54 protein-coding genes and 1 pseudogene are annotated in these 55179 nt (G+C 67.0%); 31 read left to right on the top strand and 24 right to left on the bottom strand.

Going from position 1 to position 55179, the window contains the following annotated elements:
* Window positions 1-219, top strand: a 219-nt coding sequence (locus C4B30_RS35985) for a hypothetical protein (protein WP_234015478.1), incomplete at its 5' end; no start/stop codon positions are given.
* 70 nt (window positions 220-289) lie between these two features.
* On the opposite strand, the gene C4B30_RS31965 is transcribed toward C4B30_RS35985, so the two are convergent.
* Both C4B30_RS31965 and C4B30_RS31970 read right to left on the bottom strand, forming a co-directional pair.
* Window positions 290-1150, bottom strand: a complete 861-nt coding sequence (locus tag C4B30_RS31965) for an AbiJ-NTD4 domain-containing protein (RefSeq protein WP_264835739.1) — start codon at window positions 1148-1150, stop codon at window positions 290-292.
* Window positions 1151-1479: 329 nt separating this feature from the next.
* A complete protein-coding gene (locus C4B30_RS31970; protein ID WP_027784532.1) occupies window positions 1480-2448 on the bottom strand; it encodes a site-specific integrase in 969 nt (322 codons plus the stop codon).
* Between the two features lie 43 nt (window positions 2449-2491).
* Here C4B30_RS31970 and C4B30_RS36145 point away from each other — a divergent pair.
* From C4B30_RS36145 to C4B30_RS31995, 6 genes and pseudogenes are all read left to right on the top strand, one after another.
* Window positions 2492-2617 (top strand): annotated as a pseudogene (locus tag C4B30_RS36145) (hypothetical protein); the annotation flags it as partial.
* A 235-nt stretch (window positions 2618-2852) separates the two neighbouring features.
* Complete coding sequence (locus tag C4B30_RS31975) at window positions 2853-3602, top strand: FkbM family methyltransferase (protein ID WP_027784530.1); 750 nt, start codon at window positions 2853-2855, stop codon at window positions 3600-3602.
* Window positions 3603-4601, top strand: coding sequence for a phosphotransferase enzyme family protein (locus tag C4B30_RS31980; RefSeq protein ID WP_027784529.1), 999 nt, complete (start codon window positions 3603-3605; stop codon window positions 4599-4601). It abuts the gene before it with no gap.
* A 1-nt stretch (window position 4602) separates the two neighbouring features.
* Window positions 4603-5481 carry a radical SAM protein gene (locus tag C4B30_RS31985; protein WP_027784528.1) on the top strand — a complete coding sequence of 293 codons (879 nt, stop codon included), beginning with the start codon at window positions 4603-4605 and terminating at the stop codon, window positions 5479-5481.
* Window positions 5478-6545: an asparagine synthase-related protein gene (locus tag C4B30_RS31990; protein ID WP_027784527.1), complete on the top strand. Its 1068-nt coding sequence runs from the start codon at window positions 5478-5480 to the stop codon at window positions 6543-6545. The genes C4B30_RS31985 and C4B30_RS31990 overlap by 4 nt, the downstream gene beginning before the upstream one ends.
* Before the next feature lie 7 nt (window positions 6546-6552).
* Complete coding sequence (locus tag C4B30_RS31995) at window positions 6553-7761, top strand: glycosyltransferase (protein WP_027784526.1); 1209 nt, start codon at window positions 6553-6555, stop codon at window positions 7759-7761.
* Here C4B30_RS31995 and C4B30_RS32000 read toward each other — a convergent pair.
* Complete coding sequence (locus tag C4B30_RS32000; protein ID WP_027784525.1) at window positions 7718-8407, bottom strand: cephalosporin hydroxylase family protein; 690 nt, start codon at window positions 8405-8407, stop codon at window positions 7718-7720. The genes C4B30_RS31995 and C4B30_RS32000 overlap by 44 nt on opposite strands.
* 25 nt (window positions 8408-8432) lie before the next feature.
* Here C4B30_RS32000 and C4B30_RS32005 point away from each other — a divergent pair, with 25 nt between their 5' ends.
* Entirely contained in the window at window positions 8433-9398 is a 966-nt protein-coding gene (locus C4B30_RS32005; RefSeq protein ID WP_027784524.1) for a phosphotransferase, read from the top strand.
* Window positions 9399-9410: 12 nt separating this feature from the next.
* Here the strand turns inward: C4B30_RS32005 and C4B30_RS32010 are convergent, their stop codons facing one another.
* Complete coding sequence (locus tag C4B30_RS32010) at window positions 9411-9989, bottom strand: polysaccharide deacetylase family protein (RefSeq protein WP_027784523.1); 579 nt, start codon at window positions 9987-9989, stop codon at window positions 9411-9413.
* Window positions 9990-10005: 16 nt separating this feature from the next.
* The gene (locus tag C4B30_RS32015; protein WP_027784522.1) at window positions 10006-10578 is read right to left on the bottom strand and encodes a hypothetical protein; all 573 of its coding nucleotides are present in this window, start codon (window positions 10576-10578) and stop codon (window positions 10006-10008) included.
* Between the two features lie 283 nt (window positions 10579-10861).
* Here C4B30_RS32015 and C4B30_RS32025 point away from each other — a divergent pair, with 283 nt between their 5' ends.
* Window positions 10862-11344 carry a DUF2501 domain-containing protein gene (locus tag C4B30_RS32025; protein ID WP_027784521.1) on the top strand — a complete coding sequence of 161 codons (483 nt, stop codon included), beginning with the start codon at window positions 10862-10864 and terminating at the stop codon, window positions 11342-11344.
* A 150-nt stretch (window positions 11345-11494) separates the two neighbouring features.
* On the opposite strand, the gene C4B30_RS32030 is transcribed toward C4B30_RS32025, so the two are convergent.
* Window positions 11495-11860: a hypothetical protein gene (locus tag C4B30_RS32030; protein ID WP_027784520.1), complete on the bottom strand. Its 366-nt coding sequence runs from the start codon at window positions 11858-11860 to the stop codon at window positions 11495-11497.
* A 268-nt stretch (window positions 11861-12128) separates the two neighbouring features.
* On the opposite strand from C4B30_RS32030, the gene C4B30_RS32035 reads away from it, so the two are divergent.
* The 3 genes from C4B30_RS32035 (at window position 12129) to C4B30_RS32045 (ending at window position 15586) form a co-directional block, all read left to right on the top strand.
* Window positions 12129-13565 (top strand): aldehyde dehydrogenase family protein, encoded by a 1437-nt coding sequence (locus C4B30_RS32035; RefSeq protein WP_027784519.1) that lies wholly within the window; start codon window positions 12129-12131, stop codon window positions 13563-13565.
* 123 nt (window positions 13566-13688) lie between these two features.
* Window positions 13689-14879 carry an NAD(P)H-dependent flavin oxidoreductase gene (locus C4B30_RS32040; protein ID WP_027784518.1) on the top strand — a complete coding sequence of 397 codons (1191 nt, stop codon included), beginning with the start codon at window positions 13689-13691 and terminating at the stop codon, window positions 14877-14879.
* 65 nt (window positions 14880-14944) lie between these two features.
* On the top strand, window positions 14945-15586 hold the full coding sequence (locus tag C4B30_RS32045; protein ID WP_027784517.1) for an OmpW/AlkL family protein: 642 nt from the start codon (window positions 14945-14947) through the stop codon (window positions 15584-15586).
* Between the two features lie 75 nt (window positions 15587-15661).
* On the opposite strand, the gene C4B30_RS32050 is transcribed toward C4B30_RS32045, so the two are convergent.
* Window positions 15662-15865, bottom strand: coding sequence for a DUF1289 domain-containing protein (locus C4B30_RS32050; RefSeq protein WP_027784516.1), 204 nt, complete (start codon window positions 15863-15865; stop codon window positions 15662-15664).
* A gap of 419 nt (window positions 15866-16284) precedes the next feature.
* Here C4B30_RS32050 and C4B30_RS32055 point away from each other — a divergent pair, with 419 nt between their 5' ends.
* The 4 genes from C4B30_RS32055 to C4B30_RS32070 all read left to right on the top strand — a co-directional run bounded on the left by C4B30_RS32055 (window position 16285) and on the right by C4B30_RS32070 (window position 20367).
* Window positions 16285-17379, top strand: coding sequence for a polyamine ABC transporter substrate-binding protein (locus C4B30_RS32055; RefSeq protein WP_105133492.1), 1095 nt, complete (start codon window positions 16285-16287; stop codon window positions 17377-17379).
* Between the two features lie 86 nt (window positions 17380-17465).
* On the top strand, window positions 17466-18626 hold the full coding sequence (locus C4B30_RS32060; RefSeq protein WP_027784514.1) for an ABC transporter ATP-binding protein: 1161 nt from the start codon (window positions 17466-17468) through the stop codon (window positions 18624-18626).
* Window positions 18623-19549: an ABC transporter permease subunit gene (locus C4B30_RS32065; RefSeq protein WP_006488137.1), complete on the top strand. Its 927-nt coding sequence runs from the start codon at window positions 18623-18625 to the stop codon at window positions 19547-19549. Before C4B30_RS32060 ends, C4B30_RS32065 begins: the two co-directional genes overlap by 4 nt.
* Window positions 19546-20367 (top strand): ABC transporter permease subunit, encoded by an 822-nt coding sequence (locus tag C4B30_RS32070; RefSeq protein WP_027784513.1) that lies wholly within the window; start codon window positions 19546-19548, stop codon window positions 20365-20367. The genes C4B30_RS32065 and C4B30_RS32070 overlap by 4 nt, the downstream gene beginning before the upstream one ends.
* 104 nt (window positions 20368-20471) lie before the next feature.
* On the opposite strand, the gene C4B30_RS32075 is transcribed toward C4B30_RS32070, so the two are convergent.
* The 3 genes from C4B30_RS32075 to C4B30_RS32085 are packed head-to-tail and all read right to left on the bottom strand — an operon-like array spanning window position 20472 to window position 23882.
* On the bottom strand, window positions 20472-21278 hold the full coding sequence (locus C4B30_RS32075) for a sulfite exporter TauE/SafE family protein (protein WP_027784512.1): 807 nt from the start codon (window positions 21276-21278) through the stop codon (window positions 20472-20474).
* Between the two features lie 18 nt (window positions 21279-21296).
* Window positions 21297-22964, bottom strand: coding sequence for a bifunctional protein tyrosine phosphatase family protein/NAD(P)/FAD-dependent oxidoreductase (locus tag C4B30_RS32080; RefSeq protein ID WP_105133493.1), 1668 nt, complete (start codon window positions 22962-22964; stop codon window positions 21297-21299).
* A gap of 33 nt (window positions 22965-22997) precedes the next feature.
* Window positions 22998-23882, bottom strand: a complete 885-nt coding sequence (locus tag C4B30_RS32085; protein WP_027784510.1) for an MBL fold metallo-hydrolase — start codon at window positions 23880-23882, stop codon at window positions 22998-23000.
* A gap of 253 nt (window positions 23883-24135) precedes the next feature.
* Here C4B30_RS32085 and C4B30_RS32090 point away from each other — a divergent pair, with 253 nt between their 5' ends.
* On the top strand, window positions 24136-25533 hold the full coding sequence (locus tag C4B30_RS32090) for a sigma-54 interaction domain-containing protein (protein ID WP_027784509.1): 1398 nt from the start codon (window positions 24136-24138) through the stop codon (window positions 25531-25533).
* Between the two features lie 83 nt (window positions 25534-25616).
* The gene (locus tag C4B30_RS32095) at window positions 25617-26141 is read left to right on the top strand and encodes a M949_RS01915 family surface polysaccharide biosynthesis protein (protein ID WP_027784508.1); all 525 of its coding nucleotides are present in this window, start codon (window positions 25617-25619) and stop codon (window positions 26139-26141) included.
* Window positions 26142-26253: 112 nt separating this feature from the next.
* Here the strand turns inward: C4B30_RS32095 and C4B30_RS32100 are convergent, their stop codons facing one another.
* The 4 genes from C4B30_RS32100 to C4B30_RS32115 form a co-directional block, all read right to left on the bottom strand.
* Window positions 26254-27282 (bottom strand): MerR family transcriptional regulator, encoded by a 1029-nt coding sequence (locus C4B30_RS32100; RefSeq protein WP_027784507.1) that lies wholly within the window; start codon window positions 27280-27282, stop codon window positions 26254-26256.
* A 122-nt stretch (window positions 27283-27404) separates the two neighbouring features.
* Entirely contained in the window at window positions 27405-28958 is a 1554-nt protein-coding gene (locus tag C4B30_RS32105; protein WP_027784506.1) for an efflux transporter outer membrane subunit, read from the bottom strand.
* Between the two features lie 2 nt (window positions 28959-28960).
* On the bottom strand, window positions 28961-32110 hold the full coding sequence (locus C4B30_RS32110; RefSeq protein ID WP_027784505.1) for an efflux RND transporter permease subunit: 3150 nt from the start codon (window positions 32108-32110) through the stop codon (window positions 28961-28963).
* Complete coding sequence (locus tag C4B30_RS32115) at window positions 32107-33216, bottom strand: efflux RND transporter periplasmic adaptor subunit (protein WP_027784504.1); 1110 nt, start codon at window positions 33214-33216, stop codon at window positions 32107-32109. The genes C4B30_RS32110 and C4B30_RS32115 overlap by 4 nt, the downstream gene beginning before the upstream one ends.
* A 188-nt stretch (window positions 33217-33404) precedes the next feature.
* Here C4B30_RS32115 and C4B30_RS32120 point away from each other — a divergent pair, with 188 nt between their 5' ends.
* Window positions 33405-34025: a TetR/AcrR family transcriptional regulator gene (locus tag C4B30_RS32120; RefSeq protein WP_027784503.1), complete on the top strand. Its 621-nt coding sequence runs from the start codon at window positions 33405-33407 to the stop codon at window positions 34023-34025.
* A gap of 38 nt (window positions 34026-34063) precedes the next feature.
* Here C4B30_RS32120 and C4B30_RS32125 read toward each other — a convergent pair whose 3' ends face one another.
* The 5 genes from C4B30_RS32125 to C4B30_RS32150 all read right to left on the bottom strand — a co-directional run bounded on the left by C4B30_RS32125 (window position 34064) and on the right by C4B30_RS32150 (window position 40227).
* Window positions 34064-35542 carry an acyl-CoA dehydrogenase gene (locus C4B30_RS32125; RefSeq protein WP_051421398.1) on the bottom strand — a complete coding sequence of 493 codons (1479 nt, stop codon included), beginning with the start codon at window positions 35540-35542 and terminating at the stop codon, window positions 34064-34066.
* A 30-nt stretch (window positions 35543-35572) separates the two neighbouring features.
* The gene (locus tag C4B30_RS32130; RefSeq protein ID WP_155257361.1) at window positions 35573-35983 is read right to left on the bottom strand and encodes a hypothetical protein; all 411 of its coding nucleotides are present in this window, start codon (window positions 35981-35983) and stop codon (window positions 35573-35575) included.
* On the bottom strand, window positions 35980-36966 hold the full coding sequence (locus C4B30_RS32135; protein WP_080681341.1) for an acyltransferase domain-containing protein: 987 nt from the start codon (window positions 36964-36966) through the stop codon (window positions 35980-35982). Before C4B30_RS32135 ends, C4B30_RS32130 begins: the two co-directional genes overlap by 4 nt.
* A 347-nt stretch (window positions 36967-37313) precedes the next feature.
* On the bottom strand, window positions 37314-39047 hold the full coding sequence (locus tag C4B30_RS32140) for a ClcB-like voltage-gated chloride channel protein (protein ID WP_027784502.1): 1734 nt from the start codon (window positions 39045-39047) through the stop codon (window positions 37314-37316).
* Between the two features lie 103 nt (window positions 39048-39150).
* Window positions 39151-40227, bottom strand: coding sequence for a YeiH family protein (locus C4B30_RS32150; protein WP_027784501.1), 1077 nt, complete (start codon window positions 40225-40227; stop codon window positions 39151-39153).
* 112 nt (window positions 40228-40339) lie between these two features.
* On the opposite strand from C4B30_RS32150, the gene C4B30_RS32155 reads away from it, so the two are divergent.
* The 8 genes from C4B30_RS32155 (at window position 40340) to C4B30_RS32190 (ending at window position 48142) form a co-directional block, all read left to right on the top strand.
* Window positions 40340-41233 (top strand): LysR family transcriptional regulator, encoded by an 894-nt coding sequence (locus C4B30_RS32155; RefSeq protein WP_027784500.1) that lies wholly within the window; start codon window positions 40340-40342, stop codon window positions 41231-41233.
* A 161-nt stretch (window positions 41234-41394) separates the two neighbouring features.
* Window positions 41395-42159 (top strand): sugar phosphate isomerase/epimerase family protein, encoded by a 765-nt coding sequence (locus C4B30_RS32160; protein ID WP_027784499.1) that lies wholly within the window; start codon window positions 41395-41397, stop codon window positions 42157-42159.
* 28 nt (window positions 42160-42187) lie between these two features.
* Window positions 42188-43180 (top strand): sugar kinase, encoded by a 993-nt coding sequence (locus C4B30_RS32165; protein ID WP_027784498.1) that lies wholly within the window; start codon window positions 42188-42190, stop codon window positions 43178-43180.
* 115 nt (window positions 43181-43295) lie between these two features.
* Window positions 43296-44576: an MFS transporter gene (locus C4B30_RS32170; RefSeq protein ID WP_027784497.1), complete on the top strand. Its 1281-nt coding sequence runs from the start codon at window positions 43296-43298 to the stop codon at window positions 44574-44576.
* 4 nt (window positions 44577-44580) lie between these two features.
* Window positions 44581-45546, top strand: a complete 966-nt coding sequence (locus tag C4B30_RS32175; protein WP_027784496.1) for an NAD(P)-dependent oxidoreductase — start codon at window positions 44581-44583, stop codon at window positions 45544-45546.
* Between the two features lie 332 nt (window positions 45547-45878).
* A complete protein-coding gene (locus C4B30_RS32180; protein WP_027784495.1) occupies window positions 45879-46922 on the top strand; it encodes a LacI family DNA-binding transcriptional regulator in 1044 nt (347 codons plus the stop codon).
* Between the two features lie 55 nt (window positions 46923-46977).
* Window positions 46978-47766, top strand: a complete 789-nt coding sequence (locus C4B30_RS32185; protein WP_027784494.1) for a YhfC family intramembrane metalloprotease — start codon at window positions 46978-46980, stop codon at window positions 47764-47766.
* A gap of 13 nt (window positions 47767-47779) precedes the next feature.
* Window positions 47780-48142 (top strand): DUF3022 domain-containing protein, encoded by a 363-nt coding sequence (locus C4B30_RS32190; RefSeq protein WP_027784493.1) that lies wholly within the window; start codon window positions 47780-47782, stop codon window positions 48140-48142.
* A 39-nt stretch (window positions 48143-48181) separates the two neighbouring features.
* On the opposite strand, the gene C4B30_RS32195 is transcribed toward C4B30_RS32190, so the two are convergent.
* Both C4B30_RS32195 and C4B30_RS32200 read right to left on the bottom strand, forming a co-directional pair.
* Window positions 48182-48613 (bottom strand): PGDYG domain-containing protein, encoded by a 432-nt coding sequence (locus C4B30_RS32195; RefSeq protein ID WP_027784492.1) that lies wholly within the window; start codon window positions 48611-48613, stop codon window positions 48182-48184.
* 134 nt (window positions 48614-48747) lie between these two features.
* Window positions 48748-49299 (bottom strand): Spy/CpxP family protein refolding chaperone, encoded by a 552-nt coding sequence (locus C4B30_RS32200; RefSeq protein ID WP_027784491.1) that lies wholly within the window; start codon window positions 49297-49299, stop codon window positions 48748-48750.
* Between the two features lie 249 nt (window positions 49300-49548).
* Between C4B30_RS32200 and C4B30_RS32205 the strand changes: the two genes are divergently transcribed.
* Both C4B30_RS32205 and C4B30_RS32210 read left to right on the top strand, forming a co-directional pair.
* The gene (locus C4B30_RS32205; RefSeq protein ID WP_006481526.1) at window positions 49549-50013 is read left to right on the top strand and encodes an Lrp/AsnC family transcriptional regulator; all 465 of its coding nucleotides are present in this window, start codon (window positions 49549-49551) and stop codon (window positions 50011-50013) included.
* Between the two features lie 495 nt (window positions 50014-50508).
* Window positions 50509-51609, top strand: a complete 1101-nt coding sequence (locus C4B30_RS32210) for a saccharopine dehydrogenase family protein (RefSeq protein ID WP_027784490.1) — start codon at window positions 50509-50511, stop codon at window positions 51607-51609.
* 131 nt (window positions 51610-51740) lie between these two features.
* Here C4B30_RS32210 and C4B30_RS32215 read toward each other — a convergent pair whose 3' ends face one another.
* Window positions 51741-52358 (bottom strand): AAA family ATPase, encoded by a 618-nt coding sequence (locus tag C4B30_RS32215; RefSeq protein WP_027784489.1) that lies wholly within the window; start codon window positions 52356-52358, stop codon window positions 51741-51743.
* Window positions 52355-52489: a cytochrome bd-I oxidase subunit CydX gene (cydX, locus tag C4B30_RS32220; protein ID WP_027784488.1), complete on the bottom strand. Its 135-nt coding sequence runs from the start codon at window positions 52487-52489 to the stop codon at window positions 52355-52357. Before cydX ends, C4B30_RS32215 begins: the two co-directional genes overlap by 4 nt.
* A 202-nt stretch (window positions 52490-52691) precedes the next feature.
* Between cydX and corA the strand changes: the two genes are divergently transcribed.
* Window positions 52692-53669: a magnesium/cobalt transporter CorA gene (gene corA, locus C4B30_RS32225; RefSeq protein ID WP_027784487.1), complete on the top strand. Its 978-nt coding sequence runs from the start codon at window positions 52692-52694 to the stop codon at window positions 53667-53669.
* A 7-nt stretch (window positions 53670-53676) separates the two neighbouring features.
* Here corA and C4B30_RS32230 read toward each other — a convergent pair whose 3' ends face one another.
* Complete coding sequence (locus tag C4B30_RS32230; RefSeq protein WP_027784486.1) at window positions 53677-53970, bottom strand: YciI-like protein; 294 nt, start codon at window positions 53968-53970, stop codon at window positions 53677-53679.
* Between the two features lie 458 nt (window positions 53971-54428).
* On the opposite strand from C4B30_RS32230, the gene C4B30_RS32235 reads away from it, so the two are divergent.
* Window positions 54429-54917: an aminoacyl-tRNA deacylase gene (locus C4B30_RS32235; protein WP_027784485.1), complete on the top strand. Its 489-nt coding sequence runs from the start codon at window positions 54429-54431 to the stop codon at window positions 54915-54917.
* Window positions 54918-55179 lie beyond the last annotated feature (262 nt).

A 55179-nucleotide genomic window follows, 5' to 3' on the forward strand; every position in this document is an offset into this window, starting at 1 on the left:
CTTCAGGCCAGCCTCGGCTTCCTTCAAGATGCCGATGATTTGTTCTTCGGTGAATCGCTTTTTCATTGCCGTTCCTCTCTGGAACGGACTCTACACCGTCACCGTACTAAATGCGGGGAGCAGGTCAGCCCCTCTGATGGATTGTCAGGGATGCACGATAGCAACGGGATAGGGGCTTGCGTAAGCCCCTGGGGTATAGTGGAAAACCGCTTGAGTTGATGCGGCAATCCACTAGGGGTTGTGATTCCCTAGCGAATCGCAGACGGATCAGGCGGTGAAGCCGTGCTAGTTACTTCCCTGTCAGCAGGCCAGCGACGTTGGCTTTCGAGATGAGGTAGTTCATAAATGCCGAGCAAGCCACAATCATGTACTTGGCTTCATCGAAACCCACGTTTGTTGCTTCATCGCCTAGTGAGTGCCTCACCCCTTCCTCGTTGCTCGCGTATCCATAGAGCTTGACGAACGCATTGCGCAACGATGGATGAATTTCTACCTTCTTATTCAGGTCAGCGAGTGCGCCTGAAAGCCCCTGTGCCGATGACTCGCCAAGAACCTTGGTTACCGATTCGATGGCACTGATAGCCTCCTTGGTTGCGTTCCGATAGTCCGGCTCGGGCTTCTGAGCAAGCAAAGCGAGGGCGGTTCGAAGGTGCTCATTCGCGCCTGCTAACGCGGCTCTTTCAGTTGATCGGACAGCATCCTCAACTGACTCTAACTCTTCTCTGTTTGTAATGGGAGAAAGCACACCAGCGACAAAGCGGTAACCCGAGCGTTCGCGTTCCAGCACATGGTTGAACGCATCCATCAGACGCGTGTTTTGACCGCTTACACCACGGAGAATCTGGTTGGCATTGTCAACCAGGAACTCAATGAAGTTGTACACCTCGTGCCATTCCTGGCTGTCATACCACGCTCTAACCCACTGCTTCTTTTGGATTCCATAAATAGGGAGGTCATCTATCGGCGTCTTGGTCACGTGGGTGGACATCGCGCGCGCCAAGAGTACCCACTTGTCGTTGTTGCCCTGTGTCTCACACAGTGAATGGATGATGTTCCACAGGGATGCTCTAAGCGGGGCGTCTATGCTATCAATCTGAAGCATCTCCGGCGTCTGGGTTGCGCCGATACGGTCAGAAAATCGTGGTCTCACTGGTCTCGTTGCCCTTTATCAATAAGCTGAAGGCCTAGCCAACAGCCTTACCTGGCTACTCGCGCTTGATGGGAAGACTGCGCCCCTCGTCGTACCCCGCAGCTTGGCGCTTGGTTGGCCATCCGCCAATCGAAAGGCGAACCCCTGTGGGGTATCCAACATCGCGTAGGTGGTCAGCTATCGTATGGCGGAATTCGTGCGCCGTGTGTTCCCATTTGTTCGCCCGTAGCCAGCCTGCAACGGTGGCTGATGCGCTGTCAGCGTCGCAGTTTCGGATATTTTAAGTGTAGCGCGGGAAGAGAAAAGGCGGGCAAATAGCCCGCCATCCGTTAGCCCAGTTTGAGCGCCAGGTCTTCAGCGCGAAGGTGTGTATAGCGCTGAAGGTGCTTGAGATTCTTATGGCCAGTGATGGCCGCCACCTCCATCACATTCAACCCTTTCTCAAACAGACGGCTTGCTGCTTCGTGCCGCAGGTCGTGGAAATGAAGTGTGCCCAGCCCACATTCATCGCGGACACGGCAGAAAGCGTACTTCATGGCGGACTGAGTCAGCTTGAAGACTCGGCCTTTGTGAGGTGGTGGGCACCACGTCAGCGCCTCGATAGCTCGACTGGATAACGGGACCTTTCGGGGAGTTCCATTCTTTGTCATGGGAAGAAGGGCGGTGCGCGCTTCAAGGTCGATGTGTTCCCACCGCAGCTTTGCTATCTCACCTTGGCGCATGGCTGTCTCAATGGCAAGGATGATTGCCGGGGCAATCTCGCGGTTGAAGTCAAGAGCCTTCTCTATCAGCCGCTCGTCGTCACCGGCCATTAGCCGCACGTCACGCGGAGGGGGGAGCTTGGGTCGCCGGAAGCCACGCACAGGATTGACCGTGAGCCCCATCTCCCATTCGTCTATCGCGATTCGGTAGACGGCTGAGATGGCGTCCAGCTCGCGACCTACGGAGCTACCGAGCACTTCCGTTATGCGCCGGTCGCGCCACTCGGCAAGATGGGACTTGTTGAGCTGGGCAGCAGGAACGGAGCAAAGTTTCTTTTCCTTCTTGAGCAGACGTTGCAGCGTGCGGCGGTCCCACTCACTTGACCGCTTTCCAGGTATGGGATGCTCGATGTACTTCCGGAACAGGTCTCCGACAGTGGGGCCGGTATCAACGGGCTTGGCCGTGTGTCCGGGCTCGTGTTCCGCAGCCCAGCGCGTAGCGGCTTCCTCGCTGGCGAAGGTTGCGGACAGGCTAGGCTGCCCCTTACGGCGGATTTTGACCTGCCATTTTGTCCCACGCAGGGTGATTGTGGCCATTCACGTTCTCCAAGTGATTGATTAAGAACATGAAAGTGGTCTCGTGTCGCACGACCGCGAGTTCGTGAGCGGGCTGGCGAACCGGATCATCGAAGTGCGCACGGACGGCACGCTGTTCGACTTCGGCGGGAATTACGAGGAGTTCCTGACGAGTCAGGGGCAGGAGTAAGTGTCCTGAGGTTTTGTCCGGTCGTGGGTCCAGGTTAGCCATCACCGCCCCGGGGCGAACAGCCGGAAGCGCTACAGGCCCGCATCGACAGCCATGTCGATGCGGGCTTTTTCATATCTGCCGCGGCAAAACCCGGCCACGCGCCCATTCCAGTTTCCTCTGCTCAATCGACTTCGGGTAAATTACCCATCCAACGCCACCCATCATTCCCCATTTCGCCCCGGAGCCGCCCTCGATGCAGGATCATCCTCTCCCGCTCGACCTGTCCGGCCTCGCGCCCAGCCTGTACGCGCAGGGCACCGAGGAGGGCATCCTGTCGCGCCTGATGGAGCGGATCGCGCCGACCAACCGCTTCTGCGTCGATATCGGCGCGAGCGACGGCCTGCGCAACAGCAATACCGCGCGGTTGCTGCGCGAGCAGGATTGGGCCGGCGTACTCGTGGAAGGCAGCGCATACCGGTTCGGCAAGCTTGCCGCGCACTACGCGGGCGTGGAGCGCGTCCGCCTGCATCACGATCGCGTGCAGCCCGACACGGTTGACCAGTTGCTCGCCGACGCGAACGTACCGACCGACTTCGACCTGCTGTCGATCGACATCGACGGCAACGATTACTGGGTGTGGCGCGGCCTGCAAGCGTTTGAGCCGCGCATCGTCGTGATCGAATACAACCCGTACTACACGCCGCCCGAGCGCTGGGTCATGTGCTTCAATCCCGACCACGAATGGGACGGCTCGACCTATTACGGCGCGAGCCTCGAATCGCTCGTTCATCTCGGCCGGCAGAAGGGCTATGAGCTCGTCTGCTGCGACGACATGGGCAACAACGCATTCTTCGTGCGGCGCGACCTGTACCCGCTGCTCGGCATCGCGAACAACGATCCGTCGGTGTTGTTCCGGCCTGCGATGTACAAGCTGCGCTACGTCGGACACAACACGTTCCTGACCGGTCATCCGTATCGGCACGGGCCGGCCGAGCACATCTGAATGGATTCGCTCGCCGTCACCTTCGACGAGATTCGCGACGCCTATGGGCTCCATCGCAGCGGCCCGCCGACGCAGGTCAGCGAACGGGTGTGGCATCTGCCGGCTGCCGGCGGTACAGATGTGGCGGTCAAGCTCTATGCGTTCGAACACCACGCGCGCGCAGTCAAGGAAACCGCCGTCCTCGCGCATCTGGAAACGCATGGCGACAGCCGTTTCCATGTGCAGACGCTCGAGCGTACGGCGTCCGGCGAATCGCTGTGGTCGGGGCAGCATTCGCACGCGATGCTGACGCGGTGGGAAGCCGGGCAATTCAGAACCTACGATACGTTCTCGCCAACCGAATGGGAGGCGCTCGGCGCGAGTCTGGCCGCGTTGCACCTGAGCCTCGAACCCCTGCATCTGCCGTCGCTCGATACGATCCGCGCGCGGCTGGCCTCGATCGACGCGGATGCGGTACGCGCCAGTCTGCTGGATGCACTCGATCGAGCCGATGCGAACGCCACCGCCGCCGCGAACCTGCGCCGCTATGTCGATCTCGCGCTGCGCATGCTCGATCGCTACTATCCGGGCAGTATCGAGGCGTTTCCGGCCGACGATCCGCAGCACCCGATCCACAACGACTACAACCAGTTCAACTATCTGTTCACGGGCACGCTGCCGCCGCTGATCCTCGACTGGGAAGCGTCGATCGGCGCGCCTCGCGAATACGAGCTGGTGCGATGCCTGAATCATTTGCCGCTGGAAGCGCCGCACCTCGCGCAAGCGTTCGTGCGCGCCTACCGGCGCGTGCGGCCGGTGAACCTGGCCAACATCGCATGGGCGGTCGATGCCGCATGCTTGCAGCACGCGCTCAAGCTGTGGATCGTGCAAGGCTGGCTCGACGATCCATCGCGCTTCGCGTCGCACCTGAACGGCGCGGTGACGATGGCGTCCGCGATGGTGGACGCGCGTGGCCATCTGGTCGATTTCTTTTCCCGTTGCATGGAAGCAGGAAGCTGATGTGAGTGCGAATCCGAACAAGATCCCGAATCCGCCGCGACCCGGCGAGCGGCAGCACGTGTTTCCGCCGCCGCTGGATCGCGATTACCGCGTCGAGGACGGGCGCATCCAGACGCGCTCGCTGGAAGCGCATATCGTCGATCACTGCAACCTGACCTGCGCGGAATGCTGCTCGCTGTCGCCGCTTTTGCCCGAGTGGCATGCCAGCCCCGAATCGATCGAAGCCGATCTGCGCAAGGCCGCGAAGGTGTTGCGCCCGCGCATGTTCAAGCTGGTCGGCGGCGAACCGCTGCTGCATCCGTCACTCGTCGAACTGGTCGAACGCGTGCGCGGCACCGGCATCGCGCCCGTGATCTCGGTCACGACGAACGGCCTGAAACTCGGCGAGATGCCCGACGCGTTCTGGCAAGCGGTGGATGCGCTGACGATCTCGCGCTATCCCAAGCCGGCGCTTTCCGCCGACCTGGTCGCGCATGTCGAGCATCAGGCCGCGCGCTTCGACGTGCGTCTGAACTGGAAGGTGCAGGACGTATTCACGACGATGAACCGCGCCCAGCCGGGCACGGATCGCGACGAAGCCCGACGCATCTATCACGATTGCTGGATTCGCGAGCGCTGCCATATGATTCGCGACGGCATGTTCTACACGTGCACGCGTCCCGCGCATTTCCATACGCTGTACCGAGGCGAGAAGGATTTCCAGGCCGACGGCCTGCCGTTGCGCGACGACGCGGGCATGCTCGACGCGATGCTCGCCTATCTGCAACGCGAGACGCCGCTCGAAGCGTGCCTGCATTGCCAGGGCGGCAGCGCGCCGGTGGCGCCGCATCGCATCCTCAAACGCATTGAAGTGGACACCTTGAAGGCTCGTTATCCATGATCGCCGGCACGCGCGACCCGTTCGGTTTCGATCGTCTGCACTACCATTCGCCCAGCGGCGTGTCGGCGTCCGGCATCCGCGCCGTATTGCGGGCGTCGGGGCAACCGGCCGGCGCGCCGGACGCGGCCGCCATCGCGGGCTACCTGAGCGGCGAGCGCCTCGTCGGCCGCACCGTGCTGCGCGACGTGCTCGCGGTGCCGCCCGGTCATGCACTGATCCGGTCGCCGCAAGGGCTGACGGTGCAGCCGGCGCTTAATCGCCCGCAGCAAGCCGACCTCGACACCGTGCTGCGCGCGTCGCTGCAGTGCGCGCTCGACAGCGGCAAGCGCGTCGCGCTGGCGCTGAGCGGCGGGCTCGATTCGGCGCTGCTGCTCGCGTTGCTGCGCGAGCTCGGCGCATTGCGGCACGTGACGGCCTACATCCTCGCGACCGACATGCCCGATTACTGCGAACTCGACGCGGCGCTCGAACTCGCCACGCTGATGCAGGCGAACGTGAAGATCGTGCGCGCGAACGAGGCGGATTTCATCGCGGCGCTGCCGAGGACGACCCATGCGGTCGAGGAGCCGATGTTCAACCTGCATCCGGTCGCGAAGCTGCTGCTTGCCGACGCGATGGCGGCGGACGGCGTCGAGGTGGCGATCACCGGCGACGGCGCGGATCAGGTGTTGCGCCGCGACCGGTCGGCCAACTATCTGCCGCTGTGCCACGCGTTGTTCGACGCCGCATCGGTCGAGCTGCATCCGCCGTTCGTCGATACCGCCGTCGTCGCGCATCTGACGAGCCTCGCGCCCGACCCGGACAAGCAGTGCCTGCGCGATCTCGGTGCGCGCCTGAACCTGCCGGACCGTCTCGTGCACGGCCCCAAGCGCGGGCGACTCGCGCCGGCGATGGATCTCGCGACGCTGCTCGATCGCGACCGCACGCATGCGCTGGCCGACATGCTCGGCCTGGCCGCGCCCGCTTTGCAGACGGATACCGAACGCGTGCTGTGGACGACGCTGACACTGATTCTCGATCATCTCGATCGCCTTCATCCCGATGCCGCGCATCGCCCAACCTGAGCCGCTCATGAAACGCATCCTGTTCTGCGTGGTGCCCGAGAAGGGCCACGTCAATCCTTGCATCGGCCCGGCCCAGCATCTGCGCGCCGCCGGTTGCGACGTCGCGTTCTATGCGCCGGCCGACATCAGCGAACAGCTCGACGGCGCCGGCGGCTTCACGTTCGTCGGGCCGCGCGAGACGCCCGAGCGCCACGACCTGTCGCGCGGCGCGAGCTTCGCCGCGAACATTCGCGACGCCGACTGGCTGCGGCACTGGATCCGCACGCTGCTGATCGACCTCGCGCCGGCGCAGGTGGACGGCGTCCGCGCGGTGCTGCGCGAATGGCAGCCCGACGTCGTCGTGATCGATCCGCTGCTCTATGCCGCGGCGATCGCCGCCGAACTGGAAGGGCTGCCGTGGGTTTCGATGTCCAATTCGCTGAATCCGGTGTTGCCGGACGATCTCGATTCGGAACTGCTGCGCACGGTGCGATGGCTCGAACCGGAACGCACGCGGCTGTTCGCGCGCTACGGCCTCGACGCACGCTTTCGCGGTTGCGACGTGCTGTCGCCGCACCTGACGCTCGCGTTTACGACCGACGCGCTGGTCGGCGCGCCGCCGCCCGGTGTCGAACTGGTCGGCCCCGCGATGCCGTCGGGCCCGCGCGGCGACGAGACGGCGTTCCCGTGGGAACGCCTCGATGCGGATCGCCCGCTCGTCTATATGTCGCTCGGCAGCCAGCTTTACTACCATCCGGAGGTGTTCGCGAAGGTGATCGACGCGACGCGCGCGACGTCCGCGCAACTGGTGCTGTCGGTCGGCGAACTGCTCGATTCGGATCTGCTGCCGGCCGGCGACGAACGCGTGATCGCGGTACGGTACGCGCCGCAACTGGCGCTGCTGCGGCGCACGCACGCGTTCGTCAGCCACGGCGGCGCGAATTCGGTGATGGAGTCGCTCGCGTGCGGCGTGCCGATGCTGCTGTCGCCGTTCTGCAACGACCAGTTCCATTCGGCGCACTTCGTCGAGCGGGCCGGCGCGGGCTGCGTGCTCGATCTGCAGCAGGCCGGCGTCGCGGACATCGCCGACGCGCTCGAACGCCTGCTGCGTGCCGGACCGTTGCGCGAGCAGGCGGCACGGATTCGCGACAGCTATGCCGCGCGCGACGGCTCCGCGCAAGCCGGCCGCCTGATCAGCGCACTCGCTTCAGGAAACCGCCTGGCGACAGCGTCATGAGTACGCGGTCCTCGATGTCGTGGTCGACTTCGAATCGATCGTCGCGGGCAAGAAATTCGCGTGCTGCCGTGGCCGGGTTGTTGCCTCGACCGTACGGCTTGCCGTCGAACATCGACTCGGGCAGGTGCTCCATGATGGTGTCCATCACGATCGCGTAGCTGCCGGGCGTCACGAAGGGCGCATAGCATTCGAGTTCGCGCAGCACGTGCGCGTGCGTATGCGTGAGATCGAGGATCGCCATCACGCGTGCGCCGTCGCCGATCTGCGCGCGCACCGATGCGAGTGTGTCGGCCGCGCACGATTCGCCTTCGATCAGCACCATGCGATGCGCGAGCCGGTGCGCGTGCAGGCGCTGCCTGACCTCGTCGCGCAGGCGCGGTTCGATCGCGACGACGCGGCCGGGGTTGCCCGCCAGCTCGAGCATCGACGCGGTGAACACCACGCCGCCGCCCGCCGCGATGCCGGTCTGGACGATGCAGTCGGGGCGCTCGCGCCAGATCAGTTCCTGCAGCGCGAGCATGTCGCCGGGCAAATGGAAGAAGCGCTCGCCGAGCCAGCGCGTCTGGAACAGATGGCCGAATTCGGCGGCTTGCGTCAGCCATTCGATGTTGATGTCCCGCATGCGGGCCGAAGGACGCTCTGACATGGTCAATGGAACGAGTAGGAGTGACGTGAAAACGCTGGAACCGTGGCTGCACCGGTACTGGAACATCGGGCCGGCGCGCCTGCAGGCGCTGGCGTCGGGCCATACTAACAAAACGTATCTCGTCGAGTGTGATGCGGGGCGCACGGTGCTGCGTGTGTCGTGGGCCGGCAAGCCGCTCGGGCAAATGCGGCGCGAGGCGTTGATCCTCGGCCGTCTCGGGGATGCGCGCACAGCGTCGACGCTGCCCGCGCTGCCTCGGCTGAGGCTGACCGTCGATGCGCAAACCGGCGTGCAGACGTCCGACGGAAGCTGGCTGCATCTGTTCGAGCATATCGACGGCCATCCCGGCTTGCCGGACGACGCACACAAGGGGGCGACCGATGCGATGCGCACGCTCGCGCATCTGCATGCGGCACTGGCCGCGATACCCGCAAGCGAAGCGGCGCCGCTGGCGTGGTTGTCCGCACGCCATGCGCGCGTCGCGGCGCGCGCGATGCCGTCGCTGCCGGGCGACCTGCGCGGCGCTTACGACACGGTGATCCGACGGATCGGCGCGCATCTCGACGCGGCGTCGGCGTGGCTCACGGGGCAGGCGCATTGGCTGCACGGCGACTATCACGCGGGCAACCTGCTGTATGTCGGCAACGCGGTGAACGGCGTGCTGGATTTCGACGATGTGGGGCAGGGGGCGCAATGGCTCGAGGCGGCCTTTGCGTCGTTCGCGCTGTCGCGCGATGCGGGCCGGGACGACTGCTTCGTCTTCGACCGTGGGCGATGGGCGGCCTGCCTGCACGCTTATGCGGCGACGCGGCCCGATGCGGCGCCCGAATGGCTGCGCGACAAGCACGAGCCGTTGATGGCGCTGTTCTGCGCGGACCAGACGCTGATCCATCTCGAAGCCGCGCAGCGCGGACTGTGGATGCCGGGGCCCGGCATCGGCTTCCTCGGCGGCTGGCGTCAGTTGCTGGACGGGGCGCTGCCCGCGGGTTAGCCGGCCGTCGCGTCAGCGCTGCCGGTTCAGGAACAGCCGCACGGCTTCGACCGTGTTGGGCCGCGCGTCGCCGTGCCGCGATCCGTCGTGCAGGCAGAACAGCGCGTCGCGATGCTGCGCCGCGCAGGCATCGGCGTGCGCGCACATCGCGTCGAACAGCGCCTGCGGCGATGGCGCCGGCCGCTGCCAGTCGTCCAGTATCGCGGTCCAGCCCGTGTGTTCGCGTTGCAGGCGCGCGAGCACGGCAGCGCGATCGTCCTGCGGCATCAATCCGTACGGAAGACGCAGCGGGATCGCGTCCGGCGCGGCAAGGCCGGCGCGGCGGTAGATGTCGCGAATCAGCGTATCGGTCGTGTGGATTTCGTCGATCAGTGCGACGTCCGCGAGCGCACCCGGCCTCGCATGCGAATGGGTGTGATTGCCGAGCCGATGGCCTTCGCGCGCGATTCTCGTTGCGACGTCGAGCGCGCCCGCCAGGTGCTTGCCGAGCACGAAGAAGGTCGCCGTGCACGATGCATCGCGCAGCACGTCGAGCAGCGCGGGCGTGGACGGGCCGGGACCGTCGTCGAAACTGAGGTGGATGGATGTCATGAGTCGTCCGGGCCGCTCACTGAACCGGCTCGATGGCCAGCGGGCACGTGCCGACCGGACGCAGCCGGGTGCCCGTCCATTCGTAGAAGAACCGTGCCGCTTTCGCGTTGCCGTCGCCGCAATCGTCGTTGAAGCAGCCGGCGACGATCAGCAGCTTGCTGCCGGCACGGAAGTCGACGCGCTCGTCGTCGTTGCCCATCACGCCCGAGACGGATTTCACGCCGGGCATCGTGTACGTCGCGCCCGTGTCCTTGTCGACGATCGCGAAATTTCGGCAATCCGTTCCGCAACCCCAGATCGCGACGCGGTAGTGACCGGCAAAATTGGCCGGTTGCGCGAATTCGCCACGAATGACGGTGCGATACAGGCGCGCTTCGCTGCTGGTGAGCCGAGGCGACGCGGCCGGTTTGCGCGGCGCGCGGGCGGCGGCCGGTGCCGGATAGCGGTCGAACGAAGGCGACGCGCAGGCCGCGGCCGCCGTGGCTGCGGGCGCGGCACCGGCGGCACCAGCGGCACCGGCGGTACCGGCGCCGGCCATCAGCGCGGTCGATGCGCCGGCGATCAGCAGAAGTCGATGGGCAAGCGCCACGCGAGTGTCCTTCATGTTCGAGATTGATGTCGGGCCGCAGCGGCCGAACGGCCGGCGACGACGATTCTATGACGCTTCGCGCGGGCCGGCGATACGGAATGGCGGTCGCCCGCGTGTCGCGCCGGCGATGCCGCGCGGAATCGCCGGTCAAGCATTGTCAAATCGCCGCGATATCACGATGCCTGACGTTTCATGCGGCTCCGAAGGCTGTCACGCGCCGGTCGATTGAGTATCCTTGGATGCGATTCGCGGTATTCACGCAGTCACAACCGGGAGGCTTTACATGAATGCACGTCTTTATCGCGCGACCGTTGCCGGCGCGCTGATCGGATTGCTCGCGCCGTTTTCGGTCGCCCATGCGCAACTGGGCGACGTCCTGAAGCAAGTCGGCGGTGGCGGCGATTCAGGCGGCAGCGCGGGCGGAGCGCTGGGCAACCTCGGCGGACTCGGCGGCGCGCTGACGGGCGGCGGCGGTGCGTCGCTGACGCCGGGTAGCACCGGCAACGTCGCGGGCCTGCTGCAGTTCTGCATCCAGAACAACTATCTCGGCGGCGCAACCGGCGGCGGCGCGTCGTCGGTGAAGGATGCGCTGATGGGTAAGCTCGGCGGCAACGCGTCGTCCGACAGCGGCTATACGAGCGGCGCGAGCGGGATCCTCGACGCAGGCAACGGCAGCAAGCTCGACCTGAGCGGCGGCGGCCTGAAGCAGCAGGTGACCAAACAGGTTTGCGACAAGGTGCTGACGCAGGCCAAGTCGCTGCTGTAAACGCATCGGCACGCATCGCGCGTGCTGTTGCTGGGGGCGGTGCATACGCACCGTACCCCGTCGATCATTCCGGCCGTTACGTTCGTCACGGCGAAAAGCGCGTCGCGCTCGGCGATGCCGCGACCCGTGCACAGGCGGGCCCCGGACGGCTCAATCGGCCAGCCGCTTGTCCGCGAGCGCCTTGCAGCAGTCTTCGTACACCCATTGCACGAGTTTGGCCCGGTAGTCGAGATCGTCGGTATCGACGATTTCCTCGACCGCGTCGCGTGCCCACGACGCGTCGACGAACCCCGCATGCCGCTTCGCGATGTCCTGCGCAAGCGCCGCGAGCCTGGCGACTGCGAGCCAGTCGGCCTGGCGGTGATGACGGTCGAGCCAGCGGTGCGCGGCCTGGACCTGGAACGCGGCGTCCGGCCATGATTCGTTGAGATAAAACGCGCCGAGGTTGCCGCAGGTGAGCCAGCAAAGCAGCTCCAGGCGGTCTTGCGAGCCGAGGGTATGGGATGCGTCGGACATGGCAGCGCTCACGAAGTGCGTCGATTCCGGGCGGCGCCGGCCGCAACGGGCCGGTGCCGATAATAAAAACATAGCACGATGCAGGCCCGGCCGCGCAACCGGGTCGATGCCGACGTGGCGGCGGCCCGACGAATGTATTGCCGGCCATGCGCGGCGGCCGGCGGAGCACCGGCGCGAGGGCGCTCCGGTTCTTTCGAATGGCTGTCATTCGTCACACCAGCCACCGAAACGCTCGCTAGAATGTCGGCTTCCCTGGAGGCGGAAAACGATGAAAATCTACGACCAGTTCTACATCGACGGCGCATGGCGCAAACCGGCCGGCACCGGCACGATCGACGTGATCGATTCGGGCACCGAAGCCGTGATCGGCCGGATTCCCGAGGGCGTCGCGTCCGACGCGCAGGACGCGATCCGTGCGGCCCGCGCGGCCTTCGACGCATGGGCGGCCACGCCGGCCGCGACGCGCGCGGGTTACCTGCGCAAGATCGTCGAGCATCTGCAGGCGCGCAGCGAGGAACTCGCGCAGTCGATCACCGGCGAAGTCGGCATGCCGATCAAGCTGTCGCGCGCGATCCAGGTCGGCGGCCCGATCTACAACTGGAAGGCGTACGCAAAGCTCGCCGAATCGTTCGAATTCGAGGCGCGCGTCGGTAATTCGCTGGTGGTGCGCGAGCCGGTCGGCGTCGTCGCGGCGATCACGCCGTGGAACTACCCGCTCAACCAGATCACGCTGAAGGTTGCGCCGGCGCTCGCGGCCGGCTGCACGGTCGTGCTGAAGCCGTCCGAGGTCGCCCCGCTCAACGCGTTCATGCTCGCCGAAGCGATCCACGCGGCCGGGCTGCCGGCCGGCGTGTTCAACCTCGTGTGCGGGTATGGTCCGGTCGTCGGCGAGGTGCTGGCGACCGACCCGGACGTCGACATGGTGTCGTTCACCGGCTCGACGCGTGCGGGCAAGCGCGTGGCCGAGCTGGCGGCCGCGGGCGTCAAGCGCGTCGCGCTGGAGCTGGGCGGCAAGTCGGCGTCGGTGATTCTCGACGATGCCGATTTCGCGACGGCGGTGAAGGGCACGGTCAACGCGTGCTACCTGAACGCCGGCCAGACCTGCTCGGCGCATACGCGGATGCTGGTACCGGAAGCCCGCTACGACGAAGCGCGCGAAATCGCGAAGGCCACGGCCGAAACGTACGTCGCGGGCGACCCGCGGCAGGACGCGACGCGCCTCGGCGCGCTTGCGTCGGCCGCGCAGCAGCAGCGCGTGCAGGCGTACATCCAGCGCGGGATCGACGAAGGCGCCGAACTCGTGACGGGCGGCATCGGTTTGCCGAAAGGGCTCGCGAAGGGCTTCTTCGTGAAGCCGACCGTGTTCGGCCGCGTCGATCCGAAATCGACGATCGCGCAGGAAGAGATCTTCGGGCCGGTGCTGTCGATCATCACGTATCGCGATGAAGACGAGGCCGTGCGGATCGCGAACGATTCGCCGTACGGGCTCGGCGGCGCGGTGTGGGCCGGCAGCGACGAACGTGCGATGCGCGTCGCGCGCCGCATCCGCACGGGGCAGGTCGACATCAACGGCGGTACGTGGAACGGCGCGGCGCCGTTCGGCGGCTTCAAGCAGTCGGGACACGGCCGCGAGAATGGCGTGTACGGGCTCGAAGAGTATCTCGAATACAAGTCGATGCAGCTGAAGCCGGCGAAGCCGGCCTGAACGCCGCTCGCGGCCCGAACCGGAAACGGCACGTTCGCGTGCCGTTTTTTTATTGACGGCCGTCAAGGTGCGCGGCGCTGGATCGTCGATCATCGCGGTTCCGATGTTCCGACGAGGTTTCAGATGACCGTACGCACTTCCTTTCCGCCGCTGACGATTCGCGGCCGCACCTTGCTGCCCGTCGTGCAGGGCGGCATGGGCGTCGGCATCTCCGCGCACCGGCTGGCGGGCAGCGTCGCGCGCGAGGGCGCGGTCGGTACGATCGCGAGCATCGACCTGCGCCACCATCATGCGGATCTGCTCGCGCGTTGCCGCGCGCAACCCGATCGCGCGACGCTCGAAGCGGCGAACCTCGACGCGCTCGCGCGCGAGATCCGTCTCGCGAAGACCTACAGCGAAGGGCGCGGGATGATCGCGGTCAACGTGATGAAGGCGGTGAGCGCGCATGCGGACTACGTGCGGGTCGCGTGCGACGAGGGCGCGGACGCGATCGTGATGGGCGCGGGCCTGCCGCTCGATCTGCCCGACCTCACGCAAGGGGACGACATCGCGCTGATCCCGATCCTGTCGGACAGCCGCGGGATCGCGCTGGTGCTGAAGAAATGGATGAAGAAGGGGCGCCTGCCCGATGCGATCGTGATCGAGCATCCGGCGCACGCGGGCGGGCACCTCGGCGTCACGCAGATCGACGACATGCACGACGGCCGTTTCGATTTCGCGCGCGTGCTCGACGAAACCGCGCAGGTGATGGCGTCGCTCGGTCTCGCCCGCGAAACGATCCCGCTGATCGTGGCCGGCGGGATCAACAGTCACGATACGGTGCGCGCGGCGTTCGCGGCCGGCGCGAACGGCGTGCAGGTCGGGACGCCGTTCGCGGTGACGGAAGAAGGCGATGCGCATCCGCAATTCAAGCGCGTGCTCGCCGAGGCGACGCCCGACGACATCGTCGAATTCGTCAGCGTGACGGGGCTGCCGGCACGCGCGGTGAAGACGCCCTGGCTCGATCGTTACCTGCGCAACGAGACGCGCATTCGCAACAAGCTCGGCGCGCTGAAGCAGCGCTGTCCGACCGCGCTCGAATGCCTGAGCGTATGCGGGCTGCGCGACGGCATCGAGAAATTCGGCCACTTCTGCATCGATACGCGGCTCGCGGCCGCGCTGCGCGGCGACGTCGCGAACGGACTGTTCTTCCGCGGCCGCGAAGCGTTGCCGTTCGGCCGCGCGATCCGCAGCGTGCGCGATCTGCTCGACCTGTTGCTGACGGGCAGTGCGACCGAGCCTGCGACAAACCGTCCTGCGTTTACGCTGGCTTGACGGATATCAAGATGACGAAAAGACCCTACAGGGAGAATGGAAACCATTCTTTGGGGGTCCGTACCATGCATGAAACGATTCGAACTTGTGTCACCGCAGCCGCCGTCGCGGCCGGCATCGTCGCGATGCCGTCGCTGTCGCATGCGGCGTCGCCGGGCGACGGCATCAACCAGGGCGACGTCCTGGTCCGGCTGCGCGCGATCAGCATCCAGCCGAACGAGCGCGCGAGCGATACGCTCGGCGCCATCAACACGGGCGTGAACAACGCGATCGTGCCCGAGCTCGACTTCACGTACATGATCCGCGACTACCTCGGCGTCGAGCTGATCCTCGGCACGTCGCGGCATCAACTGACGTCGAGCCTCGGCAATCTCGGCGGCGTGGGCGTGCTGCCGCCGACGCTGCTGCTGCAGTATCACTTCAACCATGCGGGCAAGGTGCGGCCGTACGTCGGCGCCGGGTTGAACTACACGTACTTCTACAACAACGGGCTCAACGTCGGCGGGCAGGGCGTATCGATCGACAAGAGCAGCTTCGGCCCCGCGTTGCAGTTCGGCGTGGACGTGCAGTTGACGAAGAAGGTGTTCATGAACGTCGACGTGAAGAAGATCTGGATGAGCACCGATGCGACGCTCGGCGACAAGGGCATCGGCACGCTGCACATCGATCCGCTGATCGTCGGCGTGGGCGTCGGGATGAAGTTCTAGACGCGACGGAAAAAGAACAGAGTTGGGGTTGGCGGCATGGCGGTCGGCATGCCGCTCTTTTTTTGCGCGGCCGATTTACAGCTTGTCGTACTGGAAGCGCATCGCGGTGCCTTCGCGCGTGATGCGCTCCCACACCGCGCGCTTTTCGTCGTCGCTCAGGAACACCCAGTTCGAGACTTCGCCGGCCGTGCGGCCGCAGCCCTTGCAGACTTCGTCGAAGAGCGTCGAGCACACGCCGATGCAGGGGCTGTCGGGGAGGTCGTGAAGATTGGAGGCCATCGGGAAGGTTCGCGCAGTTGAATCGTCAGCCGCCATTTTAATGCATCGCGGCGGCCCGGCCGGCCGCCGGCACCGGCGTGTTGTCCCGGCGCGGGAGCGGGACGGTTCGGGCGGGCGTCGGGCTCGCTCGCCGAGCGGGCGCACCCGGCATGCGAACGCAGGTTCGTCACCGTCCGTTTTTCCCGGTGGACAGCCGCCGATTACCCGATAGAATTCCCCCGGAACGCCCCGCCGCACGGGCGGCCCGAGCGGCCGGCAGCGGGAATCTGTTCCGTTTGCGCGACACCGGCATGATTTTTTTGTGACGGGGCGCGAATGATGGTAGTTTTCGGGGTTTTCGAGGGGCGGCGCGCCAGAATGCGCCGCCATGACGAAGCAGACGGCAGCCGGGCAATGCGTCCGGCCGGAGGGAGAACGGGATGAAAGCAAAGGTAGTGGGCCGGTTCGCGGCGCTCGCGCTGTGCGTGGGTGCATCGGCGGCAGCAGCGAAGGATACGCAGCTCAATGTCTACAACTGGTCGGACTACATTGCGAAGGACACGATCCCGAACTTCGAGAAGCAGGCGGGTGTCAAGGTCCGCTACGACAACTACGACAGCGACGACACGCTGCAGGCGAAGCTGCTGACGGGCAGCTCGGGCTACGACATCGTCGTGCCGACCAGCAACTACGCGGGCAAGCAGATCGCCGCCGGCATCTTCGCGCCGCTCGACAAGTCGAAGCTGCCGAACCTCAAGTACCTCGATCCGCAACTGATGGCGCTCGTCGCCGGCGCGGATCCGGGCAACAAGTACTCGGTGCCCTGGGCGTACGGCACGACCGGTCTCGCGTACAACCTGACGAAGGCGCAGCAGGCGCTCGGCAAGGTGCCGCTGGACAACTGGGACATCCTGTTCAAGCCGGAAAACCTCTCGAAGCTGAAGGCCTGCGGCGTGTCGGTGCTCGATGCGCCCGACCAGATGTTCGCGGCCACGCTGCACTACATCGGCAAGGATCCGATGAGCACGAACCCGGCCGACTACAAGGCCGCGATGGAAGTGCTGAAGAAGATCCGTCCGTACATCACGCAATTCAACTCGTCGGGTTACATCAACGACCTGGTCGGCGGCGACATCTGCTTCGCGTACGGCTGGTCGGGCGACGTCGTGATCGCGAAGCATCGCGCGATCGAGGCGAAGAAGCCGTACAAGATCGAGTACTACATTCCGAAGGGCGGCGCGCCGGTGTGGTTCGACGTGATGGCGATCCCGAAGGATGCGAAGAACAAGGAAGCCGCGCTGCAGTGGATCAACTACATCGAGGATCCGAAGGTGCACGCGGCGATCACCAACGCGGTGTACTACCCGAGCGCCAACGCCGAGGCACGCAAGTACGTGCGCCCCGACGTCGCGAACGACCCGGCGGTCTACCCGCCGGCCGACGTCGTGAAGACGCTGTTCCTGCTCAAGCCGCTGCCGCCTGAAATCCAGCGTCTGCAGACGCGTCTGTGGACCGAGCTGAAGTCGGGCCGCTGACACGAGCCGAAGTGAACCCGCAGTCATGAAGCCCCTGGTGCCCCCGGGGGCTTTGTTCGTCTAACGCAGGAGAGAAGCAGCACATCATGAATAGCCAGTCGGGCGCGCCGGTCGCGGGCGCGCCGTTCTCCGTTTCCTCCTCCGGCGCCGATGCGCGCGCCGAGAACTTTGTCCAGATCGTCGACGTCGTCAAGAAATTCGGCGACACCGAAGCCGTGCGCAGCGTCAATCTGACCGTGCGCCAGGGCGAGCTGTTCGCGCTGCTCGGCAGCTCGGGCTGCGGCAAGTCGACGTTGCTGCGGATGCTCGCGGGCCTCGAGACGGTCACGTCGGGCAAGATCCTGATCGACGGCGAGGACCTCGCGCAGATGCCGCCGTACAAGCGGCCCGTGAACATGATGTTCCAGTCGTATGCGCTGTTCCCGCACATGTCGGTCGAGTCGAACGTCGCGTTCGGGCTGAAGCAGGAAGGCACGCCGAAGGCCGAGCTGAAGGCGCGCGTCGCTTCCGCGCTCGAACTCGTGCAGATGGGCAAGTACGCGAAGCGCAAGCCGCACCAGCTGTCCGGCGGCCAGCAGCAGCGCGTCGCGCTCGCGCGTTCGCTGGTCAAGCGTCCGAAACTGCTGCTGCTCGACGAGCCGATGTCCGCGCTCGACAAGCAGATTCGCCAGCGCACGCAGATCGAGCTCGTCAACATCCTGAACAAGGTCGGCGTCACCTGCATCATGGTCACGCACGACCAGGAAGAGGCGATGACGATGGCGAACCGCATCGCGGTGATGAGCGAAGGCCAGATCGTGCAGATCGGCTCGCCGAACGAGGTGTACGAATACCCGAACAGCCGCTTCTCGGCCGAATTCATCGGCTCGACGAACCTGTTCGACGGCGTGACCGTCGAGGACGAACCCGATCACGTGTACATCGAATCGCCGGAACTGCCGAGCCGGCTGTACGTGAGCCACGGAATCTCGGGCCCGCTCGGGATGCCGGTCACGGTGTCGGTGCGCCCCGAGCGGATCGCGCTCACGCGCAAGCCGCCCGAAGGCGCGTTCAACTGGGCGCGCGGCAGGATCAGCAACGTCGCGTACATGGGCGGCTATTCGCTGTATCACGTCAAGCTCGACGCGGGCAAGACGGTGATCGCGAACGTGTCGAGCCTCGCGATTTCCGAGCTCGACACGCCGTCGCTCGGCGACGAGATCTACGTGCGCTGGAGCGCGACCGCCGGCGTGGTGCTGACGTCATGAATGCGTTCAAGTCCCTGCTGGAGTGGCCGGTGCGGCGCTTCAACCTGACGGGCGCCACGGCGGTCGTCGCCGGGCCGTTCACGTGGCTCGTGCTGTTCTTCCTCGTGCCGTTCGTGCTGGTCGTGAAGATCAGTTTCGCGGAGCTGCAGCTCGGCATCCCGCCGTATACGGAGCTCGCGTCGTACGCGGACGGCGTCGTGCACATCGCGCTGAACCTGTCGCACTACGCGTTCCTGTTCACGGACAGCCTGTATTTCGCGACCTACGTGAACTCGGTATGGGTCGCCGCGATCACGACGTTGCTGTGTCTGCTGCTCGGTTATCCGATGGCGTACTACATCGCGCGTTCGAACCCGGCCACCCGCAACCTGCTGATGATGGGCGTGATGCTGCCGTTCTGGACGTCGTTCCTGATCCGCGTGTACGCATGGATCGGGATCCTGAAGAACAACGGGCTGCTGAACAACTTCCTGATGTGGATCGGGCTCACCCATACGCCGATCGAGCTGTACCGGACGAACTACGCGGTGTACATCGGGATGGTGTATTCGTACCTGCCGTTCCTCGTGATGCCGCTCTACGCGCACCTCGTGAAGATGGACCTGCGCCTGCTCGAGGCTGCGTACGACCTCGGCGCGAAGCCGTGGAAGGCATTCGTGCAGATCACGCTGCCGCTGTCGAAGAACGGGATCATCGCGGGCTGCCTGCTGGTGTTCATCCCGGCGGTCGGCGAATACGTGATTCCGGAGCTGCTCGGCGGCGCGAATACGCTGATGATCGGCCGCGTGATGTGGAACGAGTTCTTCAACAACGCGGACTGGCCGATGGCATCGGCCGTGACGTGTGCGATGGTGTTGCTGCTGCTCGTGCCGATGGCGATGTTCCAGCACTTCCAGGCGAAGGAACAGGGAGGCCGCCGATGAAGCCGAACCGCTATCTGCAGTTCGCGGCGCTGTTCGTCGGCTTCGCGTTCCTGTACATCCCGATCATCAGCCTGATCGTCTATTCGTTCAACGAGTCGAAGCTCGTCACCGTGTGGTCGGGTTTTTCGTTCCGCTGGTACGCGGCGCTCGTCGAGGACGACGAACTGCTGACGGCCGCGTGGCTGTCGCTGAAGATCGGCGTGCTGACCGCGTTCGCGTCGGTGTTCATCGGCACGTGGGCCGGCTTCGTGCTCGCGCGGATGGGGCGCTTTCGCGGCTTCGCGCTGTTCAGCGGGATGATCAACGCACCGCTCGTGATTCCCGAGGTGATCCAGGGGATCTCGTTGCTGCTGCTGTTCATCGAACTGGCGAAGTGGATCGGCTGGCCGGCCGAGCGCGGCGTGTTCACGATCTGGCTCGGCCACGTGATGCTGTGCATCTCGTACGTCGCGATCATCGTGCAGTCGCGCGTGCGCGAGTTGAATCCGTCGCTGGAAGAAGCCGCGCTCGATCTCGGCGCGACGCCGCTGAAGGTGTTCTTCACGATCACGCTGCCGCTGATCTCGCAGGCGCTGATCGCGGGCTGGCTGCTGTCGTTCACGCTGTCGATCGACGATCTCGTGCTGTCGGCGTTCCTGTCGGGCCCCGGCTCGACGACGCTGCCGCTCGTCGTGTTCTCGCGTGTGCGTCTCGGCCTGAATCCGGAAATGAACGCGCTCGCGACGCTGTTCATCGTCGCGGTGACGGCCGGCGTCGTGATCGCGAACTTCGTGATGCTGCGTCAGGAACGCAAGCGGCTGGCGGGGTTCGCGGCCTGACACGCCGGTTGCGGCCGTCATGAAAAACGCCCGGTGCCGACGACGAGTCGGGCCGGGCGTTTCGTTTTGGCGGTGCGTGACGATCGCCGGCCCGTCGCCGGCGTTCACGCGCCGAACGCCGCCTTCGCCAGCAGCCCCAGCGCGACGCACACGAGCACGGCCGCGAAGCCGGCCTGCACGTGCCGCGCGGCGAGATGGCGCGACGCGCCGCGGCCGGCGGCCATGCCGAGCGCGGTCGCGACGGTGAACCACAGCGTCACGTCGAGCGGCGCGCGCGTGCCCGACACGAGCGTCGCGAGCACGCCGCCGGTGCCGACCAGCGCGATCACCATCAGCGACGTCGCGACCACCCCATGCATCGACACGTTCGTGAACTTGCGCAGCATCGGCACGATCACGAAGCCGCCGCCGACGCCGAGCAATCCCGTCATCAGGCCCGTGACCGCGCCGGTCGACGCCAACGCGATGCCGACGGGCCACGACCACACGAGCCGGCCCGTATCGGGATTCACGCGGCCGACGCACAGCGGCGACGCGTCCGCATCGGCCGCCTGCCGCCGCAGCGCCTGTCGCAGCAGGCGGCCGGCGACGACCAGCATCGTCAGCGCGAACAGCGTGAGCAGCAGGCGCTGCGGCAGCACGTGCGCGAGCCGCACGCCGAGCGTGGTCAGCGGCACGCCGGCCACGGCCATCAGCAGCGCCGCGCGATAGCGCACGAGCCCGCGGCGGAAGCCTTCGAGCGCGCCGAGCGCGGCGCTGCCCGCTACCGCGACGAGTGCGACGGGGGTGGCCTGCTGCATCGGCCAGCTCATCCCGACGACGAGCGCGGGCACCGCGAGAATGCCGCCGCCGGCGCCGGTCAGGCCGAGCACGGCGCCGACGAAGCCGCCCAGTACGAGGGAAATCAGCATGGCGTCATCGCGCTCCAGTCAACGTGCGATCGCGGGCTTCGCGAGCCATTCGCGGCCCTTGAGCATCGCCTTCCAGTAGAGCGGCGGCAGCACGCGCTCCTTGAGCAGCCACGCGAGCCGCGACGGCCGCTTGCCGTCGATCAGCCAGGCGGGGAAGGTCGGGGCGACCTTGCCGCCGTACAGGAATTCGGCGAGCACGATCTTGCCGCGCTCGACGGTGAGCGGGCACGAGCCGTAGCCGTCGTACGAGGCGTCGCCCTGTGCGCGGCCGAGCGACGCGAGCAGGTTGTGCGCCACGACGGGCGCCTGCTTGCGGGCGGCCGCGGCCGTTTTCGCATTGGTCGTGTTGGTGACGTCGCCGAGCGCGTAGATGTCCGGAAACTGCTTGTGCCGCAGCGTCGCCGGATCGACGTCGATCCAGCCGGCCGCGTCGGCGAGCGGGCTCGCGCGCACGAAGTCGGGCGCCGTCTGCGGCGGCACGACGTGGATCATGTCGAACGAACGCTCGACGGTTTCCTTGCCGCCGTCCGGCAGCGCGCGCGAGAACGTCGCACGGCGCGCGGGCCCGTCGATCGCGACGAGGTTGTGGCCGAACGACAGCGCGATGTCGTAGCTTTTCACGTACTCCATCAGCGCGGGCACGTAATCGGGGACGCCGAACAGCGCGCCGCCCGCATTCAGGAATTCGACGTTCGCGGCGTCGAGGCGCCCCGTGCGCCGCCAGTGGTCGCACGACAGGTACATCGCCTTTTGCGGCGCGCCCGCGCACTTGATCGGCATCGGCGGCTGCGTGAAGAGCGCGCGGCCGCCGCGGAACGCGCGCACGAGTTCCCACGTGTACGGCGCGAGATCGTAGCGGTAGTTCGACGTGACGCCGTTGCGGCCGAGCGTGCCGGCGAGGCCGTCGATCGCGTGCCAGTCGAGCTTGAGCCCCGGGCACACGACGAGCTTGCGATAACCGATGCGTCGGCAGCCGTCGAGCACGATCGCGTGCGCGTCGGGCTCGAAGCCCGCGACGGCGGCCCGGATCCGCTGCACGCCGTGCGGCAGCACGTCGGTCATCGGCCGCGCGGTGGTGCCGGGCTGGAACACGCCCGCGCCGACTATCGTCCAGCCGGGCTGGTAATAATGGACGTCGGCGGGATCGATCACCGCGATGTCGAGCGATGCGTCGCGCGCGAGCAGGCTCGACGCGACCGCGATGCCGGCCGCACCGGCGCCGACGATCACGATGTCGTGCCGCGCGTCCACGGCGGGCGCCGCCTGGCGGTCGCCCTGCGCGATACGCGATGCGAGCGCGCTCAGGTCGTAGCCGGCCGCGCCGGCGGTGGCGACGAGGTCGTCCAGCGGGCGCAGCCGCGCCTGCGACAGCGCCCACAGCGCGGCCGAACGCGTGCCGCTGCGGCAGTAGGCGAGCACGGGGCCTTCGAGCGACGCGACGAGCGCGCCGAATTGCGCGGCCTGGTCGTCGGTGACCTTGCCGGTATCGACCGGCAGGTAATGCACGTCGATGCCGAGCGGCGCGGCGGCCGCGCGGATCTCGGTGACGGTCGGCTGGTCGGCGCCTTCTCCGTCGGGCCGGTTGCAGATGATCGCGCGGATGCCCGCCGCGTGAAGCGCGGGCAGGTCGGCCGCCGCGATCTGCGGCGAGACCGACAGCGCGTCGGTCAGCTTGCGGATGGTCATGTCGGGTTCTCCGGATGGGGCGGGGCGCGCGGCTCAGATCGCGTCGAGCGGGATCTTCAGGTAGCGCACGCCGTTGTTCTCGGGTTCGGGCAGGTGGCCGGCGCGCATGTTGACCTGCACGGACGGCAGCATCAGCACGGGCATGTCGAGCGTCGCGTCGCGCGCGGTGCGCATCGCGACGAAATCGTCCTCGCTCACGCCGTCCTTCACGTGCACGTTCGCGCGGCGCTGCTCGGCGACGGTCGTCACGAACTGCACGTCGCGGCCGCCCGGCTGGTAGTCGTGGCACAGGTACAGGCGCGTGTCGGCAGGCAGCGCGAGCACGCGCGCGATCGAGCGGTACAGCGTGCGCGCGTCGCCGCCCGGGAAATCACAGCGGGCCGTGCCGTAGTCGGGCATGAACAGCGTGTCGCCGACGAACGCCGCGCGCTGCGTCGCGTCGGCCACGCAGTAGGTCATGCACGCGGGCGTGTGGCCCGGCGTGTGCAGCGCGCGGATCGTCAATGCGCCGAGCGCGAGCGTGTCGCCGTCGTCGACGAGCCGGTCGAACTGACGGCCGTCTTCCGCGAAGCCGGGGCCCGCGTTGAACAGCGTGCCGAACACGTGCTGCACGCGGCGCACGTGCGAGCCGATCGCGATCCGGCCGCCGACCTGCGTTTTCAGGTACGGTGCGGCCGACAGGTGGTCGGCGTGCACGTGCGTCTCCAGCAGCCAGTGCACGGTCGCGCCGAGTTCGGCGACGCGCGCGATCAGCCGGTCGGCGCTGGCGGTGCGCGTGCGGCCGGATTTCGGGTCGTAGTCGAGCACGCTGTCGATCAGCGCGCACGCGCGGCTCGCCGTCTCGAGCAGGAGATAGCTCACGGTGTGGGTCGCCGGGTCGAAAAAGCCTTCGACCGACAGGGCGGGGGCATTGCTCACGGGGTGTCCTCGATCGGGTTCTTCATCTGCAATCGCGATCTTTATTTCAAGAAGCGTGCCAGCCTGCGGCGCGGCACCGACCGATACGCCAGGGACTTGATTCGGCTCGGGTTTTCGGTGCGCGGGCGGCCCCATGAGGACGGCGGCGACATCCGGTGGCGAACGAGAACTGCCACGACTGGCAGTGTCGTGGCAGAATTGGCAGTCAGCCTGGCAGTCCGTCCGGGCGCCCCTTCGCCGAGCGAGCCTCCGCATGAATCCGCACGACACCATTCCGATCGTCCCCGCACCGCGCCGCGACGCGATGCCCGACGTACGCGCGCTCGTCGCGTATCTCGAGCAGGACCCGCAGCCGATGATCGTGGTCGACCCCGACTACCGCATCCTCGCGGCGAACGATGCGTACCGGCGCCAGTTCGGTGTGGCCGGCGTCGAGCATGTGGGCCGGCACTGTTTCCAGGTCTCGCATCACTACGACGTGCCGTGCGACCAGGCCGGCGAGCATTGCCCGATGAAGCAGGCGCTCGAATCGCGCGGGCTGAACCGCGTGCTGCACATCCACCACACGCCGCGCGGCCCCGAGCATGTCGACGTCGAGCTGCGGCCGATCTTCGATGCGGACGGCAACGTGATCGCGTATGTCGAGCGGCTGACGACGGTGCGCAGTGCGTCCGCGCAGCCGAGCGCGGAAGGGCTCGTCGGCGGCGCCGACGCGTTCAACGCGGCGCTCGGCGCGCTGCAGCGCGTCGCGCCGTCGACGTTGCCGGTGCTGCTGCTCGGCGAATCGGGCACCGGCAAGGAGCTGTTCGCCCGCGCGCTGCACGAAGCGAGCGATCGCGCGATGGGGCCGTTCGTCGTCGTCGATTGCTCGGGGATCGCCGAGACGCTGTTCGAGAGCGAACTGTTCGGCTACGAGAAGGGCGCGTTCACGGGCGCGAACCAGCGCAAGCCGGGCCTCGTCGAAACCGCGCAGGGCGGCACGCTGTTTCTCGACGAGATCGGCGACGTGCCGCTGCCGATGCAGGTGAAGCTGCTGCGGTTGATCGAATCGGGCACGTTCCGGCGTGTCGGCGGCGTCGAGGCGCTGCGCGCCGATTTTCGGCTCGTCGCGGCCACGCACAAGCCGCTGCGCGAGATGATCGACGACGGCCGGTTCCGGCAGGACCTTTACTACCGGATCAACGCGTTCCCGATTCCGCTGCCGGCGTTGCGCGAGCGGCGCGGCGACATCGCGCTGCTGGCCGAATCGATCCTGCGGCGGATCGCGAACGCGCGCGGCAACGCGGGCGACGCGAATGCCCGACCGTTCGCGGCCCGACCGTTCGTGCTGACCGAGCGCGCGCGGGCGTGCCTCGACGCGTATGCGTGGCCCGGCAACATCCGCGAGCTGCGCAACGTGCTCGAACGCGCGTGCCTGTTCGCGGACGACGGGACGATTCGCGTCGAACATCTGCCGGCCGAGCTCGTCGCGGCAGCGGCGGCGCCGCACGCGCAGGCGGTGGCCGCGCGCGGCGTGTCCGATGCGGAGCTGGTCCGTATCGCGCGCGCGTTCGACGGCACGCGCAAGGCGCTGGCCGAGCAGCTCGGATTGAGCGAACGGACGCTGTACCGGCGGATGAAGGCGCTCGGCCTCGGCTCGCGCGAGCGCTGAACGGGCATGTCGCGCGCGGCTGGCGGCGGCACGTGGCTTTGCCGATAATGGCGCTTCCGATTCCAGCGCGCCCGCCATCGCCGATGAAAAAACCTGCCCTCTCGCGTTGCCTGTTGCTCACCTTCGCGGCGCTGGCCAGCCCGGCGCACGCCGCCGACTACACGTGGACCGATGCGGCCGGCGCACACGCGGTGACGCTCGCCAGAACCGCGTCCGGCGACGACGTCGAACTCAAGGTGTCCGCGACGCTCGACGGCCACCCCGACTGGACGGTGCGCGACTATGTGAAAGCCTGCCCGGTCGACGTGATCCTCGACGTCGTACCGAAGTCGATCGAAATGCGCGATCTGATCGGCAACGGCCGCAAGCAGTTCCTGTTCGCGTACAAGATCGGTTGCCGCGGCGACGTGAGCGCCGATCAGGTCAAGTACTTCCTGATCGACGCCGGCACGAAATACGTGCTGCGCGGCGAGGAAACCGTCACGGTCAACGGCAAGTTCGTCGACGGCGGCGCGGCGCCCGTACCGAATGCGGACCTGAAGGCGCAGCCCGCGTTTCTGCGCTACATGACGAAGCGCTGGCGCGGGATCAGCGGGCGCAACGACTAGGCCGGCGCCCGGGCGGCGCGTGCGAGAAGGGCCGATCGATGCTGGATACCGGCTGCCGATGGTGAAACTGGCGGCACGCGGGAAACCCGCTTGCCGCCCGCCCGTCATGCGATCAGCGCACGGGCGCCAGTTGCGCCATCGCCTCGCGCACGAAACCGATCAGCGTCTCGTCGGTCCACGAATCCTTCGTCAGCGCCGGCTCGTTCATCAGCGCCGCGCGGAATTTCGCGTGCGTGGCCGGATCATGGCCCGCGTAGCTGCAGAACAGCTCGAGCCAGCGCTGCGCGAGCACGCGGCCTTGCGGCGAATCGGGCTGGATGCCCGAATCGATCGCGTCGCGCACGTCGGCCATCAGTTGCGGCCATTCCATCGCGCGTTCGCCGTAGTGCGCCCGCATGAAGCGGATCTCGTCCGGCGCGAGGTACTGCTCGAACAGCCGCATCTTCGTTTCCGATGAAGCACGCAGCACATAGTCGCGCAACGCGGTCGAAATGCCGATCTTCGACTGCATCGACGGTTCGTGCTCGTGCATCAGGTTCAGCTTCGCCAGCAAGCGCGGATCGTTGTTCGTGTCGCGTACCAGCAGCGCCATCCAGCGCGCGGCGAGCGCACGGACGCGCTCGTCTTCGGCGGGCACGCCCGCGTCGTGCAGCGCGCGGACCTCGTCGACGAGCGTGGTCCATTCCGCGTCGCCGGCCTGGCTCTTCTGGTACATCGGCAGGCGAGCGAGTTCTTCCTCGGAGAAATATTTGTCGTACACGGTCATCAACTCCAGTGTGGTGAGCCAATCGGCCAGTTCCGGCTCGGTGCCCGCCGCGAGCTGCGCATGCAGGCTCGCGAGCCGCTCGCGCAGCTGCGCGGTTTGCGCGAGCTGGCGGTCGAGCGACGCGATCTGTCTGGCGACGAGATCGACGAGCGGGGTACCGGGCTGGTTCAGGTATTCGCCGATTTCGGCGAGCGACAGTCCGAAGCGACGCAGGGCCTGGATCTGGTGAAGCCGGGCGATATCGTCGCGGTCGTACAGCCGGTAGCCGTTGTCGGCGCGCGCCGAAGGCGTCAGCAGACCGATTGCGTGATAGTGATGAAGCGTGCGGACGGTCAGCCCGGTGCGTTTCGCCAGTTCTCCCACTTTCAGCCGCATTCGTTCCTCCGTTCGGTGCGCACACTGGAGTCTCGAACGTTACGCTACGTGAGGGTCAAGCGGAAGATCGGCGATCGGACGGGCGTTGCGGGAGGCCGCACGCGCGTCCGATCGAAGGAGGCTTATTGCGTCGAAGGGGCGGACTCGGGCGTGGCGGCGGCGCGCGCGTCCTTGCCGGCAGCGCCGGCGGTTTTACCGGACTTGTCGCCGTTGTCGGCCGGCGGTGTGCCCATCGCCTGGTAAAGCCGTGCGGTATCCGCGAACCGTGCGCCGGTCGCGCGAATCTCGTCGAGCCGCGCATTGCGGTACTGCAACTCGCTCGCGCGCGCGGCCGACGGCGGCAGCGCGCCGAGCCGCACGCGGGCGGCCGCGTCGTCGTATGCGCCACGCGCGGACAGCGCGGCGCGCGACGACGCATCGAGCGCCTCTGCGTCGTGCTCGAGCGCCGCGAGCGAATCGGCGACGTTCTGGAACGCGCCGAGTACCGCCTGCTTGTACTGGTCGACCGCGGCCTCGTAGGTCGCCTTCGCCGCGCGGCGCTGGGCGAGCAGCGCGCCGCCGTGGAAGATCGGCTGGCTCAGCGACGCGCCGACGTTCCAGATCGCGCCGGCGCCCGACAGCATCGTCGGCCAGCTGAAGCCGCCTTTGCCCATCGCCGCCGACAGCGACAGTTGCGGAAACATCTGCGCGGTCGCGAGGCCCACTTCGGCGGCGGCGGCCTTCAGCCCCGCGTCGGCGGCCTGGATGTCCGGGCGGCTTTGCAGCAGGTCCGACGGCACGACGACGGGCACCTGCTCGGGCAGGTGCAGATCGGTGAGCGCGAGATCGGCCGGCGGCCGGTCGGGCGTGCGGCCGACCAGCACCGCGAGCGCATGGCGCGCCGAGTCGCGCTGCTGGCGCAGCGCGGGCAGGCTCGCCGCGAACGTGTCGGCGCTTTGCCGCGCATTCAGCGCGTCGCCGCGCGATGCCGAACCGAGCGCATGGCGGCGCTCGGCGTCGTGCGCCTGGTCGTTCGCGAGCGCGACGAGCCGCTCGGTCGTCTCGATCTGCGCATTGAGCACCGACACGGTGATCGACGCGGTCACGATGTTCGCGGCCAGCGCGCGCCGCGCGGATTCGAGCTGGAATGCGCTGACGTCGACGCGTTTCGCGAGCGCGCGGTTCGCGAAGCGCGACACGCCGAACAGGTCGACCGTGTAGCTCGCCTGCAGTTGCCCGACGAACGTGTCGTACAGCAGCGTCGGCGCGCCGAGCGCGGGAATCGGTACGCCGAGCGCGCGCTGGCGCGTGGCCTGACCGACCGCGTCGATCGACGGCAGCATCGAACTGCCGATCTGCCCGCGCAGCTGTTCGCGCGCGGCATCCAGCGAATGCGACGCCGCACTCAGCGTCGGGCTGTTGTGCAGCCCTTCGTCGACGAGCGCGTTCAGCGCATCGGACCGGTACTGCTTCCACCAGTCCGGCACCGGCTGCGCGCCGACCTCGAACTGCTGCGCGACGCCTTGCGCGGACACGGTCTGCTCGACTTGCGGCGCGGCGCCGTAATGCGCGGGCGACGGCATCGCGGGCGGCTCGCCGCTCGGCGCGAACCATGCGCAGCCCGCGAGCGGGCCGGCGACGCTCGCGATCGCGAGCGCCCGCACGGCTTTCGTTTTCAGGGTCATCGATCGATCCATGGTCAGGCTCCCGACGCCGCGGCCGGCGTGCTGCCGCCTGGCGGCGGACCGTCCTGCGGGTCGCGTTCGTCGCGCTTCACGCGGAACCACGTCGCGTACAGCGCAGGCAGATAGAACAGCGTCAGCACGGTTGCGCTCGTGATGCCGCCCATCAGCGCGGTCGCCATCGGCCCGAAGAAGTTCGAGCGCAACAGCGGGATCAGCGCGAGCACGGCGGCCGCGGCCGTCAGCGTGATCGGCCGGAAACGCCGCACGGTCGCGCCGATGATCGCGTCGATGCGGCCGTGACCGACCGCGATGTCCTGCTCGATCTGATCGACCAGGATCACCGAGTTGCGCATGATGATCCCGAACATCGCGATCACGCCGAGCGTCGCGACGAAGCCGAACGGCTGGCCGAACAGCAGCAGCGTCGCGACCACGCCGATCAGCCCGAGCGGTGCGGTCAGCACGACCATCAGCACGCGCGAGAAGCTCTGCAGCTGGATCATCAGCAGCGTGAACACGGCGATCGCCATCAGCGGCATCTGCGCGTTGATCGACGTCTGCGCCTTCGCGCTTTCCTCGACCGAACCGCCGATGTTGATCTGATAGCCGACCGGCAACTGCGCGCGCAGCGCGTTCAGCTTCGCGTCGACCGCATGCGTGACGTCGATGCCCTGTGCGCCGGCGCGCACGTCCGACTGCACGGTGATGGTCGGCTGGCGGTCGCGTTCCCACACGACGCCGTATTCGAGCGTCGGCGTGAAGCGGCCGAGCGAGCCGAGCGGCACGGGGCCGTTCGGCGTCGGCAGCGCGAGGCCCGCGAGTTTCGCCGGATCGACGCGGTCGGCCTGCGGCGCGCGCAGGTCGACGGCGATCAGCTTGTCGCGTTCGCGATACTGCGTGACGGTCGTGCCGGACAGCGTCATCGCGAGGAAGCTCGACACGTCCTGCGACGTGACGTTCAGCTCGCGTGCCTTCTTCTGGTCGAGCTCGAAGCGCACCGAGCGTTCCGCCGGCTCGTCCCAGTCGAACTGTACGTTGACCGTGCGCGCATCGCCGCGCATCGTCGCCGCGACCTTCTCGGCGATCGAGCGGACCGTCGCGATACTGTCGCCGCTCACGCGGAACTGCACCGGATAGCCGACCGGCGGCCCGTTCTCGAGCCGCGACAGCCGCCAGCGCACGGCAGGAAACTTGTCGCGCAGCGTGGTTTCGAGCCAGATCGCGAGCTTCTCGCGATCCTCGACCGATTTCGCGGTGATCACGAACTGCGCGAAGTTCGGCAGTTGCAGCTGCTGGTCGAGCGGCAGGTAGAAGCGCGGCGCGCCGCTGCCGACGAAGTTCACCGAATGATCGATCTCGGGACGCTTGTCGATCGCTTTCTCGAGACGCTCGGTCTCGCGCAGCGTCGCCGCGAACGACGCGCCTTCGGGCAACCGCAGGTCGACCAGCAGCTCGGGCCGGTCGGAGCTCGGGAAGAACTGCTGCGGCACCAGCGAGAAGCCCATCATCGCCACGACGAAGAGGACGCCCGTGATCAGCAGCACGACGAAGCGCCGCTCGATGCACCAGTCGATCCAGCCGCGCAGCCGCCGGTAGAAGCGGGTGTCGTAGATGTCGTGCTCGTGATCGTCGGGCAGATGCGCTTCGTGTGCGTGCCGCTTGCGCTCGGGCAGCATGTGGAAGCCCAGCAGCGGGATCAGCACGACGGCGGCGAACCACGACGCGATCAGCGCGATCGCCGACACCTCGAAGATCGAGCGCGTGTATTCGCCGGTACTCGATTTCGCGAGTGCGATCGGCAGGAAGCCCGATACCGTGACGAGCGTGCCCGTCAGCATCGGGAATGCGGTGCTGGTGTACGCGAACGCGGCGGCGCGCGCGCGGCTGTAGCCCTGTTCGAGCTTCACGGCCATCATCTCGACCGCGATGATCGCGTCGTCGACGAGCAGCCCGAGCGCGAGCACGAGCGTGCCGAGCGACACCTTGTGCAACCCGATGTCGAACATGTACATGAAGAGCGCGGTGACCGCGAGCACGACCGGAATCGAGATCACGACGACCATCCCGGTGCGCAGGCCAAGCGACACGAGGCTCACGACCAGCACGATCGCGATGGCTTCGGCGACGGCTTCGAGGAAGTCGTCGACCGAATGCGAGACCGCGTGCGGCATGCTCGACACCAGCGTCAGCTTGAGGCCGGCCGGCAGTTGCGCCTGCAGATCCTTCGATTCGGCGTCGAGCGCCTTGCCGAGCCGGATCACGTCGCCGCCCGGCTGCATCGTGACGCCGATGCCGAGCACGGCCTTCCCGTTGCTCCGCATTTGCGTGACGGCCGGATCGTCGTAGCCGCGCCTGACCGTGGCGAGATCGCCGAGCCGGAACGTGCGGCCGTTGATGCGCAGCAGCGTATCGGCGATCGCGCCGACGTTGTCGAACTGGCCGCTCGGCCGCACGAACACGCGATCGTCGGCGGTCGTCAGCACGCCGGCCGACGAAATGTCGTTCTGCGCGTTGATCGCCTGCCCGAGCTGCTGCGGCGAGATGCCGAGGCGCGTGAGCTGCGCATTGTTGACCTCGATGAAGATCCGCTGGTCGGGGTCGCCGAAATAGTCGACCTTGCCGACGCCCGGTACGCGCAGCAGCACGGTGCGCAATTGATCCGCGTAGTCGTGCAGTTGCGCGGGCGTGAAGCCGTCGCCCTCTAGCGTCCAGATGTTGGTGTAGACGTCGCCGAATTCGTCGTTGAAGAACGGGCCCTGCACGCCGGGCGGCAGCGTATAGCCGATGTCGCCCACTTTCTTGCGGATCTGGTACCAGGTCTCGGGCACGTCCTTCACCGGCGCCGAATCCTTCATCGTGAAGAAGATCAGCGATTCGCCGGGGCGCGAATAGCTGCGCAGGAAGTCGATGGCGGGAGTTTCCTGCAGCTTGCGGCCGATCCGGTCGGTCACCTGTTCCTGTACCTGCCGCGCGCTCGCGCCGGGCCAGAAGGTACGGATCACCATCACGCGGAACGTGAACGGCGGGTCTTCGGATTGCGCGAGCCGCGTGTACGCGAGGATGCCCGCGAGCGTCGCGAGCGCGATCAGGTAGACGACCAGCGCCTGGTGGCGCAGCGCCCATGCGGATAGGTTGAACCGGCCTTCTTCGTGGGAGACGCTCACGATGCGAAGTCCTCCGGATGCAGCGGCGCGATCGCGCGCACCTTCTCGCCCGCGCTGACCGTATGCACGCCCTGCAGCACGACGCGCTCGCCCGGCTGCAGCCCGTGCGACACCGTCACGGTGCGCTCGTTGAAGCGCGCGACGTCGACGCGGCGCAGTTCGAGCGTGTCGTCCTTCGTGCGCACGACCCATACGGCCGGTTGCGCGCCGTCGTGGAACAGCGCGGTCGCAGGCAGCGTGATCGGCTGCGTGTCGCCGGCGGCCGGCGCGCCGTCGAACGCGACGTCCGCGGTCATCCCGAGCCGGATCGCCGGATCGGGCGCGCCGAGCGTGAGCTTCACGCGGTAGGTGCGGCTTTGCGGATCGGCGGCCGGCGCGATTTCGCGCACCTTCGCGGCGAACCGGCGGCCCGGCAGCGACGGCAGCGTGACGGTGGCCGCATGACCGGGCGCGAGCGATGCGAGCGCGGCCTCGGGCACGTCGCTGACCACGTCGACGTCGCCCGACCACGCGAGCTGGTAGACCGGCTGGCCGGCCGACACGTTCTGGCCCGTATCGGCCTGCTCGGCGGTGATGGTGCCCGCATGATCGGCGACGAGCGTCGCGTAGCGGAGCTGGTTCTTCGCGAGCGCGAGTTGCTGCTGCGCCTGGTCGCGCTGCGCGAGCGCCGACGTGTAGCTGTTCTGGGTCTGTTCGAGCTGCGCGGTCGCGATCAGGTTTTCGCGGGCCTGCGCGCGATCGCGGTCGAGCTGCTGTTTCGCGAACGCGAGGCTGTGCGTCGCGGCATCGAGTTGCGCCTGCGCGCTCGCGGCGTTCTTCTCGACGTCGGACGGATCGAGCAGCGCGACGACCTGGCCGACCTTCACCGTATCGCCGAGCCGCACCCGGCGCTCGATGATCTTGCCGGCGATGCGGAACGACAGCGGGGTGGCGTAGCGCGGCTGGATGTCGCCGGGCAGCGTGCGCGCGGCCGCGAGGCTGTCGGCCCGTGCGGGCAGCGCGACGACGGGGCGCGGGGCGGGCGGCGCGGATTCTTTCGGATGACAGGCGGCAAGGACGAGCGCGGCGCCGATCAGCAGCGCGGCGCGGGAACCGGAGCGATTCACGAAACCCCCAGGTGAGGTGGAGCGGAACGAAGCCGGCAAGCGCGGCGGGCGCTTGCCCCAAGCGGCGCCGGTACCGGCGCACACGGACAGACGGACGACATCTTCGGAAACTGTGGCGAATTCTAATACACACCTGTATCTGAATGCAAAGATGAATCCGAAGGGGAGGGGATGCTAGACTGCGCGTCATGAAACCACAGCGCTTAACTCGCGAGCAGAGCAGGGACCAGACGCGCGAACGTCTGCTGAAAGCCGCGCATCGAATTTTTCTGAAGAAAGGCTATGTGGCCGCGAGCGTCGAGGACATCGCGGCGGCGGCCGGCTATACGCGCGGTGCGTTCTACTCGAATTTCCGCAGTAAGTCCGATCTGCTGCTGGCATTGCTGGAGCGCGATCACGCAGAGGTGGAGGCCGACCTCGAGGCGATTTTCGAAGGCGGCGGCACGCGCGAGCAGATGGAATCGATGGCGCTCGCGTATTACCGGACGCTGTTTCGCGACGACGAATACTCGCTGCTGTGGGGCGAGGCGAAACTGCAGGCCGCGCGCGACGCGAAGTTCCGCGTGCGCTTCAACCAGTTCCTGCACGGCAAGCGCGTGCAGATGGCCGAATTCATCGAGCGCTTCTCCGAGCGGGCCGGCACGCCGCTGCTGTTGCCGGCCGATACGCTCGCGTTCGGGCTGATGTGCCTGTGCGACGGCGTGCAGTCGTACTACACGGCCGATCCGCAGCACGTGTCGGCCGACTCGGCCGAAGCGGTGCTCGGGGGGTTCTTCGCGCGGGTCGTGCTGGGGCGTGCGCCGGACTGACGGCCGGCGCACGCGTTTCCTTCGTCGCTGCGCTGCGTTCAGCGTGCATCGCCGGGCGGTACGCGCAGCATGCGGGCCAGCGACGCCGCATAGTCGTGCGCCCGGTCCGAGATCGGCGACCGGACGACCGGGTGCGGATGCCCGAATGCTTCGACGAAGGTGTCGACGTGCGGAACGAGGCGCGCGCACAACGCGTCGGTTGCCGCATCGAGTTGCCGGTAGCCTGACGGGTCCAGCACGCCTTCGCTGATCAGCCAGCCGCCGTGCCGCTGCGCACGATCGAGCGCGAACAGCGCAGCGAGATCCCGCAGCAAGGCGCGCGCCGGCTCGCTCGCGACCGCATCGGCCGCGGCCAGCGCGGCATCCAGCGCGAGATTCAATCCGTATGCCTCCGCCGCATCGCGCGCACTCGGCAACAGCGGATTCCAGACGTCCAGCGAATCGACACCGCTTGCCGTCCGGTCGTCGACCTGATCGGCGAGCGAGCGGATCAGTCGGCGTTCGCGCGCCCGCAGTGCGGCGATTGCATCGCGCGCTGCCTCGGGCCAGTTGCTTCCGGCTTCATCCGGTCCGGCCGACGCGGCAGGCGCCGCTGCGAGCGTGCGCGCCGTGTCGAGCAGAATCAGGAAGTTGTTGCCGCCCGCATCGTTGAACACGTGGCCGAGCCCCTGATAGTCGAGATACCGGTTGACGAGAAGATCGCCGGCCACCCCGCAACGCAGCCGGCATTCGGCTGCCACTTCCTCAGCGGCCCACGCGGTCAGAGCCTTGACGAGCGCGAGCTTGCGATTGGTGGAACTCCAAGGCGCCCACATCATGAACGACGAGACCGTACGGTCCGGCTGTGCGCGACCATGCAGCGCCTGCGCCCATTCGCGCGCGGCTTCGTTCGCGAAGCAGGTCATCACGTACGACGTCGCGAGCGCGCGTAACAGCGCACGCTGCTGCGTGCTGTAGCGCATGAGCGACGTTTCGGGCGCGATGCGGGCCATGCTCGAGCGATGCGTCGAGTAGTGCAGCGCCTGGGCGACGCAGGTGCGCGATACGGCGGCCAGCCCGATCGCGCCCATCGCCCACACGTTTTCCGGCGCGGTCAGCGTGCGTACCAGGCGGCCGTTCGGGTCGCCGAGCGGATCGTGGAACCGTCCGTCGGTGTCGATCGACGCGCCGTCGGACAGCCACGCATCGAACGGGACCGTCACGCGATCGAAGCCGGCGAGGCCGTAATCGAACGGCACCAGCGGGATTTCGGCGGGCGCGGACAGGCGCACGCCCGGCAGCGGGCCCTCGCGGGTGGACAAGTCGACGGCGAACGCGAAAACGCCGCAGTCGCGTTCGTCGACGATGACGCGCGCGCAGACGATGCCGAGCTTGTCGAGATCGTTGACGCCGACGTTGGTGAACTTCAGCGCGCCATCATCCGGCGTATGCAGCACGAAGGTCTTGCTGGCCGCGTCGAAGCGCGCTTCGGTGCGGGTCGCGAGCTGGCTGTTGCCGCCGCCGATTTCGGTGATCATGAACGCGCCGACCTTGCGGCCCGCAGCCAGTTAGCCCGCGTATTCCTGCGCGCGGGCGTTGTCCTTGCCGAGTTCGACGAGCGAACCGATGCAGAGCCCGTAGTGGATCAGCGCGGCGATGCATAGCGACGGATCGTTGACGGCGGTCCATTCGGCGATCGCCGACAGCAGCGACGGGTCGGACAGGTTGCCGGCCGCGGCCGGCAACCGGCCGGCGAGTTTGACGAGGCGATCGTAGGTCGAGCGATGCAGGTCGACCGAATGCCGATCGAGCGGCTTGTCGAAGTCCGCGCTCGACAGCAACTGGATCAGCAGACGGCGATGGTCCGGTTTCGCGAGGCCGGAAAGCGTATCGCGGATTTCATCGATTTCGGGGGCAATAGTCGGTCGGGCCGGCGATGATCCGGATATTCCGCCATTTTCCATCTGGTATGCATTCATTGCAGGGCCCCCGTAAGATTTAAATTGAATGGAAAGGAATCCGTTTCGCGAGTCGGCGAATAAGTTCGTGCATCCGGCAGCACTGCTTTAATGCTGCGATTCATGATGCCTGTCATGCTCAGGTCGATATAGATCGAATCCTGCCCGACCTGGCTGTGCTTGAGAACGGTCGGCATGTAATACGGTTTGGTGAAACAATCCGCCAACGAGCGGGCGATATCGTCGGTATCCGTGTAGCGCCGGCACGAGACGGCCGAATAGACGGGTATGCGGAAACGGTTGCGCGGCAATCGCGCGATCGCATCGTGGAACCGATCCGCGGCCGTCCACAGCGCGGGATGGTGAGCCGGATACGGAATCGGCAGCGCGTGCAGCTTGATACCGCGGCGGCTCGCGAATGCGGCCAAGGTGTCGAGCGCCGTATGCGGGCCGCTGACGACCGTCTGTCGCGGCGCGTTGACGCACGCAAGCACCAGCCGCTCATGGGCAATTTCGTCGAGGAGCGCCAGCGTGTCGGTTTCCGACGCCGCGATCGCCGTCATGCCGCCGCGTCCCGCGAACGGCCGGAACGCATCGTTGAGCGCGAGGACGGCACGCACGCCGTCGGCTACGGACCACACGCCCGAGCAGACGAGCGATGCGATTTCGCCGAGGCTCTGGCCGACGATCGCGACAGGCCGCACCTGCTGGCGTTCGAGGAAGCGGTGCACGCAGACCGCGGTGGCGAATGCCGACAGTTGCGGGATGCCGACGGGAACGGCGGCCGGGGCATTTCCGAGCAGCACGTCGCGCAGCAACCGCGGCTCGTGATCGTAGGGCTCCTCGCGCAGCGTGGCTTCGATGTCGTCGAGCGTCCCGTCGATGCATTCGCGGGCCGGCGGACTTCGCTCGTAAAGCGATTTCAACGCGGCGGACGGACTATCTCCCTGGCCCGGAATCACATAGATTGCGGGCATGCTTGAATAGCTGGAACCGATTTCCATTTTTCCCTCGTAGCGGTTTTGAAGCGATTGTTTTGCAGCGGAAGTTTGGTTTTTGTAATTTTTAAATGTCTGACTGGTTTTCAAACGCTGCAACGACGAAGGGTAGGTAATTTATTTTTTATTTTCTAGGCAATCGACTCTATTGATTTCGATGAAATGAAATAATGGAGTGTTGATTTTCCATGCGGGGATTTTCCGGACGAGAAAACGGAAATTCCGCTTGTGCAAATATTTTGAAACACGTGCAGCGGGAGAGGCGGCGCGACGTCGGTGCGCGCCGGCCGAAGCGAACGGGAAGAGGCGGGAAGCGTTGCGCGGGATGAAGGAGCGGGGCGCGGCCGCGCGCGTCAGCGCTCGCCGGTCATCCGCCGATAGGCGTCGAGCAGCGACGTCTTGTAGACGACGCCCGCGAGCGTCGGCTCGGCTTCGCTCTCGATCACCGGCAATCGTTCGCCCTGGAACGCCATGAAGCGTTCGAGCGCGGTCGCGAGCGGCATGTCGGGCGTGAGCAGCGGAAACGGCGTATGCGCGTAATGCGCGGCCGTCTTGTCGGTCGTGTCACGCTTGTCGAGCAGGTCCGACGTGATGTCCTTCAGCGCGACCGCGCCGCGAAAGCGCCCGGCGTCGTCGGTCACGTACAGGTACTTCACCGGATATTCGAGAAACACGCGCGTCATGTCGGCGACGCTCGCGGTGAGCGGCACGACTGTCTGCGCGGGCTGGATCAGCTCGCGCATCTGCGTGGTGCGCAACCGCTGCCGCTCCTGCGCGTCCTGGTAGTGGTGCAGCGTGATCTCGTACATCGACGTCGTGCCCGTCGCGCGCGCGACGAAATACGCGAACACGCACGACACCAGCAGCGGCAGCACGACCTGATAGCTCAGCGTCATCTCGAAGATCATCAGGATCGCCATCAGCGGCGCCTGCGTGGCGCCCGCCATGAACGCGCCCATCCCGACGATCGCGTACGCGAAATACGCGGACGTATGGCCCGGCCACAGCGCGTCCATCGCGAGCCCGAACAGCGAGCCGAACACGGCGCCGACGAACAGCGTCGGCGTGAACACGCCGCCGATCGCGCCCGAGCCGGCCGTCGCGGCGGTCGCGATCACCTTGAACACGAGTACCGCGACGAGCGCCTGCCACGTCCACGGCGAATGGAGGATGTGGTTCACGACGCTGTAGCCGTTGCCCCACACGTCCGGAATCCACACCGAGATCACGCCGACGACGAGGCCGCCGAGCGCGAGCCGCACGGGCAGCGGTACAGGCAGCCGCTTGAACTGCGCCTTCGACGCGTCGAGCAGATGCAGGAACTGGGGGGCGAGCACGCCGCACAGCGCGCCGAGCACGACGAACAGCAGCACTTCGGGGCCCGTCACGGCCGGAAACACCGGCATCTCGTACGGCGGCCGGTAACCGGCGAATTCGCGCATCACGATGTTCGCGACGACCGACGCGACGACCATCGGCCCGAAGCTCTCCATCGCGATCGTGCCGAGCACGATCTCCGACACGAAAAAGGCGCCGGCGATCGGCGCGTTGTACGCGGACGTGATACCGGCCGCCGCCCCGCAGGCGACCAGCAGGCGCAGGCGCGGCGGGTCGAAGTGCACGAAGCGGCCGACGAGCGACGCCGCGAGCGCCGCGAGCTGCACCATCGGGCCTTCGCGGCCGATCGAGCCGCCGCTGCCGATCGTCAGCAGCGACGACACGCTGCGCCACAGGCTCTGCCGCACCGGTACGATACCGTTGCCGAGCGCGACCGATTCCATGTAGTCGGTCTTGGCGGCCTGCTGGTCCCCGCGCGTCGCGAGCAGCAGCACGCAACCGGCGAGGAAGCCGCCCGCGGCCGGCATCCAGAACCGCAGGTACCACGGCAGGCTCTTCGCCATCTGCACGAAGCTGCCGCTGTGCCCCGAGATCAGCCGCTGCATCAGATCGATGCCCTCGCGGAACGCCATCGTGGCAAAGGCGCCGCCGACGCCGACGATGGCCGACCAGATCAGCATCGTGTGGGCGTCCGACAGGCGGAACAGCGTTTGGGCGCGAGTGCGCAGCTTCAGCAGGAACGAGAGCACGGCTGAAAGGGGGCGATGGAAAACGACGCGAAGCATAGCACTGCGCCGCGCCCGCGGGACCTTCCCGTCGGGCGCGGCGCGAGAACCGCCACGGACATGCGGCTCAGCCAAGACAGTGCTGCACGGCCCAGGTGATTCCGTAGCCGCCGGCGATCAGCCATACGTACAGGATCAGGCCGGTCATCAGCGCACGCGGGCCGGCTGCGCGGATCTGCGCGACACGCGTTTCGATGCCGAGTGCGGTCATGGCCATCGTCAGCGCGAAGGTGTCGAGCACGTTCAGCGTATGCGTGACGTCCGCGGGCAGCACGTTCAGCGAATTGACGATCACGAAGGCGAGGAAGCCGAGCGCGAACCAGGGAACCGCCACCTTGCGCTTGCCTTGCGCGCCGCCGGCCGCGTCGTGAGCCGTGCGCGCCGAACGGGCGAGCCACCAGCCGAGCACGAGCAGCACCGGCACCAGCAGCATCACGCGCGTCATCTTCACGATCGTCGCGACGTGCGCGACCTGCGGGCTGATGTCGCTCGCCGCGCCGACCACCTGCGCGACTTCGTGGATCGTGCCGCCGAAGAACAGGCCGAGGCCGGCCGGGTCGAGGTTCAGCAGCCCGGCGTGATAGGCGACCGGATACAGGAACATCGACAGCGTGCCGAACAGCACGACGCTGCCCACCGCCATCGCGCTCTGGTGCGGCTTCGACTGCAGCGTCGACTCGAACGCGAGCACGGCGGCCGCGCCGCAGATCGCGCTGCCGGCGGCGGTCAGCAGCGCGGCGTCGCGGTCGAGCTTCATCAGCTTCATGCCGACCCAGGTGCCGATCGCGAGCGTGCTGACGACGACCAGCACCGACACCGCGAGGCCCGGCAGCCCGACCTGCGCGATTTCCTGCAGGCTCACGCGCAACCCGAAGAACGCGACCGCGATGCGCAGCAGCCTGCGTGCGGAGAAATTGACACCGGCCGCCCAGCTGGCCGGCATGCCGTCGCGCAGGCCGTTGCCGTACAACGCCCCGGCGACGATGCCGACGATCAGCGGCGACAGGCCGAGCCCCGCGATTGCGGGAAGCTCGGACAGGCTCGTGACGGCGGCGGCGAACAGCGCGACGAACAGCACGCCGTTCAACTGGCCGCGCATCGACGGCGCGGCATGGCTGAGATGGGGAGTCGGAGCAGTGGACATGGAAGCACCGTGATGGAGCGTGTGGCGATGCTGTAATCCTAATTTCGTTATATCGATATGAAAAATTGTGATTTGTGATGTAAGCTATCCGGAAATCCGATAATTCATCCTCATGACCCCGGATCAACTGATAACTTTCGCCGCCGTCGCCGAGCATCTGAACATCAGCCGCGCCGCCGTGGCGCTGCATCTGTCGCAGCCGGCCGTGTCGGGCCAGTTGCGGCTGCTGCAGGACGAGTTCGGCGAGCCGCTGTACCAGCGCGACGGCCGCGGCATTCGCCTCACGCCGGTCGGCGAACAACTTGCGCGGTACGCGAAGGCGCAGCGCGACACGTTCGCGCAGGCGCGAGCGTTTCGCGACGCGGTACGCGGGCTGGAAGCCGGCACGCTGCGCATCGGCGCGAGCACGACGCCGGCGAGCTACCTGCTGCCGTATCTGATCGCGGCGTTCCAGCCGCACGCCCCGCGCGTGTCGATCCAGACGATGAGCGGTAATACGGCCGACGTGGTCGCGGCGCTCCCGTCGCTCGACATCGCGCTGATCGAAGGGCCGCCCGGCGAGGCGTTGCCGCCGGGCACGGCCGTCCACGCGTGGCACGACGACGAGATCGTCGCGATCGTGCCGGCCGGCCATCCGCTCGCGGCACCCGGCTACGACGCGGGCCTGACGCTCGACGCGCTCGCCGCGCATCCGCTCGTGCTGCGCGAGGAGGGCTCCGCCGTGCGGCAACTCGTCGAGCGCGCGTTCGCGCATGGCGGCGCGCCGATGCGCGTCGCGTTCGAGATCGCGGGGGTCGAGGCGGTGAAGGAAGCCGTGCGCGCAGGGATGGGCGTCGGGTTCGTCTCCGCGATGTCGCTGCGTCACGAGGATGCCGCGCTCGTGCCGCGCTCGCTGGCGCCCGAGCCGCTCACGCGGCATTTCTCCATTCTCGTACCGCACGGCGGCGCACCGTCGCGGGTCGCCGCGCAATTCCTCGAAATGAGTCTCGCGCAGGATCTCGCGTAGGCGCTAGCAGCCGCGCCGGGAACACGAATTGCATGCGATTGGGCGCGTATTCGTGCGACAAATCGGCCTTAGGGATTTCCTCTATGGCGTGGGTCTGAAGCGAGGCGCACCATCCGTCTCAAGCAAATGGAACCGGTTCCATTCCGGTTGAAAAGGGCAACATGGCAGACATCGTGATCGTGGCGAGCGCATTCGGGATGGACCGGGTGCGCCAGGAGGGCCACAGTGCATTCATCACCACCGTGGCGGAATCCGGCGCGGCCGGTTTCGAGGTACGGCGCGAGTTGTTCGCGTCGGACGACGACACGGCGCCCGGCGCGCTGGCTGCGCTCGGGGTGCAGATCAGCGGCCACGGACTGTGGTCGGTCTATTCGACCCCGGACTCGCTGTACATGGAAGCGGGTGCGCTCGATGCCGACGCACTGCGCGACGCGCTCGCGCAAGCCGACGCGCTCGGCGCGCGCTTCGTGAAATTCCAGCTCGGCGGCTTCGCCGGCGACGCGCACGCGGCCGAGATCGTCGCGCTGTCGCGCGGCGCGCGGGCCCGGGTGGTGGTCGAGAACGGTCAGCTCGAGGCGGGCGGCGCGTTCGCGCAGTTCCGCGGGCTGTTCGACGCGCTGTCCGACGCCGGCATGCCCGATGCACTCGGCATGACGTTCGACATCGGCAACTGGCAGTGGCGCGGCGAAGCGCCGCTCGACTGCGCGCAGGTGCTCGCGCCGCATGTGGAATACATTCATTGCAAGATCATCGAAGGCGAGGGCGCGCGTCGTTTCACCGCCGCGCCGGCGCCGAACGATCCGCTCGTGACCGGCGTACTCGCCGCGCTGCCGCGGCATGCGCCGCGCGGCATCGAGTTCCCGTTCGACGCGGCCGACCTGGCCGGCGATGCCTGCCGGCGCGTCGCGTGGCTTGCGACCGCGTGATCGCAGAAGGATCCTGAGGAGTTCAGTCATGAAAGCAGCACTCGATGTCGTGACCTATGGCGAAGCGATGGCGATGTTCGTCGCGACGGAGCCGGGCCATCTCGCCCACGCCGGGCAATTCGCGAAGCGGATTGCGGGTGCCGATCTCAATGTCGCGATCGGCCTGTCGCGGCTCGGCTTCCGGGTCGGCTGGATGAGCCGCGTCGGCCGCGATTCGTTCGGCCGCTACGTGCTCGACACGCTGGCGCGCGAGGGAATCGACGCGTCGTGCGTGACCGTCGATCCGCGCTACCCGACCGGCTTCCAGCTGAAGTCGCGCAACGACGACGGCAGCGACCCGACCGTCGAATATTTCCGCAAGGGCTCGGCGGCGAGCCACCTGTCATGTGACGACTACGTGGCCGACTACGTGCTCGGCGCGCGCCACCTGCACCTGACGGGCGTCGCGCCGGCGATTTCGGCGACGTCGTGCGAACTCGCGTTCCGGCTCGCGCGCGAGATGCGTGCGGCCGGCAAGACGATCTCGTTCGACCCGAACCTGCGCCCGACGCTGTGGCCGTCCGCCGAGGCGATGGCGAAGACCCTGAATGCACTCGCGGCGCTCGCCGACTGGGTGCTGCCGGGCCTCGCCGAAGGTCGGCAACTCACCGGGCACGACACGCCGGCCGACATCGCGGGCTTCTATCTTGCGCAGGGCGCGCGCGGCGTCGTGATCAAGCTCGGCGAGCAAGGTGCGTATTTCCGCACGGCCGACGGCCGCGAAGGCACGGTCGCCGGCGAGCGCGTCGAGCGCGTCGTCGATACGGTCGGCGCCGGCGACGGCTTCGCGGTCGGCGTGGTCAGCGCGCTGCTCGAAGGCCGGAGCGTCGAGCAGGCGGTCGCGCGCGGCAACCGGATCGGTGCGCTCGCGATCCAAGTGATCGGCGATTCGGAAGGGCTGCCGACGCGCGACGCGCTCGACCGGCTCGAAAGTGTCAGCAATCGCGCCGATCGCTTAGAGGAAACCGTCACCGCGCAATGAGAGGCCGGACACGGCACAATCCGCGGATCCATTTCGTGCGCGACGCACGGTAGTTTTGTTCGAGGCCGGCCAGGCGCTAGCGCGCCCCCTCCGGTCCATATACGGAGACACTCTCATGGCAGCCAATCTCGCAGCCCGTCGCTGGTGGACGATCATGCCGATCGTCTTCATCACGTACAGCCTCGCTTACCTCGATCGCGCGAACTACGGGTTCGCGGCGGCGGCCGGCATCAACCAGGATCTCGGGATCAGCAAGGGCCTGTCGTCGCTGATCGGCGCGCTGTTCTTCCTCGGCTACTTCTTCTTCCAGATCCCCGGCGCGATCTACGCGGAACGCCGCAGCGTGAAGAAGCTCGTGTTCGTCAGCCTCGTGCTGTGGGGCGGCTGCGCGGCACTGACCGGCGTGGTCAGCAACATCCCCTCGCTGATGGCGATCCGCTTCGTGCTGGGCATCGTCGAGGCGGCCGTGATGCCGGCGATGCTGATCTACATCAGCAACTGGTTCACGAAGAACGAGCGCTCGCGCGCGAATACGTTCCTGATCCTCGGCAACCCGGTCACCGTGCTGTGGATGTCGATCGTGTCCGGTTATCTCGTGCATGAATTCGGCTGGCGCCACATGTTCATCGCCGAAGGCGTCCCGGCCGTCGTCTGGGCCGTGTGCTGGTGGTTCCTCGTGCAGGACAAGCCGGCCGATTCGCCGTGGCTCAGCGCGCAGGAAAAGCGCGACCTCGACGCCGCGCTCGCGGCCGAGCAGGCGGCGATCAAGCCGGTACGCAACTATGGCGAGGCGTTCCGCTCGCCGGCCGTGATCAAGCTGTGCGCGCAGTATTTCTGCTGGAGCATCGGCGTGTACGGCTTCGTGCTGTGGCTGCCGTCGATCGTGAAGAACGGTTCCGAGCTCGGGATGGTCGCCACCGGCTGGCTGTCCGCGCTGCCGTACCTCGCGGCGACGATCGCGATGCTCGCCGCGTCGTGGGCGTCCGACAAGGTCGGTTCGCGCCGCGGCTTCGTGTGGCCGTTCCTGCTGGTCGGCGCGGCCGCGTTCGCCGCGTCGTACGCGCTCGGCTCGTCGCACTTCTGGATCTCGTATGCGCTGCTGGTCGTCGCGGGCGCCGCGATGTACGCACCGTACGGCCCGTTCTTCGCGATCGTGCCGGAGCTGCTGCCGAAGAACGTCGCCGGCGGCGCGATGGCGCTGATCAACAGCATGGGCGCGCTCGGCTCGTTCGTCGGCTCGTATTTCGTCGGCTATCTGAACGGTGCGACCGGGTCGCCCGTCGCGTCGTACGCATTCATGAGCGCCGCGCTGGTCGCCGCGGTGATCCTCACGCTGTCCGTCAAACCCCAGGCGCGCGATGCGCATCCGCTCGCCGCGCCGCTGCAAGGAAAATGAAACGATGAAGCCCCGTATCGTCGCGTACAAGCCGCTGCCCGATGACGTTCTCGCGTACCTGCGCGAGCATGCGGAGGTCGTGCGGGCCGACGGCGCCGACGCGCTCGCCGCTGCGCTCGGCGACGCGGACGGCGCGATCGGCGCGAGCCTGAAGGTCACGCCGCAGATGCTCGACCGCGCCCCGCGGCTGAAGGCGTGGTCGACGATCTCGGTCGGCTACGACAACTTCGACGTCGCCGATCTCACGCGGCGCGGCATCGTGCTCGCGCATACGCCGGACGTGCTGACCGAGTCGACGGCCGATACGGTGTTCTCGCTGATCCTGGCGTCCGCACGGCGCGTGGTCGAACTGGCCGAATGGGTGAAGGCCGGCCACTGGGATCGCAGCATCGGCCCGGACCTGTACGGCACCGACGTGCAGGGCAAGACGCTCGGCATCGTCGGGCTCGGGCGGATCGGCGGCGCGGTCGCGCGGCGCGCGGCGCTCGGCTTCCGGATGCAGGTGCTGTACGCGAACCGGTCCGCGCATGCCGAGGCCGAGACGCAGTACGGCGCCCGGCGCGTGACGCTCGACGCGCTGCTCGCGCAGTCGGATTTCGTGTGTCTGCAGGTGCCGCTATCGCCCGACACGCGCCACCTGATCGGCGCGCCCGAATTCGCGAAGATGAAGCGCAGCGCGATCCTGATCAATGCGTCGCGCGGGCCCGTCGTCGACGAAGCCGCGCTGGTCGACGCGCTGCGCGCGGGGACGATCCGGGGCGCGGGGCTTGACGTGTTCGAGAAGGAGCCGCTGCCGGCGGATTCGCCGCTGCTGCAGATGAAGAACGTCGTCGCGCTGCCGCATATCGGCTCGGCGACGCACGAGACGCGCCATGCGATGGCGCGCTGCGCCGCGGAAAACCTGGTCGGCGCGCTGGCCGGCACGCTGCGCACGAATCTCGTCAATCCGGATGCGCTGGCGCACGCCTGAGCCGCCTGCGGCAACCGGCTGGCGCGGCGCCGGCGCCGTTAGAGTCGATGGTCTTGGTGCCGGCGGGCCGGCTGCGTTATGATCGCCCGCTCTCGTCGCATCGACGGCCGGCCACTCAGCCGGCGGCGTCGGGCGAAGGGCATCCGCGCCGGCTCCGGTGCGGCCGACTGCCGTAGCACGCGACTGGCGGGCGCTGCTCGAGCGCGCAGCACCGGGCCAGCGCAGGCGCCGACGCGCCAGGACAGGGGAGGCCGCCGGTTGGCTTACGTTTCCAACAACAATGGTCCGTCTGCTCACGAAGCGGCGCGGATCGTACGTCGCGAGGCACGACAGTGACCGATTCGCAACCTTCCACGACGCGTCCGGCGACGATCAGCGATGTCGCGCGCGAGGCCGGCACGGGCAAGACCAGCGTTTCGCGCTATCTGAACGGCGAGACGCACGTGCTGTCCGTCGATCTGCGCCAGCGGATCGAAGCGGCCATCGCGCGGCTCAACTACCGGCCGAACCAGATGGCGCGCGGGCTCAAGCGCGGCCGCAACCGGCTGCTCGGCATGCTCGCGGCCGACCTGACCAATCCTTACACCGTCGAAGTGCTGCAGGGCGTCGAGGCCGCGTGCCATGCGCTCGGCTACATGCCGCTCATCTGTCACGCGGCGAACGAAGTCGAGATGGAGCGCCGCTTCCTGCAACTGCTCACGACCTACCGCGTCGAAGGGCTGATCGTCAACGCGCTCGGCGCCGACGAAGACGTGCTGCGCCCGCTGCGCGGCGCGGGCATTCCGGCCGTGCTCGTCGACCGCACGGTCGAGGGCTTCGAGGCCGACCTGATCGGCCTCGACAACGACGACGCGATCGAGACGGCGCTCGCGCACCTGGTCGAACACGGTTTCGACGCGATCCATTTCGTCGTGCAGCCGTTCGAGCGCGTCAGCTCGCGGCGCGTGCGCGAGGCCGCGTTCCGCGCGGCGCTGGCGGCGCGCGGGCTGGCGGTGCCGTCGACGGTCGTGCTCGACCTGAACGAACCCGATGCCGCCGCGGCGGCGCTCGCCGACGTCGATGCCCGCATCGACGACGCGGCCCGGCGCGGCGTGCGCGCGGCGCTGTTCGCCGCGAATGCGCCGGTCGCGCTGGCGATCGCGCGCCACTTGCGCGCGCGTTTCGGCGCCGCATGGCAGCAACAGGCGGCGCTGCTGTCGATCGACGATCCGGAGTGGGCCGAGCTGATCGGCATCACGACGATCCGTCAGCCCACCTACGAAATCGGCTACAAGGCCGTCGAATTCGTGCACGAGCGGATCGACGGCGCGGCGGGCGACGTGCGCGTCGCGATGCTGCCCGGCGAGTTGATTGCGCGCGCGTCGACCGCAAGCTGAGTATCATTCGGGGCACGCAGCGCGCCACGTGCGTTGCCTCGAACCAAGGAAATACATGACTGTCGCTCCCGTCACGCTGGCGGCGCTGATCGCCGCCACGCTGATCATCGCGCTGCTGCCGCTCGTCCTCTATCGCATCCTGCGCAAGCCGCTTGCGCTCAATCGCCGCGACACGATCGTCGGCGTCGCCGTCTTCACGCTGTTCGCGATGATCCTCGAGCGCGCGTTCCACGGGCTCGTGCTGAGCCACACGCCCGAAGACGGCTGGCTGACGCAGCCGCTCGCCTTCGTCGCGTACGGCGCGCTCGCGACCGCCGTGTTCGAGGAAGTCGGCCGCTATCTCGGGATGCGTGTCCTGAACCGCCGCTATGGCGCATCGGCCGGTGACGATCGCGGGATCGGCTACGGAATCGGCCACGCAGGCGCCGAAGCGTGGTTCGTCGGCGTGCTCGTGTGGGGCCAGTGGTCGTATCTCGCGTGGCTCGCGAGCCGCGGCCAGCTCGAGACGCAGTTGTCCGGCCTGCCGGTCGATACCGTCGTGCGGCTGCACATGATGCTCGCGACGCTGTCGCCCCAGTCGATCCTGCTGTTGCTGCTCGAACGCTGCGCGGCGTTCGCGGTGCAACTGGCGCTGTCGGTGCTGGTGTGGCGCGGCGTGCGGGCCGGCCGAATGGCCGTGCTGCCGCTCGCGATCGTGCTGCACGCGCTCGCGGCGACGCCGACGCTGTTGTACCAGGTGCGCGTGCTGCCGGCCGCGTGGGTCGAGGTCGCGTATTTCGTGCTGGCCGCGATCCTGGTGGCCGTGCTGGTGAAGACGTGCCGGCCGTCGCGTGCGGCGGCCTGACGGGAGAGACGGAATGGACGACTATCTGATCGAATGCCAGAGCGCGGAATTCGACGCGCTCGCGCGCGTGATCTGCGATCTGTTTCCGGAGCAGACGCGCTTCGCAGAAAGCAGCGACACGCGCGGGCGCTTCCTGTCCGTGCACTGGCTGGCGATGCGTTTCGGCGCGACGCCGAAGCGGATGACGCTCGACATCCGGATCGTGCCGGCCGCGCTCGCGCGCTACCTGGCGCTCAAGCCGATGCAGCGCGCGCGCAGCCACGCGGTGCTGCATGCGTATACGGAAGCGATGCTCGGGTCGCTCGAGGAGCGGCACGCGGCCGGCGAGGCCGTCGAGCGCGACGCGGAACTCGAACTCGACGAAGACTTTGCGTGAGCAGCGGCGCCGGCTTTGGGCCGGCGTGGTCGCGGTGCGTTACGCGTCGCGATAGACCTGCGCGAAGCGCTGCGCCTGCACGACGCCGTAGTCGCCGGGCGCGTATTGCATCACCCAGTCGCCGGCGACGCCGCGCAGCGTGTCGCCGTTTTCCGAGCGGGCGATCGTAAACGGTTCGTCCATCCGGCGCGCGAGCACGACGGCCGGCCGGTTGCGGTAAGCGCCCGGCGCGCCGTGCGCGAGCGCGGGATCGGCGGGCAGGTATTTGGCGTCGAAACGCGCGCGCGACACGACCCAGCGGTCGCCGGTCGAGCCGGTGATCAGCGCGTCGCCCGCACCATAACGGTTCGGGCCTTCGAGGCTCATCAGTTCGCCGTCGGCCTCCGCGAAGGAGACGGTGACGGTTTCGTCCTTGACGACGCGACGGGCCTGCGGATCGGTACGCAGATCGAGTTGCTTGAGTTCGAGCATGGCGGGGAAGGGCGGGAAAGCGGGAAAAGCCGGGAGCTTATCCCGAATTCGGCGCGCCGTGTGACGCGCCGGTCGCCGCTCGCGGCGCGGCGCCGTTCGGCCCGACGGGCAGCACGGCGCCGGCGGGGAAGGCGTCAGGGCTGCGCGGGTGCGCTCGCGGCCGGCGCGGCTGCTGCCGTGCCTTCCTTGCTCTTCGTCTTGCCCTTGCCGCGGTGCTCGCCGCCGTGGTGCAGCCAGCTGCGGAAGGTCGTGTCGGCCAAGGTCTTCTGTTCGGCCGGGAAGCTCTCGTAGAGCGGCGCGAAGGCGTCGGCGAGTTTCTTCGCGCCGTCGGCGTTCGCCTGCGACAGTTCCGCGTACTGCTTCATGTCGTCGAGAGCGGACACGTCGTGCTTGGCCATCCGTTCGCTGTAGAGGCGGCCCATCGTCGCGCCATTGTCGCGCATCGTATCGGCGAACGTCTTCCATTGCGGCTCCTGCGCCGACGTGATCTTCAACTGGTCGTGCAGGTACTTGATGCGCTGCTCGATGCGCGCTTCGTGGCGTGCCGCGCGCTGCTCGGCGCTCGGGGCCGATGCCCCGGCCGTCGTGGCCGGCGCCTGGGAGGGCGCTTGCGGCTGTGCCGGGGTTTGCGCGAATGCGCTGGCTGCAACGACGAGCGTAGCGAGGGTGAGCGAGATTTTCTTCATGATTGGCTCTCCGGGGTGGTGTCTTGCGAGCGGGCGCGGCGGCCATTGCCGCCAGTGCGCATCTCGCGTCGCACGCTATTAGTAGCACGTCGCATGCGGCGCGGCAGTGAATGCGACACTTGCTTACATCCGATACGAATCGAAATCGAAAGGTTCGAATCCGGGCCATGCCGGTTGGGCGCGCCGGCGTTCGGCGCTATCATCGCGTCACTTTCCACTCCGCCGGCACGTGCGTACCGGCCCAGCGTCATGCGTCCACCCCGCCTCGACCAACTCGACGATCTCGACCGGCAACTCGTCGCGCTGCTGCAAGCCGATGCGCGCGCCAGCGTCGCGGATCTCGCGCGCCAGCTCGACGTGGCGCGCACGACGGTCGTCGCACGCATCGCGCGGCTCGAGCGCACCAACGTGATCGCCGGGTACAGCGTGCGACTCGGACAGGACGTGCTCGACGCCAGCATCTATGCGTACGTCGGCATCATCCTCACGCCGAAGTTCGGCAAGGACGTCTTGCGCAAGCTCGACCGGATGCCGGAAGTCCAGCTGCTGTGCGCGGTGAGCGGCGAGTACGACTACGTCGCGTGGCTGCGCGCCGATTCGCCCGAACGGCTCAACGATCTGCTCGACCAGATCGGCACGCTCGAAGGCGTCGAGCGCACGACGACGTCGATCATCTTGTCGCGCAAGATCGATCGCGGGACGATCGGCGGCTGACCTTTGCACGCTGCGCCGCGCATGACGGCGCATGCGCATGCGCGGCGCGGACTTCGGTGCGTCACCGGCGCCCGGATTGGCGCCGCGTGCATGCCCGCACGCATTCGTATTGGCCTTCGTCGTACATCGTGATCGGCACGGGGCATTCGCCATCGTCCTCCCGCGCACTTCGCGCATCTCTCCCGAATCTCCTTTCCTATTCCGTTTCGACCGGCGTGCCGCACCTGATGCATGGGCAGTTCGTGCGTCCGGCGACGCGCCGTGCGTCCTCGTTTTCGTCGTTGCGATGCGCGACCGCCAACGACCGCTTTGCGACAGCTTCTCTACGCGATTTTTAGACGAATAGGTCATTTCGGCGAAATGTAACGTCAGAACGTCGAAATTATTGGTCGTTTCGCATCATTCTTCGTCTTGGAACTGATTTTGAGCGTCCCTACACTGTGTTCATGGCTCAACGCCGTCCACAACACCAACCCATCATCAGGAGATAAGCGCATGAAAATCGCCATCGTCGGCGCAGGTCTGATCGGCCACACCATTGCTCACATGCTGCGCGAAACGGGCGACTACGAAGTCGTCGCGTTCGACCGCGACGCGGATGCGCTCGCGAAGCTGTCGCGCGAAGGCATCGTGACGCAGCGGGTCGATTCGGCCGACGCGAATGCGATTCGCGAAGCAGTGAAGGGCTTCGATGCGCTCGTCAACGCGCTGCCTTACTACCTCGCGGTCAACGTGGCCGCCGCCGCGAAGGCTGCCGGCGTTCACTACTTCGACCTGACCGAAGACGTGCGCGCCACGCACGCGATCCGCGAACTGGCCGATGGCTCCGATCGCGCGTTCATGCCGCAGTGCGGCCTCGCGCCGGGCTTCATCGGCATCGCCGCGCACGAACTCGTGAACGGCTTCAGCGAAGTGCGCGACGTGAAGATGCGCGTCGGTGCGCTGCCCGAATATCCGACCAACGCGCTGAAATACAACCTGACGTGGAGCGTCGACGGCCTGATCAACGAATACTGCCAGCCGTGCGAAGCGATCCGCGACGGCCGCAAGCAGTGGGTGCAGCCGCTCGAAGGCCTCGAACACTTCTCGCTCGACGGCACCGAATACGAAGCGTTCAACACGTCGGGCGGCCTCGGCACGCTGTGCGAAACGCTGTCGGGCAAGGTCGAGACGCTCGACTACAAGTCGGTGCGCTACCCGGGCCACCGCGAGCTCGTCCAGTTCCTGCTGGAAGACCTGCGCCTGTCGAGCGACCGCGATACGCTGAAGTCGATCATGCGCCGTGCGGTGCCGTCGACGAAGCAGGACGTCGTGCTCGTGTTCGTCACGGTGACGGGCGTGAAGGACGGCCAACTGGTGCAGGACGTGTTCACGCGCAAGATCTTCGCGAAGGACGTGTGCGGGATGCACATGAGCGCAATCCAGATCACGACGGCCGGCGCGATGTGCGCGGTGCTGGATCTGTTCCGCGAAAAGAAGCTGCCGCAGAGCGGTTTCATCCCGCAGGAAAAGGTGTCGCTGAAGGCGTTCCTGTCAAACCGTTTCGGCAAGCTGTACGACGGCGGCACGATGGAGCGCATGCACGCGGTTGCCTGAGCGCGGTTGTCAGCATTCGCCAGCCTCTGGCACGAGGGGCACGAGGGCCGTACGACGCCGGAAGCGCAGCAGCGCTTCCGGCGTTGTCTTTTGTCGAGTCGAGGAAGCGGGAAGGGCGCCCGGCGCCGCGATCAGGCCGGCAGCGGCGGGACGATCGTCGCTGGTTGCGGCGGCGGCACGATGCGGTACAGCAGCGCGTCGATGTCCGCATCGGACGGTGCGGTGTTGTCGAACATCACGATGCCGTCGCATTCGCGGCCGGTCGGCACGAAGCGGCGCTGCCGGTATTCGTCCCAGTGCGCGAGCTTGTATGCATCGTTCGGGTTGGCGCGCGCGACGATCCGCTGGTGCGCGACGTCTTCCGACGTGTGGACCCAGACGACCGTCAGCGTGACGTCGGGCGCGATGCCGAGCCACACGCGGTCGAGGATGCGCCGGTCGCGCACTTCACGCGACAGCGGGCCGACGACGAGCGCGCCGATGCCGAGCGAGAGATTCTCACGGGCCGTGTCGAGTAGGCCCTGGTATTCGGGATCGCGAAGATGTTTGAGGTAGAGCGGGCTGTCGCGGTCGTTCGGATCGTCCGTGAGCGCGCCCATCGCGGCGGCGCTGTAGCGGCCGTACAGCGTGTCCTTGTCGAGCAGGCAGAACGCTTCGCCGGTCGCGCGCATCAGCGGCCCGATGAGCCGCTTCGCGAGCGTGGTCTTGCCGGTGCCGGCGTGACCGCAGAAGAACACGAGATGCGTCACGAATACCGGCTCCCCGCCTTCTGGCGCGACGTGTCGCCGCGCGAGAACACTTCCGCTTCCAGCCACATCGCGTTGATGATGCCGAAGCCGAGTGCCACGCCGATGCCGAGTATCCACGAGAAATACCACATAGGTCCGTCTCCTTGACGATGGGGCCGCACGGCCGTTGCGCGGCGCGCAACGCAGGCCCGGCGGGCTTGTCGACGTGCCCCGAGGCTGCGTGCTGCGGCGCACTCAGCCCGATCATGACCAATATCGACGTACCGCGCAAGCCGGGCCGTCCGTGCAGCAAACCGGTAAACTGATGCGCAAACCGCAACATCGTGGGACAACATGCTGATCAACTGTGCTGCTTACCAAGACGGCCGCAAGCTGGCCGATATCGACATCGACGCCATCAGCGATTACGTGTCGAAGCCCGAATGCTTCGTGTGGGTCGCGCTGAAGGATCCGACGCCCGAGGAAATCGATCTGATGGGCGAGGAGTTCGGATTGCACGAGCTGGCGCTCGAGGATGCCCGCAAGGGCCATCAGCGGCCGAAGATCGAGGAATACGGCGATTCGCTGTTCGCGGTGCTGCATACGGTCGAACTCGACGAGGACGGCGAATTCAAGGTCGGCGAACTGAACGTGTTCGTCGGCCCGAATTACGTGCTCTCGATCCGCAACCATACCGAGCAGGATTTTCGCGATGTGCGCAAGCGTTGCGAGCGCGAGCCGCATCTGCTGCGAGAGGGTTCGGCGTTCGTGTTCTACGCGTTGATGGACCAGGTCGTCGACCGGTATTTCCCGATCCTCGAAACGCTCGGCACCGAGCTCGAGGAACTCGAGGATCGCATCTTCGCGAAGGCGACGCCCGCGTCGTCGCGCGCGATCATCGAGGATCTCTATTCGCTGAAACGCCGGCTCGTGCTGCTGTACCAGCACACGGCGCCGTTGATGGAGCCGCTCGCGAAGCTCACCGGCGGACGCGTTCCGCAGGTCTGCAGCGGGATGGCCGCCTACTTCCGCGATGTGTACGACCATCTGCAGCGGATCGTGAAGACGATCGAAGGGCGCCGCGAGATGGTCGTCACGGCGATCCAGGTCAATCTCGGGATGATTTCGCTCGCGGAGAACGAGGTGACCAAGCGGCTCGGCTCGTTCGCCGCGCTGTTCGCGATACCGACGATGATCGCCGGCATCTACGGGATGAACTTCGCGAACATGCCCGAGCTGCACCTGAAATACGGGTTCTACGGCTGCATCGCGGTGATGGCCATCGCCGATCTCGCGCTGTGGTGGCGTTTCAAGCGGGCAGGGTGGCTGTAGCCCGATTTCACGCGGGACGCGGCGCGTGCTTGCCGACCACGACGCGCCAAGGCCGCACGCGCCATGATTTCACGAGGCCGTTCTGCACGTACGGATCGGCGCGCGCGAACGATTCGGCCGCTTCCGGCGAATCGCCTTCGAACACGAGCACGGCCTGGTCGGCCGGGTCCGCCAGCGCGCCGGCGAGCATGAGTTCGCCGCGCTCGGTCGCGGCCTGCGCGAGTGCGAGATGTTGCGCACGGAACGGCTCGCGCCGCGACAGGTAATCGTCGACGAGTTCGTAGATCAACTGGTAATGCATGATCGCTCCGGGAGTCGGTTTCCGCCGCGTGATGGTGGGCGGCCGGCTCAGTATAGGGCACCGGGAAAGGCTTTGGCGGCGGGGTTTGCCCGCGTGACGGCGGGCATTCGAGGGTTCGCTTTTTTGAATAACTCATCCTCGAGGGAGTCCTGCCGTTTTCCTAAAAATGCAACTAACGGTCTAGTTTCTCTACATCGGCAAATTGGAAGCTCATTCGCTTCTACGTAGGCACTTCCTGAAATTCGTCTACAGAAATGAGGGGCTTTTCAAGCATATTGCGGGGCTGGATCCCGCACGCCAGCGAGAGCAGGCGGCCGAATGAAAAATGCCGGGAGCCGGTTGCCGGCGCATCTGGATCGGCGTCGCGCGAGGGCGTTTCCATTGGGCCGGAATGCGACCTATGCTGAACGAATCCGGAGCGAACTCCGTTCGCCCGATTCGCCCAGACGAGGTGCGCCATGCCAGTCTCAGCCACCCTGCAGGATTGCCTGCGCCAGAAGTCATCGCGGTACGAAGTCGTGTACCACCCCTATAGCCATACGAGCATGGAGACGGCCGCCGCCGCGCACATTCCCGGCGATCGGCTCGCGAAAACGGTGCTCCTCGAGGACGCTGAAGGTTACGTCGCCGCCGTATTACCGACGACGCACGCCGTGCGCCTGTCGGATCTCTGGGTGAAGACGGGACGCCATCTCGTGCTCGCCCGGGAGGTCGAATTGCGCGAGCTGTTCAAGGATTGCGACATGGGCGCGCTGCCGCCGGTCTGCATGGCGTACGGGATGAAGACGTTCCTCGAGGAACGCCTCGCGCAGCAGCCGGAAGTCTATTTCGAGGCCGGCGATCACGAAGCGCTGATTCACATGACGCAGGACGAATTCCTGATGCTGATGGAGACCGCCGAGCGCGCGCATTTCTCGCACAGGATGCAGGGGATGATGTTGTCCTGATGCGGGCCGGTTGCCCGGGGAAATGGATGGTCGCGGGCGGCTGGTGAGGCGGCGAGTAGGTGTTGTATGGCGACGATTCGAGGACGGCTGCTCGGTAAATTTCTAATTTGACATAATCAACATTATCGATGGTTTTGGTTGTAGCAGCCATATCCTAATGTCGTGTTCTGGCTATTTACAGATGTCGTGTTTTTGACTGCTGGCATGCTGGACGGCTCGTTGAGCAAGCACGGGAGCCGACCATGCAGCCAGCCGGATTGGT

This window comes from Burkholderia sp. BE12 (genome assembly GCF_002959955.1).
In the GTDB taxonomy this organism is placed as follows: Bacteria; Pseudomonadota; Gammaproteobacteria; order Burkholderiales; family Burkholderiaceae; genus Burkholderia.

Bases quoted from the DNA above. Each gene is read 5' to 3' on its own strand.
- C4B30_RS32055 (WP_105133492.1), top strand. From the start codon at position 16,285: ATGAAAGCAAAGGTAGTGGGCCGGTTCGCGGCGCTCGCGCTGTGCGTG.
- C4B30_RS32080 (WP_105133493.1), bottom strand. From the start codon at position 22,964: ATGACCATCCGCAAGCTGACCGACGCGCTGTCGGTCTCGCCGCAGATC.
- C4B30_RS32050 (WP_027784516.1), bottom strand. From the start codon at position 15,865: ATGGCCTCCAATCTTCACGACCTCCCCGACAGCCCCTGCATCGGCGTG.
- C4B30_RS31990 (WP_027784527.1), top strand. From the start codon at position 5,478: ATGATCGCCGGCACGCGCGACCCGTTCGGTTTCGATCGTCTGCACTAC.
- C4B30_RS32185 (WP_027784494.1), top strand. From the start codon at position 46,978: ATGACTGTCGCTCCCGTCACGCTGGCGGCGCTGATCGCCGCCACGCTG.
- C4B30_RS32075 (WP_027784512.1), bottom strand. From the start codon at position 21,278: ATGCTGATTTCCCTCGTACTGGGCGGCTTCGTCGGCGCCGTGCTCGGC.
- C4B30_RS32190 (WP_027784493.1), top strand. From the start codon at position 47,780: ATGGACGACTATCTGATCGAATGCCAGAGCGCGGAATTCGACGCGCTC.
- C4B30_RS32230 (WP_027784486.1), bottom strand. From the start codon at position 53,970: ATGCATTACCAGTTGATCTACGAACTCGTCGACGATTACCTGTCGCGG.
- C4B30_RS32030 (WP_027784520.1), bottom strand. From the start codon at position 11,860: ATGTCCGACGCATCCCATACCCTCGGCTCGCAAGACCGCCTGGAGCTG.
- C4B30_RS32045 (WP_027784517.1), top strand. From the start codon at position 14,945: ATGCATGAAACGATTCGAACTTGTGTCACCGCAGCCGCCGTCGCGGCC.
- cydX (WP_027784488.1), bottom strand. From the start codon at position 52,489: ATGTGGTATTTCTCGTGGATACTCGGCATCGGCGTGGCACTCGGCTTC.
- C4B30_RS31975 (WP_027784530.1), top strand. From the start codon at position 2,853: ATGCAGGATCATCCTCTCCCGCTCGACCTGTCCGGCCTCGCGCCCAGC.
- C4B30_RS32035 (WP_027784519.1), top strand. From the start codon at position 12,129: ATGAAAATCTACGACCAGTTCTACATCGACGGCGCATGGCGCAAACCG.
- C4B30_RS32150 (WP_027784501.1), bottom strand. From the start codon at position 40,227: ATGTCCACTGCTCCGACTCCCCATCTCAGCCATGCCGCGCCGTCGATG.
- C4B30_RS32105 (WP_027784506.1), bottom strand. From the start codon at position 28,958: ATGGATCGATCGATGACCCTGAAAACGAAAGCCGTGCGGGCGCTCGCG.
- C4B30_RS32160 (WP_027784499.1), top strand. From the start codon at position 41,395: ATGGCAGACATCGTGATCGTGGCGAGCGCATTCGGGATGGACCGGGTG.
- C4B30_RS32130 (WP_155257361.1), bottom strand. From the start codon at position 35,983: ATGAATGCATACCAGATGGAAAATGGCGGAATATCCGGATCATCGCCG.
- C4B30_RS32000 (WP_027784525.1), bottom strand. From the start codon at position 8,407: ATGTCAGAGCGTCCTTCGGCCCGCATGCGGGACATCAACATCGAATGG.
- C4B30_RS32065 (WP_006488137.1), top strand. From the start codon at position 18,623: ATGAATGCGTTCAAGTCCCTGCTGGAGTGGCCGGTGCGGCGCTTCAAC.
- C4B30_RS32060 (WP_027784514.1), top strand. From the start codon at position 17,466: ATGAATAGCCAGTCGGGCGCGCCGGTCGCGGGCGCGCCGTTCTCCGTT.
- C4B30_RS32170 (WP_027784497.1), top strand. From the start codon at position 43,296: ATGGCAGCCAATCTCGCAGCCCGTCGCTGGTGGACGATCATGCCGATC.
- C4B30_RS32125 (WP_051421398.1), bottom strand. From the start codon at position 35,542: ATGATCACCGAAATCGGCGGCGGCAACAGCCAGCTCGCGACCCGCACC.
- C4B30_RS32100 (WP_027784507.1), bottom strand. From the start codon at position 27,282: ATGCGGCTGAAAGTGGGAGAACTGGCGAAACGCACCGGGCTGACCGTC.
- C4B30_RS32095 (WP_027784508.1), top strand. From the start codon at position 25,617: ATGAAAAAACCTGCCCTCTCGCGTTGCCTGTTGCTCACCTTCGCGGCG.
- C4B30_RS32165 (WP_027784498.1), top strand. From the start codon at position 42,188: ATGAAAGCAGCACTCGATGTCGTGACCTATGGCGAAGCGATGGCGATG.
- C4B30_RS31995 (WP_027784526.1), top strand. From the start codon at position 6,553: ATGAAACGCATCCTGTTCTGCGTGGTGCCCGAGAAGGGCCACGTCAAT.
- corA (WP_027784487.1), top strand. From the start codon at position 52,692: ATGCTGATCAACTGTGCTGCTTACCAAGACGGCCGCAAGCTGGCCGAT.
- C4B30_RS32090 (WP_027784509.1), top strand. From the start codon at position 24,136: ATGAATCCGCACGACACCATTCCGATCGTCCCCGCACCGCGCCGCGAC.
- C4B30_RS32200 (WP_027784491.1), bottom strand. From the start codon at position 49,299: ATGAAGAAAATCTCGCTCACCCTCGCTACGCTCGTCGTTGCAGCCAGC.
- C4B30_RS32210 (WP_027784490.1), top strand. From the start codon at position 50,509: ATGAAAATCGCCATCGTCGGCGCAGGTCTGATCGGCCACACCATTGCT.
- C4B30_RS32175 (WP_027784496.1), top strand. From the start codon at position 44,581: ATGAAGCCCCGTATCGTCGCGTACAAGCCGCTGCCCGATGACGTTCTC.
- C4B30_RS32235 (WP_027784485.1), top strand. From the start codon at position 54,429: ATGCCAGTCTCAGCCACCCTGCAGGATTGCCTGCGCCAGAAGTCATCG.
- C4B30_RS31970 (WP_027784532.1), bottom strand. From the start codon at position 2,448: ATGGCCACAATCACCCTGCGTGGGACAAAATGGCAGGTCAAAATCCGC.
- C4B30_RS32040 (WP_027784518.1), top strand. From the start codon at position 13,689: ATGACCGTACGCACTTCCTTTCCGCCGCTGACGATTCGCGGCCGCACC.
- C4B30_RS32195 (WP_027784492.1), bottom strand. From the start codon at position 48,613: ATGCTCGAACTCAAGCAACTCGATCTGCGTACCGATCCGCAGGCCCGT.
- C4B30_RS32070 (WP_027784513.1), top strand. From the start codon at position 19,546: ATGAAGCCGAACCGCTATCTGCAGTTCGCGGCGCTGTTCGTCGGCTTC.
- C4B30_RS32155 (WP_027784500.1), top strand. From the start codon at position 40,340: ATGACCCCGGATCAACTGATAACTTTCGCCGCCGTCGCCGAGCATCTG.
- C4B30_RS32025 (WP_027784521.1), top strand. From the start codon at position 10,862: ATGAATGCACGTCTTTATCGCGCGACCGTTGCCGGCGCGCTGATCGGA.
- C4B30_RS32120 (WP_027784503.1), top strand. From the start codon at position 33,405: ATGAAACCACAGCGCTTAACTCGCGAGCAGAGCAGGGACCAGACGCGC.
- C4B30_RS32010 (WP_027784523.1), bottom strand. From the start codon at position 9,989: ATGACATCCATCCACCTCAGTTTCGACGACGGTCCCGGCCCGTCCACG.
- C4B30_RS32135 (WP_080681341.1), bottom strand. From the start codon at position 36,966: ATGGAAATCGGTTCCAGCTATTCAAGCATGCCCGCAATCTATGTGATT.
- C4B30_RS32205 (WP_006481526.1), top strand. From the start codon at position 49,549: ATGCGTCCACCCCGCCTCGACCAACTCGACGATCTCGACCGGCAACTC.
- C4B30_RS31980 (WP_027784529.1), top strand. From the start codon at position 3,603: ATGGATTCGCTCGCCGTCACCTTCGACGAGATTCGCGACGCCTATGGG.